Here is a 52351-nt window from a genome sequence, read left to right as displayed (position 1 = left end):
CGTAATAAATTTTTTGAAGAAACAAGTAGCCACCATTAAAAGAGCGTTGTTTTTCTTTGGCAATGAGCTTAGTGGGAGAGTATCGAACCATGACTTTGCTAGTTTCTTCTTTTTCCTTTTCATTGAGCTCTGCAATGTAGTTTTTAGCCCACGCATAAGGATCTTGTCCATTTAATTTTTCTCTGAGTTCAGCTTCGGTTCCAAGTTTCTCAACAATAACTGAAGAGTTGGATTGAGTTTTGCTGTTATAAACAGATTTTATTACATAAAGCGAAGCTGAATTTTTAGATTTGGTTACCTTGAGTCTCATTAAACAACACCTCCTATTATATACATTATAACACAGTGCGTTAAAGTGCGCTATACAAAAATGAAAAAAACACAAAAAAAATAAGCCTTTTCAAGCTTTTAAAATGGTTTTGAAATGTTCAACTGTCAAACTCCCGGGAGTTAATATTCCTTAAGAATTTAGTCGATTTGTGACACATAACTTATTTTCTTATTCTATAATTTATAATATAATGTAAACAATAATGCTAATAGTAACTAGGATGGTGACTAATTTGATCAACGAATTTAACAGGATAAAAACTATAGTATATAACTTAGAAAAAAACATTGATTCCAATGGAAAAATGCGCTTAATAGAAGAATTAATCGAACAAGCAGAAGCCTATAAAAAGCAATTAATTGAAACAACTAATACAAAGCAGCTTCAAAGTAATGGATTGGACATAAAAATCGAAAAAATAACAGAAGAAACTTTTTTATTCAAGTCAGTAATGGTGAAAAATGTATATGATGGCGATTACCTAGAAAGGTTTTCTATGATAAGAACATCAGACTTAAAAACATCTAATGTCTTTGAAGTTCATAATAAATTCTGGGAGGCTCATGAGGTATATGGAGGTAATATTTTTGCAACTATACCGTTGGCATTAATAAATGATACTCAATCCAGTAGTTTGCAACGTCTAAATTGGGATAAGGTTAAAGTTGATGTATATGAAGTAAAAGGAGAAATTGAAATTAGTAATAGAGGAAAAATTATTAGCACTATTGAAAAGATGTTTGATCACTATATATTAGTTAGAGAAGTATATGGTAATATTCTAATGATATTGCATTATAAATTATAATTATAAAACTAGATAGTAAGAACTATGAGTTTAGAGCGAGAAACTTCTAAACCGTCCCCTTAGGGACGGTTATAGTTATTTTCTTAATTCTTCTTCATTATATATACATGCGCTCCACTGATCAGTTCTTCTTTCAAATAAAGTGTGATCAAAGTTTTTACAGTCTTCTGTTGAATATGGGCATCGTGGTCCAAATCTACAGCCTTCCGGAAGATGAATCTGATCAGGAACTTCATCCTCTATAATAATACTTTGTCGCTTATAATCTGGGTCAGCCACTGGTACCGATGATAAAAGGACCTTAGTATATGGATGCTGTGGATTGTCTATTACATCCTTTACATTACCAATTTCTACTATTTTACCTAAATACATAATGGCAATACGATCACATAAATATTTAATGGTAGATAAATCATGGGATACATAAAGCATAGTTAGACCCATTTTTTTTCGTAAATTTTTAAGCAGATTTAGTATATCTGCTCTAATGGAAACATCCAGCATCGAAACTGGCTCATCGGCAACTAAAAATTTCGGCTCCAAAACAATTCCTCGTGCTATTGCCACACGCTGTCTCTGTCCTCCACTTAATTCATGTGGGTATCTAGTTATATAATGCTCTGCAGGCTTCAATTCAGCAATTTCCAGGGCTTTTATAACCCGATCATATATATCCTGTCTATTCTTAACCCCATGTATTTTTAAAGGCTCTGCTATTGTATCGAATATGTTAAACCTTGGGTTCAAAGTTTCATATGGATCCTGAAATATCATCTGAACCTCTTTTCTGAATTTTTTCTCTTCAATTTTAGAATTTGCTTTGAAAACATGACCATCAAATATTATATTGCCATCGCTTGGTTCTTGTAGTCGCACCAATATCTCGCCAGTGGTTGTTTTACCAGAGCCACTTTCACCTGCCAAGCCTAGTATTTCTCCCTTTTTAATAATGAGGCTAATATCATCTATAGCCTTTACATATTTTTTTTCTTTAGAAAATATATCCTTTATTCCATTATTAACCAGATAGTACTTTTTAAGATTTTCTATTTGAATAAGAGGCATTGTATCCATTAAGCACCCTCCTCTTTTTCTTGTATTATTCGGCTTCTAACGGCTTCCCATGTCTCTCGTAGCTCAGCTGCTTCTGTAAAGGCCTCATGCTTATCTATATAATGGCAGGCCACCAGATGATCTTCTCCTGCCTCTCTAAGAACAGGCATTTCACTTTGACATAGAGTTGTTCTAAATGGACATCTTTCTACAAACCTACAGCCTGATAAATTTTTCATTAAATTTGGTGGTGTTCCTGGAATTGAAATTAGTTCCTCTCCTATATCCAAAATACTTGGAAATGCATTCTTTAACCCTAGTGAGTAGGGATGAAGGGGCTTTTTAAAAAATATTTTTGTACTTGCCTTTTCCATTATTTTACCACCATACATAACAATTATTGTGTCACAAATTTCTGATACAACAGAAATATCATGGGTGATAAAAATCATTGAGCTATTCATTTGTTTTTGTATAGATAAAATCTCTCTTAATATCCTATCTTGAACAACAACATCTAAAGCGGTAGTTGGTTCATCTGCAATTATTAAGTCTGGGTTTAAGGAGAGTGCCATAGCAATTATGGCTCGCTGCTTCATTCCTCCACTCATTTGGTGCGGGTAGCTTTTTAGTCGCTTTCCCTCTAGACCTATAATACTAAAGACTTCCTCTGCCCTTTTAGCCGCCTCTTTTTTGGACATATTGGTATGTGCCAGAATACCTTCTATAATCTGGTCACCTACTGTATAAACTGGATTCAATGAATTCATAGCACTCTGGGATACCATTGCGATTTTTAAATGTCTTATTCTTCTAATTTCTTCCTTGCTCTTTTTTACTAGATCTTCTCCTTTAAAAATAATTTCACCCTTACTAATACTTCCATTCTTGGGTAATAGTTTCATAATAGATTTTGCTAAGGTTGTTTTACCGCAGCCACTTTCACCAACGAATCCAACACTTTCGCCTTGTCTTAATGTAAAGGAGACATCACTTATAGCCTTAAGGGTTCCTTCTTGAGTTTTATAATCAATATCTAAATTTTTCACCTCTAATAATAGCATTTTTATCTCCTCCGCAGTCTAGGATCAACAACTTCTTCCAGTGCACGGGTAATGAAAAATATCGATAGTAATAATAAGACTATTGCCAGACCTGGAGTAGCAGTCCACCACCATGCACTTCTTGAGTTTCCAGTTACAAAGTTAATATGCAGAATTTGCCCCCAACTGGGTTTTTGAGGGTCACCAAAGCCTAAAAAGGCTATACTTGCTTCGGCCATAATAGCGAAGTTCACCATAAATGCCATTTCCAGTAATATAAGGGGTATTACATTTGGTAGAATATATTTAACCATTATTCTGCTATGACTGGCACCTGCAACCTTAGCTGCCTTTATAAAGGGTCTCTTGGCAATAGACAGTACTTGAGACCTCACAAGTCTAGCAACAGTCCTCCATGACAATAAAGACACAGCCAATATAATATTCCAAATACTTGGTTTTAATACGGCAGATAATATAATAACAAAGGGTATAAAGGGTATGGCATAGAAAAAATCAACGATTCTCATTAATACTGCATCCACTACACCACCTGAATAACCTGCAATTATTCCAACCGTTGCTCCAACAAGTGTAACCAGTAAAGCAGCAAGAATTCCAACGGTTAATGCAGTCTTTGTTCCCAATACAACTTGACTAAAAATATCTCTTCCTACATCGGTAGTTCCAAACCAGTGATCCTTTGAAGGCGCTTCAAGTCTTCTTATTTTTCCCTCTTCATTGTAATGTCTTTCCCTTGGTTCATAGGGAGCTATAAAATCAGCAAATATACCAACTCCAATAAAAAATATTAATAGTATAACGCCTATTAAAGCCAGCTTATCTCTTTTCAAATTATTTATAAAGACAGGAAAAAAACCTTGACTATTTTTTTTAGAAGTAAAGAAGCTTTTTATTGAAGTCGATACAACAGTTTTAGACATATTACTTCCCCTTTCTGCTGTAATTTTATTTATATGATATTCTAGGATCTAAAATAACATATAGGACATCTGCTACTAGGTTCATAAACATAACCAATGAAGCAATGATTATAAATGCACCCTGGGCTAGAGGATAATCATGTCTTACAACTGCCCTCTGTATTTCCCTGCCTAAGCCTGGCCAGCTGAAAACATATTCTATTAATACTAGACCACCCATGGCAGAGCCTATAAAGAGAGCACCGGCAGTTATTACTGGCAATAATGCATTCCGTGCAGCATGACGATACAATATTTTACTCTCCTTTAAGCCTTTTGCATGGGCCATTTCAATATAATCCTCTGATAAAACCTCAAGCATACTGTTCCTCATTATCAGTAAAGGAGTTGCTACAAAATATAATCCTGCAACAATAGATGGAAGAATTAAATGCTTAAGAAAGTCTAATGTAAGAAAAATCTCACGGAAGGTTTCACCTGTATACCCTGATGTTCTCATCCCTTGACCTGGAAACCATTTTAGTCTTACAGCAAATATAAGAATCATCATCAAGCCTACCCAAAAGGAAGGAGCAGATCTAAAAATTAGCGATATGGTTATACCAAATGACTCCAGCTTTGTTCCCCTTTTCCATGCCATCCATGCTCCCCCCAAGATACCAATGATATATGCAAAAAGCATTGCTGTAAACATTAGTATTAGAGTAGCTGGAATTAGATCTTTAATAATTACAGTAACAGGCCGTCCATAAAAGAAAGAATTTCCAAAATCTAGCCTTACTAAATCCTTTAAAAAAATTGTATACTGCTTCCATAAGCTATCGTTCAAACCATATCTTTCCAATAATTGATCTCTTGCCTCTTTAGGAATAGATGGATCTACAATAAAGGCTGTAGGGTCCCCCGGCATTGTTCTAAACAGGAAAAAAATCATTGTAGAAACAAGAAGTATCATTATTACCATAGTAAATATTCTTTTCATAATAAAACCTAACACTCATCCATCTCCCTTCTGCCTTAATGATATTAAGCATAAAAGTCGAAGAAAGATCGACTTTTATGCTTATATGAAGTTGGTTAAGAAAGTTGTTTACTCTTTAGGCATACGTAATTTACCATTACTATCCCAGGTAAAACCAGCTTCTTCTAATATTTCTTTAGCTCGCTCTGGATCATATGTATCATAAATGGGAACAGCTGGATTATACCAATATTCATTTGCAGCGTTTATTACTAATCCTCCACCACCACGAGATCCATATCCATTTAAGTGTACATCCAGTGCTAAATCGTAATCCACTAGATAAGACAATGCTATTCTAAAATCTTTATTATTAAATGGCTCTCTGTCTAGGTTAAATCCTATATAGAAGAAGCCTATATCCTGAGCTTCTGTCATTTCTAGATGATTATATTTACCACCATCATTATTCTTTATTAGGTCTATATGGGCAGGTACAAGATCATAGGAAACCATGTCTATATTGTGAAGCTCTAACGCTGTTAATACACCCTCTGGAGATGCGAATATGTTAAAAATATATCCATCAATTTTGATTTCTTCAAAATACTCTTTATTTGTTTTAACTACCAGCTCTTCACCTCTTCTAAAGTTCTCAAATATAAATGGACCACTACCAATAGGCTTTTCGTTTGCATATTCATTTGGATCATCTATATTTTCCCAAATATGCTTTGGAAGTATAGGAATCTGAGTTAATGTATTGGTAATAAATGGAGCATATGGATATTTAAGGCCAAATCTTACCGTGTTCTCATCGGTGATTTCTATTGAGTCTATGGGAGCTAAGAATGATGCAAAATATTCCACCTTCCTATCAATAAATAATTCATAGGTATATTTTACATCCTCTGCCGTTACCTGCACACCATCATGGAATTTCATATCATCCCTTAAGTGTATATCTATAGTTGTATCATTAACTACGTCCCAGCCTGTTGCTGCCCAAGGAATCGGTTCTATTTCAGGGCTTAAGCGTACTAATTTATCATATATAAGTCTTAAGTTTCTCCACTCGTACACACTCTTAGCTGCTAAAGGATTTAGTGTATCCAAATTAATATTACTTGCAACCCTTAGTATTTTATCTTCTGTTAATGGATTTATCCACATTGGAGTCCACTCATTAAAGAGCCCTTCACCTGGTATGTTTACAACATTGTCGAATCTTTCTTTATCGTAAACCTGTACATTTGCTCTTGAATATAGGGTGATATTAGGTACATCTTCAGCAAGAATTTGCTGTGCTTGAAAAACATACTCCCTACGCTTATTAATGTCCATTTCCTGTCTTTGAGCATCGGCAAGTGCATCAAATGCTGAGTTTCTGTATCTATTTGTATTATTTCCCCCTGGATCTGCATTGTCAGAATGGTTAATGGAATGAATAAACATATCTGGGTCTAGTCTCTCTACTCTACCTGACCAACCAATGGTATAGGCATCGTAATCTCCTTCTTCTCCGTATAATCTATCCAACAGTACTGCAAAATCAGTTGGCTCGGCCTTGATATCAACACCTAGTTTTTGCAGCTCCTCCACCAGCTCTTGAGCCATTTCGTAGTTAACCATGTTGGCCTCTGGTAAAGAACTTAGTATTGTTATAGATGGTACCAAGTCTCCCATTTCAACATCATTGTCTGGGCCAACAACCTCCTTCCCCCCACAAGCAGTAATCAGTAATACAATTACTAAGAAAATACTTAATGTAACTCGTTTAATCATTTTATTTCCCCCTTTTTACTTTGTTTGAATTTTCTAAATGTTATAATAAATACTATGCTAAGTCAATAAAACCAATCATTTTATATATGTAATACTTTTTTTTCCATTCTACCTAATAATTGCAATAAACATAGTAGACATGTTTTGTTAAAAAATTGTAACAATTAGTTACTGAATAATTTTGAATCAAAAAAAGCTCATCCCTTTATTTGTGGGAAGAGCTTTTTTTTAGCATTTCATAGAATACTTTTACTTCTATTCAGTTACACTTAAATCCATAAAGCAAAATTTATTAACGTCAAACAATCCTACATCTGTTAGTTTTATTTCTGGTATTACCGGCAGAGCAAGGAAGGAAAGTGTCATAAAGGGATCTATATCCTTATTAACCCCCAGCTGATTATAGGCTATATTTAGCATTTCATTAAGCTGTAAATTAACCTCCTCCATAGTTCCATCGGAAATCAATCCCCCTATAGGTAGTGGCAAGGTTCTTAAAACTTCTCCATTTGAGCAAATTGTAATACCTCCACCTACTCTTTCAACCTCATTGATGGCAAGAAGCATATCATCGTCATTATCTCCAATCACAATTAAATTATGGGAATCGTGGGCAATTGTCGAAGCTATGGCTCCACCCTTAAGCTTAAAGTCTTCTACCAGCCCAAGTCCAATATTTCCTGTAGCCTTATGTCTTTCTATTACCGCCATTTTTAGTATATCTAAGCTCTTGTGATATTTGAAGGCACCATTTTCTGTTTCTACCTTCCGAACTGCCTTCTCTGTAACAAGGCTATGGGGCAGTAGCTTAATCACATTAACTATATCTGACTTAACTTCTACCTGTAGGTCTTCCTTGTTTATTTCCTTCATCCGAACAGTGTCTATAACACTGGAATAATCGGAGGAAGTTACCTTAAATATTGCCTTCTTATTTTCAGCTACTAGCTTTCCTTCTTTAAACACCTTGTTTACTTGAAAATCCCTTAAATCATCTAAAACAATTATATCTGCAGAATATCCGGGTGCAATTGCTCCAACATTCTTTAACCCATAGCATTCAGCGGCATTAATTGTTGCCATTTGTATTGCAGTTATTGGGTCCACTCCCTGCTTAACGGCAAGTCTAAGGTTATTGTCTATATGACCACCGGATAATATATCATCGGGATGCTTATCATCGGTGCAAAATAGGCATCTTCTAGAGTTTTCTCTTGTTACTCCATGAACTAAAGCTTCAAGATTCCTCGCTGCCGAGCCTTCTCTTATTAAAATGTATAGTCCTAATTCTAGCCTGTTTTTCATCTCCTCTAGGGTAGAGCATTCATGCTCTGTTCTTACTCCTGCTGCCACGTAAGCATTTAATTCTTTGTCTTCTATATTAGGTCCATGGCCGTCAATTTTCTTTTCACCAGCTGTGATTATTTTATCAAGAATGCTGTCATCCGACGAAATTACACCGGGGTAATCCATCAGTTCTCCTAACCCTAAAACTCTTTTATTATTTATCAGCTTTGCTAATTCTTTAGCATCCAATACTGCCCCTGAGTTTTCAAACGAAGTTGCAGGTACACAGGAGGGTAGCATAATGTAAATATTCAGTGGTAGCCCTTCACTGGCCTGTAAAATAAACTCTATTCCCTTTATTCCACAAACATTGGCTATTTCATGGGGATCAGCAATGATTGTTGTTGTACCCCGGGGGACTATTGCCCGGGCAAACTGTCCTGGAGTAACCATGGAGGATTCTATGTGTACATGGCCATCAATTAAGCCAGGTGCAATATATCTTCCCTGAATATCAATTTCTTCTAGCCCTTCATAGGAGCCTATTCCTACAATTTCTCCCTGGTCTATAGCTACATCCCCGTCAATTATTTCATGGGAAAAACATTTACTATCTTTGCATTTTTTAAAACCAATTGAGCCTTTTCTCTTCCAGCTGCAACATCGATTCTTCTTTTTATCCTTTCCTTCATAACCCTTCTACGCACCCCTCTCTTTTTCCCTTAGAGCCTTTAAAAGCTTTTCTGGAGTAACTGGTACTTCAGTCATCCGTACTCCTACTGCATTATATATTGCATTTAGTATTGCTGGTGCTACGGCAATCAATACAGGCTCTCCTATTCCCTTTGCACCATACGGTCCTGTTGATTCAGGGTCCTCTACAATAATTTTATCTATATCTGGCATATCTAAAGCTGTCGGTATTAAATAACTGGTGAATCTATCGTGCTTTATTTTTCCATTTTCAACATTTAGGTCCTCCATGATGGCATAGCCAAGCCCCATTGAAAAGCCTCCATCTATTTGACCTTCAATAAGCTTAGGATTAATTGCTCTTCCTACATCTTGACCACAGGCAGCACGTAGAACCTCCACAATACCTGTTGAAGTATCTACCTCCACCTCAACACCATAGACTGAAAAGGTATAGGGATAATACGGATTTCCTTGACCAGTCTCTACATCCATCTCGGTTGTGGAGGCAGTAAATATACCATCCTTACGAATAACCTTATCGCCTTTAATGTCAGCTATTTTTTTGAGATATTCTTGAATATTTGTAGTATTTACATTTAGCTCCTCAGAAGCTACATTCATGATTTCTCTTTTTAATTCTTCTGCTGCTAATTTTATAGCATTACCTGTATTATATGTCTGTCTACTGGCGGCGGCTGTTCCCGCATCGGGTGTAATACTGGTATCTTCACAAATAAATGTGATTTTACTAAAATCAATTCCTAAGGCTTCCGCTGCTATTTGACTAAGGATTGTTTTAGCTCCCTGTCCAACCTCAGTAGCACCTACATATATATATACATTTCCATCCTTTCCTAGCTCTGCTATAGCTCTAGAAATATCAGGAAAGCCATTTCCATATCCTGTTCCATAAAAGGTGCTGGCGTAACCAATTCCGCGCTTTTTCATGCTATACACCTCCTTGGGTTGTCTGTTTAAGGGATTTTTCAACCGCTTCAATACATTCCACCAGTGGTATACTCTCTTCAAGAATCTGACCCGTTGCAGTAGTTGAGCCCTTCCTAAAACAATTTATTAAACGAAATTCTATCGGGTTTATATTTAGCTTTTCTGCCAGCATATCCATTTGCTGCTCATGGGCAATTGGTACTTGAGTTGCCCCAAAGCCCCTCATGGCACCTGCAAATGGATTATTAGTATATACAGCATAGCTATCCACCTTAACGTTGGGTATTTCATATGGGCCTGTGGCATGTACTCCTGATTTTCTTAATATATTAATTGCCCAGGATGCATATGCTCCTGTATCACCTACTATTGTTGCCTCCATAGCCAAAAGCTTTCCTTCTTTATTGGCCCCAGTTTTATACTTCATAATTAAAGGGTGTCTTTTGGAATGAGCAACAAAGGATTCTTGTCTGGAATAAATGGTTTTAACTGGCCTACCAGTCAGCTTTGTAGCTAAGGCCAAATGAATCTGCATTGTTATGTCCTCCCGACCACCAAAGGCTCCTCCAACTGCAGGATTAATAACTCTAACCTTTTCTAAAGGTACCTCCAATGCTTCTGCTATTTCTAGCTGATCAAAATGTGGATACTGTGTGGCAGCACATACAACAAATGTTTCATTTTCTTGATAGGCTAAGCCTGCCTCAGGTTGTAAAAAAGCATGGTCCACCATTGAGGTTTTATATTCCTCCTCTATTATTACATCACACTGCTGAAAGGCCTTATCTACATCTCCCTTTCTCAGCTGATATTTATATACTATATTGCTTTTGTCATGAACCTTTGGAGCATTATCCTGCATAGCTTCAATAGGATCAAAAACTGCATCTAAATCTTCATAAAAAACCTCTATTTCCTCCAATGCCTTGGTGGCTATTTTATCAGATGTTGCAACAACAAATGCAAGGGGGTCTCCAATGGACCTAACCTTAGTGGAGGAAAATACTTCATGATCTTTAAATAATACACCATAATGATTATGGGGGACATCCTTATAGGTTAAAATTTTTATTACACCTTCCATTTTTTCTGCCTTACTAATATTCAGACGAATATTAGCATGGGGTTTAATAGATCGAAGGGTTTTTCCGTATAGCATATTATCCATATATAAATCCTGTGGATAGGTAGCTTTACCCCTTAACTTTGCTAATCCATCAACTCGAATTACACTTTGACCAACTACCTCTAGTTTCATTTTTCTTCCCCCTCCTCCTTAAGATATTGGGAAGCCTTATCAATTGCGTCAACTATTTTATTATATCCAGTACATCTACATAGGTTGCCAGAAATACCTTCTCTTATTTCCTTTCTAGATGGTGAAGGCTTTTTATCTAATAATGCCTTGGCTGAAAGGACCATTCCTGGAATACAGAAGCCACATTGAACAGCACCTTCATCTAAAAAGGCCTTCTGAATAGGATGTAGCTTATCTCCCTTATCTAATCCTTCAATTGTGATTATCTCGCTACCATCTGCTTGAAAGGCCAATACCATACAGGAATTTACTGTAACTCCATCCATAATAACTGTACAGGCTCCGCACTCACCTTCACCGCAGCCTTCCTTTGTACCGGTTAAGTGTAGCTGGTCTCTTAATAAGTCTAAAAGCCTCATATCTTTCTCTATTTCAACATTATATTCTTTTCCGTTGATCTTTAATGATATTTTTTTCATATTAGGTCTCCCTTCCGATGGCTACAGTTTTCAATTGCTTTGGTGAGGGCCACAGTAAATACCCCATCAACTGCTTCCCTCTTAAACTCAGCACTAGAACGACCCTGGAGTCGACTATTCACTTCATCCTTTAAAAGACCTCCACCTATTCGAATAGTATCATCAGTTAAAGCTCTACCTTTGAAATAATCCTCTACAGCTTTTTCTCGTAAGCCATATCTACCTAGGGATCCATTTGCAATTCTCATTTCATTACATTTAGAATCCTCAGATACTTCTAAATATACTGCAGTACATATTCTTGAGATAGCTAAGGCCTTTCTTAGTCCAAGTTTATTAAAGCCCAAGCCTTGCCCTTTATTTAACTTCTTGAATTTCACCTTTGTTAGGATTTCATTTGAGCTTAAAGCCACCTTACCTTTATCTCTCAAAAAGTCTTCCAATTTAACTTCTCTTATTTGATCTGTGCTCTGTATTATCAATAATGAATCCAACGCCAATAGTGGTGGAATAAAATCTGCTGCTGGAGATGCGTTGCAAATATTACCTCCTATTGTTGCAGCATTTCGTATTTGTGGTGATCCTACTGAAGCGGCAGCATCTATTAATCCTTGATATCTTCCTTGCAGTATTGCTGCTTCAGTGATATTAGTGAAGGTAGTACCTGCTCCAATTTCTATCCATTCATCTATTTCATTAATTTCCTTAATTTCGCCTATTGATGAAACATCAATTATAACAGGAGCCGGCTCTTTGCCCTCTCTAATACTAATAATTAAATCTGTTCCCCCTGCAATTATCTTTGAGGCTTCTTGATAATGGTCTAGAAGTTTAATTGCTTCTTCAATAGCTTTGGGCTTGAAAACTTCTTTAATTTCCATGGATTATCATTCCTCCTTATAAGAAAAGGAAGCTAGGCTTCCTTTTCTTATTTTTTAACGTTAGCACGCTTTATTTGTTGACTTATCAATCTATTGGCATCCTTCATTATTTCCTTCTCATTTAAAGTTAAAAGTTGCCTGTTCTGCATAACAATATTACCATCAATTATTGTAGTGTCAACATCCGATGCTTGTGCTGCATACACTAATCGGGATACTACATCTACCTCATCACTTGGATAGCAATGTAGCTTATCTAGGTTTACTATAACAACATCTGCCTTCTTTCCTTCTTCGATGCTTCCAATTTTGTCTGCTAATCCCATTGCCTTTGCCCCGCCTATAGTTGCCAATTCAAATACCTGTTGAGCTGGCATAACTGTGGGACTTAATAGCCTAGCCTTTTGTATAAGGGCTGCACTTTTCATCTCTTGGAATACATCCATATTATTATTACAAGGAGCTCCATCTGCAGCTATAGATACTACTGCCCCCATCTCCAGTAGCTCTGGTATTTTTGCTATCCCAGATGCTAGCTTTAAATTTGAGTTTGGACAATGGGAAATTCTTGTTCCTGTTTCTGCTAATAGCTTCATTTCTTCTTCATCCAACCAAATACAATGGGCAAGAATTAGCTTTTCTCCTGTAAGGCCTAGCTTATGAAGGTAGACAACATTTCTCATTCCTCTATCTTTTTGTACTAATTCTATTTCTCCTCTATTTTCAGAGGCATGGGTATGAACCATAACACCATACTCTCTACTTAAGTCTCTAACCTTAACAAGTAATTCTTCTGTACATGAAACAACGAATCGAGGAGCAAATGCATAGTTAATCCTATTATTGCTTTTTCCATGCCATTTCTTTAATAGTCTAATACTCTCTTTAATTGATTCTTCTGTATCCTCCATTAGTGTTGCTGGTACTCCAACACCATAATCCATCATGCATTTCCCTGCGTGGGCTCTAAGTCCACTCTCATCAATTGCCTCAAATATTGAGTCGGTATGATTAACAGTACCCATATCAATAATTGATGTTGTACCACCCTTTATTAATTCTGAAATTCCTAATTTAGCCGACACATAATTGGACTCTGATGTATGAGAGCCCTCCAACGGCCAAACTCTTTCCTTTAACCAGTCTAATAACTCTAAGTCATCTGCTTGACCCCTATATAAAGTTTGAGTTAGATGAATATGAGTTTGAATAAGTCCAGGTATAACAACTTTACCATCGGCGTTAATTACTTCTGCATCCTCTACCACTATAGTAGGAGCAATCTTTTCGATTTTATCTCCCTCTATAAGGATGTCACCTTTGATTATCTCTCTTTTTTCATTCATGGTAACAATTATCGCATTTTTGATTAGTTTTTTCATAGAATGCCCTCCCTCGGTAATCTACCCTGTGCTTATGAGCACCTATCAAGTATAGCTAACGCTATACTTCAGACTGTTGAAAAACTCCCATCTTCTTTGTTGCTGCAAAAACCCAGCACCCTTACGTATTACCTATACGCTGCGTTCGCCGGCTTTTATTGTGCCTCGAATATATAAGTTTTTTAACAATCTAAATATTGTTGACTTTTTCAACAATATCAAGTATTGCTAACACAATACTTGATAGCTACCCACAATGAACGAAACCATTGCCTCGCTGTACTCTCCTTATTATGATAAGGGGGCAACCCCCTTAAAAACCCTGTATTTAATAGGAAATTCTGACGAACTTTCCTATTAAATAAATATATGCTCCCATCCCAAAGGATGGGAGCAGTAAATGACAAAATATCAAGCTTTTACAAGAACTTTTCTACAACATGCTTTAATATGAAAATTACTGCTAAAGCATACATAATCATTGAAACATCTCTTCCTTTACCAGTACAAAGCTTTAAGAATACATAAGACATAATACCAAATACAATACCTTCTGCTATACTAAAAGTAAATGGCATCATTACTATTGTTAGGAAGGCAGGTATTGCTTCTGTAAAGTCATTAAGGTCAATCTTATTAATAGGTGACATCATGAAGAGACCTACTAAAATTAGAACAGGAGCTGTAGCTTCTGATGGTACTATTAAGAATAATGGTGCTAGGAATAATGATAATGCAAATAATGCACCTGAGGTTAAAGCTGTTAAACCTGTTCTACCACCTTCAGCAACACCAGAAGCACTTTCAACATATGTTGTAACTGTACTTGTTCCTAAACATGCACCTATGGTTGTACCAATAGCATCTGCAAATAGAGCTTGTTTAGCTTTAGGCAATTTACCATCTTTGTCAAGCATATCTGCTTTAGAGGCTACCCCTACTAAAGTTCCTAAAGTATCAAACAAGTCTACAAATAAGAATGTGAATACTACAATAATCATGTCAAGAGAAAAAATATTGCTGAAATCAAATTTAAAGAAAATCGGAGCTAATGATGGAGGTGCGCTTATTATTTGGCTTGGAATAGGAGTAATTCCTAAAGGAATACCTATAGCTGTGGTAGCAACTATTCCTATTAGAAGTGCACCCTTAACCTTTTTAGCTAATAAAATACCAGTTATAATTAAACCAGCTAATGCCAACAGTACTCCAGGACTACCCAAATCACCAAGAGCAACTAATGTAGCATCATAAGCCACAACAATTTTAGCGTTTTTAAAACCTATTAAAGCTATAAACAGACCTATACCAACACTTACAGCATGCTTAATGTTTATTGGTATACTGTTTACAAGGGCTTCTCTTACGTTAAAGAAGGTTAGTAGTAGGAAAATAATACCTTCAATCAAAATTGCGGTAAGAGCAAATTCCCAAGAATATCCCATACCCAAAACAACTGTAAAGGCGAAGAATGCGTTTAGTCCCATTCCTGGAGCTAAAGCAAAGGGATAGTTTGCTAGGAATGCCATTGCAATTGTAGCTATTGCTGCAGACAATGCTGTAGCTGTAAATAAAGCATTAAAATCCATACCTGTGGCACTTAGAATGTCAGGGTTAACTACTAGAATATATGCCATTGTCATAAATGTTGTAATACCAGCTAAAACTTCTGTTTTTACATTTGTGTTATGTTCTTTCAGTTTAAAGGTTTTTTCCAAAAAGCTATTTTCCGTTTGTACTTTCGAACTCACTGTAAAACCCCCTTTTTTGTTTGCGATGATTAACAACATTATGCCTACCTAGCTGTACTTTATTTCCATTCCCCCCTCCCTTATCTACCTCCATTACTCAACTACTGGAGGTAAAATTTCAAAATTATTTACATCAATTAATCCTTGATCTGTTATTTTCCATTTAGGGCTTGTTGATAAAGCCAAGAATGATAAATGCATGAATGGAGCATGGACTTTACAGCCTAATTGATCCTTAACAGTATTCTCTAAGGCAACAATTTTTCTACTTACCTCTGGCCCCGTCAATTCATCAGTTATTAATCCACCAACCGGTAGTCTTAAATCTTCTATTATTCTACCACTTTTCGCTACTGCGATTCCTCCACCAATCTCTATAACATGATTAATTGCTGCCACCATATCCTTTAGGTTTGTACCTACAGCCATAATATTATGGGTATCATGGGCAACGCTTTCAGCGAAAGCTCCCTGTTGTAATCCAAAGCCCTGTACAAAGGCCTTTCCGATACTTCCATTTCTACCATATCTTTCAACACAAACTATTTGAAGTGCATCCTGCTTAACATCAGGCTGTGCCACTCCCTGTTGGGCTTTAACCCTTAATTCTAAACTTTCAGATAAATTTTGATCTGGAATTAGCCCTATACAACGAACTGTCGCCTCGCTACCGTTGACAGATATTTTTAAATCTTCTTCCGTTATCGGCTTACATTTTACAGAGTTTTTCACATTATCTGGGTATGTGTATTTTGGTAAATCTATTAGAAGCTGACCTTGTGATGCAACAAGCTTTCCTTCTAAAAATACTGCTTCAACCTTCATTTCATTCAAATCGCTGATAACTGCAATATCAGCTAAATTTCCTGGTGCTAAAATACCCCTGTCCTTTAATCCAAAATAGGTTGCAGGATTGATTGTCACCATTTGTATTGCCTCTACTGGGTTTACTCCCTCATCAATGGTTCTTTTAACAATTTCATTCATATGACCAAGCTTCTCTAAGTCCTCTGCCACCATATCATCGGTTGCTAGTATACATCTTCTTGAATCAAGACCTTCCTCTGTTACTGCTCGGATACATTCTGCCATATTTCTCTGGGTAGATCCTTCCCTCATGAAAACATATACACCCTGTCTTAGCTTTTCAACACACTCTTCCTTGGTTGTTGTTTCATGGCAAGAGCATTCTCCAGCAGTGGAAATAATATGAGCAGCCAATTCATTACCAAAAAGCTCTGGAGCATTTCCATCTACAATTTTACCAATACTTCTAGCATAAATTGTTGAAGCTAGGAGATCAGTAATAACCTCTGGTGTATTTCGATATACGTGTTTTGCATTACTGAAGCCCTGCAATTCACCAATACCAATAACATTGGGATAGTTAAGTATTTCAGCCATATCCTTTGATGTTACATCATAGCCCGCTGTCTCTAATCCAGGACAGTCTGGTGTTAATGCAGGTACAACTAAATGAACATGGTTAGGAACTACACTTGCTTCTTCTGCCATGGCCTTCATTCCGATTGGTCCTAATGCATTACCTATTTCATGGGGATCAGCAACCAAAGTGGTTGTTCCCGATGGAATTGATAATCTTGAAAATTCAGTTATAGTTAACATACTACTTTCAAAGTGCATATGGGAATCAATGAAGCCTGGCGATAAATATTTACCCTTCACATCAACTACTATTGTGTCCGGTCCAATTAATTTTTCAGCATCTCCCACCATTAAAATATAGTTTCCTTTAATAGCTAAGTCTGCTTGATAAATTTCTCTTGTTAATACATTTATTACATTTCCTTGATACAATACTACATCTGCAAAGTGCTTATCTGACATCAATACGTCTATGAGCTCTCGATATTCCATAGCTCGTTTTACCTTCATTGCGTCTAACAATTCCTATTCCCCCCCTCCGTCAATTTTTCTTTATTAAATCGCGATATAAATCAATATTGTCTACTATGCCTACAATAGCTGCATCAATTGGGGATTGAAGCTTTTCAGCTGCATGTCTAGCCGCAGTACCTTTTGTATATATAATTATTTCACCAATTCCAGCACCTACAGTATCTACTGCAACCAATGGTTCGCCTACAGGCTCTTCATCAACATTTATGGGCTGAGTAAGCATCAGCTTACACCCTATAAGTCTTTCATCCTTTCGCGTAGCCACTACTGTTCCTATGACTCTGCCGATATTCATTGTACCATCTCCTTTAAATTGGAGTGTTATTTTTTATTAATTTGTATTCCTAGTGCCTTTGCTGTATCTTTAGCTAATGGGGTGACAATTGCACCTTTTGGCACTATCATTTCTCCCAATGATGTATTAGCTGTTAATATATCCTTTTCTGTGATTACCTGGCGACTATATTCTGCCGTAAATGTTTCTTTATTTGTAAGTGTATTAGTAGTACTGACTAAATTGATATTATAGTTTGTACAATTCTCAATTTCTAATAATAACTCTTGAATATTAAATGGTCTTTTTAAATGCTTAATTCCCATTTTTTCTAATTGCTTTATATTTTCTTTAACCTTCTCCAGCATGAAGGGCTGTTTTGTTGGAAAACCTTTATACTGCGTTAGATCTTCTAAATTCATCCACACAGGCTTACCCTGCCAAAGAGCCTGCCATAATAATCTAGGAATCAGCTGATCTTGAATTCCTAGCACTAGCTTAAAGGCTGTATTTTGTGTTGCCAGAGGAACTATTACTCCATCTATCTCCTCCATAAATCCTTCCTTCATCAATGAAAGGTTTTCAGTATACACTTCTTTTGGAGAAAGCTGACGACATATCTCTTTTATATCTAGAATTTCTTCACCACTATTTGAGACCACAATATCCATTGTAAAGCCTTGTTTCCTAATCACAGTCAATTCCCGCATAGCCTCATCTAGGCCAATGTTAGTCCCTGTTAAGGCAACCATAAGATGATTATTCCCTTTTGGTTGGAGGGAATTGATGTTTTTTGTTATTAAATGCTCAATTATTCTTTGAGTGTGGTTATATCGATTCATTATTTCCCTCCTCATTTATCGAGTAGGAAGTTTATTAATTAGATATACTATTCTCCCTTTAATAGTACTCTTTCTACTTCTGTATGAGGTCTTGGTATTACATGTACTGAATGAAGCTCTCCAACTGCTCTAGCTGCTTCAGCTCCTGCATCAGTAGCAGCTTTAACTGCCCCTACATCTCCTCTTACCATAACAGTTACTAATCCAAATCCTATTTTCTCATACCCTACTAAAGTAACATTTGCAGCCTTAACCATTGCATCTGCTGCCTCTACTGCTCCAACTAATCCTTTTGTTTCAACCATACCTAATGCTTGACTCATTTTAACTCCTCCTATTCTTTATTTTCTTTATTTTTGTCTGATTTTTTAACCTTTGATTGTGATTTATTCTCTGCCGGTGTATCAGCAGTTTTTTTGTTTTTTAAGTTTTTCTCGAAGGCTTTAATTAATAAATCGATCTCTTCATGAGGTCTAGGAATTACGTGACTTGATAAAATAATTCCTACCTTTCTTGCTGCAGTTTCTGCTGCTTCTACTGCTGCTTTAACTGCTGCAACATCACCAGCGATTTGAACAGTAACACTTATTGCCTTACCGGCACCAATAACCTTCTCATATCCCACTAGTTTAACATCAGCAGCCTTACTGGCTGCGTCAAGGGCTGTTACAGCAGTTGTTAAGCCTACTGCTTCAATCAATCCCAATGCTGCCCTCATTAACACACCTCCTATTTACAGTTCACTATCTTGAAGAACCCTTATTCCCTAAGGATTGAAGGGACTTCAAATCAATATAGGTCCCTGTATTTACATGTTTTTTTACATAAGCCTCTTTGTTTTCAGGAGGATTACTTTTTATATTCGCCTCTTTATCGTCTCTCTCTTCATCAATTTTTCCTGATTTAGCTGCAAGCTCTGATAATGAAGTGTACTTAACCTGCTGCACTGATTTCACTGAAGGTCCCTTATCCCTAAAGCCTTCAATTTTTCTTTCTTTATAAATCAGGTCAACCAATAATTTTTCTTCTTGTTCCTTCAAGTTAGTTACTTTTTTGGTATTGCTGGTGTTATTGTTACTACTCAAGGTTTTACCAGCAATATTATTCATTATGACCCTTGTTAACGGATTTGCCAAACCTATCACCACCATTTACTATACTTACTTATTATAGTACCGCATCTCAATTAAACTCATAAGATCTCTCTCGTTAAATTTCCAAATAGCATCGTTGTAGTTAATCGGAATACGTAACGGTATTCCTCATTCCTCCGCCTTCCTCTATGAAAATTTTCCTAAGGGAATAACCTAAGTTTTAATTGTGATGAGGTACTAGTAGTTTGTCTACCTCATCATGGGGTCTTGCAATAACATTGGAAGAGATAATCTCAGCTATTTCAGAAGCTGTCTCTATGCCATTTGCAACTGCTGCTTGTACCGCTGCTACTTCTCCCGCCACAACAACTGCTACAATACCTGAGCCTACATAGTTGAAATCAGCAATTGTAACATCAGCAGATTTTACCATAGTATCAGCAGCCTGTATTGCAGCTACTAGGCTTCTTGTTTCGATAAATCCTAAAGCTTGCTTCATACTGCATTACCACCCTTACTTTAATTTAAACCCTGGAAGGTATTTTTTTATATCTATATCTTCATATCCAGGGATAATGGCCCTTTCAAATCTTCTAGCTGCATCTCCTAATGGTCTAGTTGCATCTATTCCTACTTTATCAGTTACACCCCTTAAGGTATGAGATGGCTCTAATCCTGACCCTAAAGCTCCTGGTATAATAACTAAATCCTGTGAGGCCTGCATTCTAGTAGCAATTGCCCACTCAATATCGCTAGGATCATATATATCTACATCATTATCTACAATAACTACATGCTTAACATCTTTACTGCTGGCTAATGCTCCTAAAATTGCACTCTTTCCATCACCATCACTACGTTTATTTATTGAAACAAAGGCATGAAATCTGCATCCACCTGCAACTGTGACGTTTACATCCTTAACATCAACAAGAGATTTAACTGAAGTATATAGCTCTACCTCTCTTATTAAGCCATTTGATAAATGTTCTTCCCTACAGGGAAATGCTGTTTGGAATATGGGATTATTACGATGCATTACAGTTTTAACTTCAACAATTGGGTGGGGTCCTACTGCTCCATAATACCCCATTAGTTCACCGAAGGGACCTTCTATTTCCCTTTTATTAGGAGGCATAATTCCCTCCAAAACAATTTCTGAAAAAGCTGGTACCTCAACATCTATACTATGACACTTTACAAGCTCTATCGGCTCACCTCTAAGGGCACTATCCACCTCATATTTATCTACTCCATAGGTCTCACTGCTTATTTGAGAAGCCAACAATAAACTATAATCATATCCAAGAACAATGGCAACCTCTAATGGCTTGTTTTGCTTTTCCATTTCCGAGAATTGTTTTGTTGCAAGGGGTGATGCTACTAAAATACTAATTTCATTACCTTTATTAATCTGTAGCCTTCTTACTGAAACGTGACTCTTTCCTGTTTCAGGGTCCTTCAATACAACTAGACCAGCTGTTATATAGCTTGAAGAATCTTCTTCATGAAAGGTTGGTATGGGGAACATTCTTTGAAGATCAATATTTCGTGTTATAATGTTTTCCATGATTGGCCCTTTAGATAGAAGCTTAGTAGGCTTAGGATTTGCAATTGCATCTATTATCCTAAAAATTCTTTCTTCATGGGTGATTCCCAGCATTTCGTAATAAATGTCTCTTTCACCAAAAAGAGCGCCTACTACAGGTACTTTGCTGCCTTTTACTTTGTTAAATAGGATAGGAACTTCGTTTTTATAATATTTTAATACTGCTCCCAGTTCGAATTTAGGATCTACCTCTTTATTACATTCTTGCAGGTATCCTTTTCTTCTTAATTGATCCATGGCAGCCCGAAGCATTTGTGTTTCCATCAATTCCCTCCTTTCTTTAAGAATCAATTTTTAATTTTATTCAGTTTTTTTCTTCTGATTCATCATGCAACATTCAACATGCAACATTCAACATTCAACATTTTTGTAGGTAGCTAGTTAATTTGCCATAAAACTCTAAATTATGCTAATGAAGTTTTATACCAAATTCCTACCAAAGTGACTGACTCAAATCAAAGATTTGGTCATCTACTTTTCTCCCCATCGCTTAAATAGATTGTGCTCTACATCTAATTGATCCAGTGCTCTACCAACCATAATACTAACAATCTCTTCTATGCTTTCGGGCTGATGATAGAACCCAGGTGCTGCAGGTAATATTTTCACACCAATTCTCGCAAGCTTAAGCATATTTTCTAAATGAATTACACTTAATGGGGTTTCCCTTGGTACAATAACCAGTTTTCGCCCTTCTTTTACCACTACGTCAGCCGCTCTCGTCAGTAAATTATCTGACATCCCGTGGGCAACTGCAGCCAATGTCCTCATTGAGCATGGAATTATTATCATTCCATCTGTTTTAAAGGAACCACTTGCAATAGGAGCAGCAAGGTCATTATTGTCATGATATACAGTAGCAAGGCTTTTTAGTTCAGCTAAGTCCATTCCACATTCATGATTGACCACATATTCTCCCATTTTTGATACAACTAAATGTGTCTCTATATTAAGCTGTTGTAGCACCTTTAGTAGGCCTACACCATAGATGGCACAGCTTCCGCCAGTTACACCCACAATTATTCTCATTTGTATCACCGCTTTATCAAAGTTTTACTTCGTAAATTTCTATTGTGACTTTAATGAAATGCCTTTAACCTGTCAAATTAAGCTTGCTTTGACAGGTTAGGCATATAATTATTCTACTTCGTTCTTAGCGTCTCCGCCACCGATCCAAGGGTCTTCACCCTTTTCCCAAGCATTAATATAATCATCAATTGTCATTATTTTTGTGAAAATGCTAAGGTCCTTTAAACCATTTAAATGCATCTCTTCTGTTTTAGAAGCACAGCCATCACTTAGTGTTATAACCTTGTAAGCATTGGCTAGTGCATCTGTTGCAGAGCTTCTAACACAAACATTTGTCCATACTCCTGTTACAACAACAGTATCTATATTTTCTTCTCTTAAATACAAATCTAAGTCTGTATGAGCAAATGCACTATGTCTTCTCTTCGGTACAATATACTCATCACCTTCTGGATATAGCTCTGGAATAAAATCTGAGCCCCATGTTCCCTTTACTGCATGAACCGGTCTTACTCTAAAATCTGCGTCATTTTTTCTATGAGCTTCTTGAATATGAATTAAATGAATGTCATCGTCTTTGCGACTTCTTACCCACTTAAATAATTTTTGCAGATCTGGAATTATAGTTTCACCACCTGGGCATCTTAGTGGAGCTTTTACCCCCACAAAGTCATTTAACATATCTATAACTAATATCGCATGTCTTGGCATAATCTCTCTCCCTTTCAATAGACTGTCGAAAATCATTCATCTACCTGGTTGCAATAAGAGCCCAGCAATCGCACGTATTACTATATTAACTTAAATCGCAGGGCTTCTTTTTGCATGTCGGAGTTAAATAATCTTATCAGTCTTAATTTTATTGTCTCTCCATGAAGCATTTATTTTTTTTATTATTAATATTTTATAGTTCTTTCAAGCTTTTGAATTCTTTGTCTCTTTACAAATTGTCCAAATCCTGGTTTTCCAATAACGCCTTCTTTGTCGTCATATACTACAGTCCCACGTACAACAGTTTTAACTGGTTTACCCTTTAGCTTAATTCCATGTAACGGGTTGTACTTAGCCATTGATTCAGTCTTCTTTTGATCTATAGTCCATTCTCTTTCAAGATCTATTATGGTGAAATCCGCATCTGAGCCTATCATTAGGGCACCCTTCTTTGGGTACAAACCATACATCTTAGCAGGACTTGAACTTAAAACTTCTACCAATCTACCTAGAGTCAATCTTCCTTTATTATAACCTTCACTAACTAAAATTGGAACTAAAGTTTCTACTCCTGGGATTCCTGGGAAAGCAGTCCAAATGTCCATACCTGGTGCATCCTTTTCTGTTTCAATTTCATATGGAGCATGATCTGTAGCCATGAAATCTACGCTACCATTTTGTAACCCTTCCCAAAGCTCTTCATTGTCCTTTTTAGTTCTTAGAGGTGGTGCTATTTTAGCAAATTGTTTATGCTCTGTCATTGCATCTTGGTAGTTAAGCATTAAATAGTGGGGGCAAGTTTCAGAAGTAACATCAAGTCCCTTCTTCTTTGCTTCTCCTACTAGCTTTGCACCTATTCCTGAACTCATATGAACAATGTGGAGTCTTGCTCCTGATGACTTAGCGAAATTAATTCCCAATTCGATAGCTGACTGCTCTGCTTCTACTAATCTTGCTTCTGCCCAAGCTGGGCCATCAGTTCTTCCTTCTTTTTGAAACTTCTTTACAAAGTAATCACACATAGCAAAGTTCTCTGCATGAATTCCTACAGGAACGCCAGTTTCAGCAACCCATCTAAAGGCTTCAAGCATTTCAGGATCATTTACTCTTTCATATGTCGGTACTGATGGAGTCATATAAACTTTAAATGCACAAACTCCATAATCTGCTTGCTCTTTAATGATATGCTTTTTTCCAGCTCTAATATCTTCGCCAGTTACTCCACCCCACATAGCATAGTCTATAACTGCTTGATCCTTAATTGCATTAAGCTTAGATTCTAACTCCTCAACACCTCTAACAGATGGCTTAGAGCAGCATGGCATATCCATAATTGTTGTAAGTCCACCAGCTGCAGCAGAAGAGGAACCAGTTAAAAATGTTTCTCTATGGGTAAATCCAGGATCCATGAAATGTGTGTGTGAGTCAAAGCAGCCTGGTAACGTTAGGTTTCCTTCTGCATCAATCTCACTATTATATTCTATACCATCTAAATTAGTAACAAAGCCTGCAATTTTTTCATCCTTTACTAGTATATGGGTCATAACTGTTTCGTCACCCTGTGGTATCTTTGCATTTTTAACTACTACATCATACTTCATATAAAAGCCTCCTTATTTTTTAAAATAAACCTACAATCTCGCCATCTTCTGTAATGTCCATATGATTTGCTGCTGGAACCTTTGGTAAACCAGGCATAGTCATGATGTCTCCTGTTAAAGCAACTAAAAACTTTGCTCCTGCTGAAATTCGAATCTCTCTCACTACAACCTTAAAGCCCTTTGGTCTTGCTAGTAATGTTGGATCATCTGATAGTGAATACTGTGTTTTAGCCATACAGATTGGCATCTTATCAAGGCCAAGCTTTTCAATATTTTTTATTTGATTTTCACAGCTTTTTGTAAATTCAACTCCATCAGCACCATAAACCTCTGTTGCAATTTTTTCGATTTTTTCTACGATAGAAAGCTCAACATCATAAAGTGGTTTGAAGTTTGACGGCTTCTTTTCAATTGTGTCAACAACCTTTTTAGCCATTTCTGCGCCACCATCTCCACCGTTAGCCCATACATCTGATAAGACTACCTCAGCACCTAACGCCTGACACTTATCGAAAATTAACTTTAGCTCGGCTTCTGAATCAGTAGGGAATTTGTTAATTGCCACTACTACTGGGACACCAAACTTTTGTACATTTTCGATGTGCTTTTCTAGGTTTCCAAAGCCTATCTCTAATGCTTCTAGATTTTCTGTATTTAAGTTGGCTTTAGGAACTCCACCATGGTTTTTTAAAGCTCTTGCAGTAGCAACTATTACTGCACAGTCTGGCTTTAATTCTGCAAAACGGCATTTAATATCGAAGAACTTTTCAGCCCCTAGGTCAGCTCCAAAGCCAGCCTCTGTAACGACGTAGTCTGCAAGCTTTAGAGCTAGCTTCGTTGCCATAACACTGTTGCAGCCATGGGCAATGTTGGCAAATGGGCCACCATGAATAAAGGCAGCAGTGTTCTCTAAGGTTTGTACTAAGTTAGGTTTAATTGCATCTTTAAGCAATAATGTTAATGCCCCAGTTGCTTCTAAATCTTTTGCTGTAACAGGCTCATTATCCATATTATATGCAACAATCATATCTCCAATCCTTGCCTTTAAGTCTTCCATACTAGTTGCTAAGCATAGAATAGCCATTATCTCCGAAGCTACTGTGATGTCGAATCCATCCTGTCTTGGTACTCCATCTCCTCTATTTCCTAGCCCCACCACAGTATTTCTCAGGGCACGATCATTCATATCTAAGACTCTTCTCCATACTATTCTTCTAGTATCAATGTTTAAGCTATTACCTTGATGAATATGATTGTCCAGTAGAGCAGCCATTAAGTTATGGGCTGTTGTAATGGCATGAATATCACCAGTAAAATGTAGGTTAATATCCTCCATAGGTACCACCTGAGCGTAACCGCCACCTGCTGCTCCACCCTTTACTCCGAAGCAAGGTCCCAGTGAAGGCTCTCTTAAGGCTGTAATCGTTTTCTTACCGATTTTATTTAACCCCATACTTAACCCTATATTTGTTGTTGTTTTCCCTTCACCCGCAGGTGTTGGATTAATTGCAGTAACAAGTACTAATTTCCCATCCGGTTTATTTTCAAGTCTCTTAAATACATCTAATGACACCTTAGCCTTATACTTACCGTATAATTCAAGTTCATCCTCTTGTATTCCTAAATCATGGGCTATATCAGTAATTGGTTTCATTTTCGCTTCTTGTGCTATTTGTACATCCGTTTTCATATGCTGCACTACCCCCTAAGTGTTATTTCATCAAATGAGTTTCTAGTATTTGCTCTTTTCTAAAGTTTTCTAGTCCAAGATAATACTCTAAAGAATTTAAAAGATAATCAAGCTTTACTGGTCCAACAATTTCTGATCCAGTAACTGCTACACCATATCTGGCAGCCTCTTGTTTAACAAAATTAAAAGCCCTATATAAAGGTGTAGCTCCACAATCAAACATATTCATAGAAACTACAACACCTTCTCTTTCAGGAAACTTAATGCCTACAGCTCTAACTGTTGAAAATCCACCACTAGGACCTCTTACTCCCTTAGCTATATTTTTAGCAATACTTAAGTCTTCTGTTGCTAAAAATACGTTATAGGCAGTTAAGCCTTCTAAATCTGCACTTACAATTGTAGCTCCTGCAGTTGGATGCAGTGCAGCTGGTCCTACATCTGGTTTTCTTTCATCTGTATGGGCAACTTCCTTTAAGCCTTCATATTGTCCTTTACGAATAAATGAAAGGGCCTTTCTATCTTCATTGCGTGAATTTTGACCTGAAAAAAATACAGGAACTTCAAATCTTTTGTATACCTCTTCACCAATTTCTTCAGCTAATTTTACACACTCTTCAATTGTTATGTTTTTAAATGGGAATAAAGGTATGGTATCTTGAGCCCCAATTCGTGGATGAGTACCTTGTTGCTCCTCCATATTGATTAGCTCGTAGCTCTTTTGAGCCATATTAAGTAAAGCTTCCTTTAATGGTGTTGGTTCGCCAATAACTGTTACAACAGTTCTGTTGAAATCATGTTCGGGCTCATAGCTTACAAGGCTAACTCCCTCTACATTCCTTAATGGTTCAACTATTGCTTCTATAACCTCTTTTCTTCTTCCATCACTAAAATTTGGTACCGCTAACACATATTGCTTTTCTGTCATAATACCTAACCTCCTTATTTTATATATATATTTGAAGAGATTACTCTTACAAAATTAAAACTTCAGTAATGTATCGATGGATAATCCAACCTGGTATATAATACCATTCTCATCGATTGTTGCTAAAAATTTAAACAACTTATTATCCTCAACTCTTTTTTTAACAGGTGTTGTAACCTTCGTTACCTTTCTTTCTCTTAGAGCAATAAAGCTGGGGTCCACTTTATATAAATCAAGTCCTATTGAACTTTCTTCATTACAATGCTTCACAACACCCATTTTATCGGTAATATATATTGCATCCATTCCTGTTTCATCTAAGAGCCTAGCAACCTGTTGTTTATCTATAGCTTTATTCTTAGTATCATTTTGTATATAGTCAACAGCCTGTAGCATTTTACCCTCCATCACCATGCTTGTTACGTTCTGCTGCATTTGATCAGCATTTTCATAAAGTGTATTTGTGATTTCTTGAAGATTAACAAGTCTTTGGTTTTGAAGCAACACTTCTGCTGTAGATTGCTGCATTTGGGCCGATATTTCCTTAGAAAACATTGTAGCTTCTTGAATATTGGACCCTATATTTTTACCTTTAGCATTAACCTTTCCAATATTTTGATTCATATTTTCTATTTTATCTATACTTAATTGCAGTGCACTGTTTACCTTGTAAAAATCTTCTACTGTATGTTCAATGAGTTTATAGCTTTCATCCACCTGTAGCTTTTCCTGCTTCATCCAATCTCCAATTCCTTCGATCTCAATTTTTAGATTAAATAACACTTCCTCAATTTCCTTAGAAACCTCTCTCGTTCCTTGAGAAAGCTTCGAAACTTCCTGTGCTACTACCGCAAAGCTTTTTCCATGCTCTCCTGCTCTAGCTGCTTCTATTGATGCATTTAGAGCTAATAGATTAGTTTGTTCTGTTATGGAATTTATTAAATCCATCATACCTTCCATTTTATATGAATCATTTTTTAATTTTTCCACTTGCTTTGCCGTTGCTTCCACAACATCCTTTATTTCCTTCATCTTTTCTTTAATGGCACCAGTAGCGTCTATTCCTCTTTGGGCCTCCCTGATGGTGTCACCCGTAAACTTAGTAGTATTATCCATCTCCAAGCTTACATAATCTAGAGTTTTAATCATTTCATTGTTCTCTTTTGCAATATCGTTCAGCATTTCAAATTGCTCTTCACCTTTTCTACAAGTTATTTCTGTAGATACAGCTATGCTTGTCATGGTTTCTGTTGATTCAGCGGAAACTTCATTTAATTGGCGACTAACTTCAGCTATTTCTGTTGAAGTGTTAACCTCCTGCCTAAAATTCTTTTTTTGATTAGATACCATTTCTTCAATCTGTTTCAATATGACCCCACACCAGCCCGGCTCATTAGAATACACTTCAAACATCAAATCGTTTTCATTAATTCGGTTAATACATTCCAGTATTTTTTTCAATGGCCTATAGTAAGTCTTAAACAAAATAAATGTAGCAATTGCTGGCAATAGTATCATATTTACAACTATTAATATGATTCCCGATACGTAATTTGCAAACACTGTTTGAATAATTGCAAAGATGATAAATAGGATGAAAATTGTTACTGGTACCTTCTTCCCCTGTATTTCCAAATCCCTTCCTCCTTATCCCAAGAAGCTAATATATATCTTTTTTTGCCTCTTACTTTAAGGTAACATAAAAACCACTAAATTTCTTTGTAGTTTTTATATGAATATTCTTAATATGTAGAGCTTGGTATTGCATTTGTTTTGTATAATATATATAAAATTACAGAATATCTTCAGTGTGTTTTTCGACAAATGTCCTCAAGCACTTGTAATAACATCATTTATATAGTTAGTATCTTTTACTGAGTTTTGTAGAAAACTAAAATTTAATGCTATATGATGTAGGCATTTTATAAAAAAAATTGTATAATTAACTTATTATCGCCTTGAATCTTCTCTTTTATTTTTTGAATTCCTTATCCCAACGCAATTCAAATTGAGAAAGGAGAATGACAATGACTTTACGATTAATTGATTTATCACAAGAAATTTTTCAAGGAATGTCAGTATTCCCTATGCACCAGCCAACCTTTATTATGACAAATATGACCCATGAAGATAACATGAAGGCAACTGGTAGCAAAAAATTAGGATTCTCTGCAAGAAATCTACTTATAAGTGAGCACGGTGGTACCCACTGTGATGCAGTATGGGAGTATAAGCCCTCCGGAGCAACCATTGAAAAAATGCCCCTGGAGTATTTTTGGGGAAGTGCAATTTGCATTGATTTATCCCATATCCCCCCAACTCGTTACATAGAGCCAAAGGATTTATCTTCAGCTCTTGCAAAATCCGGACTATCTATCGAAAAGGGAGACATCCTCCTTATGTATACCGGTCATTATGATCGGCACTTTGGGACTGATAAATGGCAAACCACCTATAGTGGATTAAGCTACGAAGCCGCCAAGTGGCTGGCAGAGGCAGGTGTTATAAATATTGGTGTAGATGCTCCTGCAATTGATCACCCAGATGACCTTGACTTTTCTGGACATTTAGTTTGTGGGGAATACGATATAACAAATACAGAGAATCTTTGTAACTTACACCTTGTTGTGAATAAAAGGTTTCTTTACTTTGGCCTTCCTTTAAAAATTCGCGATGGATCTGGGTCACCGATTAGAGCAGTAGCATTACTGGAGGAGTAAATATTATTTTAAAGCCCTTACCTAGATTAGGTAAGGGCTATTTCTTTAGCAATTTTTTGATTTTCAATGCCATTTCAAGATTAAGTCTATCCTTATGGTTGTCTAAACTCATTCCTGTGATACTTTGAATCCTTTGTATTCTATATAAAGTAGTATTATAGTGGGTATATAGCTCTTCAGATAATTTTTTCAGATTACCATTATTAGTGAAGTATACCTCAAGAGTTTTGACTAATTCAGTAGATTTTTTTTGATCATATTCTACAAGACTAGAAATAGTTACATCATAGAACTTCTCAAGCTCTTCTCGAAGATAATCCTGACACAGTATTTTATAGATTCCAAGTTGTTCAAAATATACTACGTTATTATTACCTATAAGATCCCCACTTGATATTGCTTTAACAGCATCAATATAGCTCTTGTAAACATCTGATAAACCATTATATGAGCGTCCTATTCCAATTTTATAATCTCCATCCTTTAATCTGCGACATAAATACTTTTCTAAATGGTCACAGAAGGTTTTAATTATATGGTCATTATCCAACTCTTTAGAAAAGGAAAATAAAATGTATAGACTATCAGTTTTGCTTACTATAAAAGCCTTAAGGTTTAACTCTTCCACCAATCCTTCAGCATCATGATTTAAAAGTGCAATTTTTTGTAGCAAGTCGTCAGCCATTTTGTCTTTTTGATTCTCTATCTGAACTACTATCATTTTAAACTGTTGATCCATCAGCAATTTAAAAACCGGTGCCTTTTCTATCGCTTTACTTTTTCTATTTAAATCTAAGGATAATAGATCCTCCATAAACTCAGAACGATGCCTATTTTCAACATCCCTAACCGATAGCTGCTTCAAAACCTCCAAGGCTATGGTAGTTGATGCAGTTTCTAAAACAGATAAATCGAAACCACCCAGGGGCGTTTTTAAAGCCCATGAAAAAATATGCCCGTAGACATTGTTTTTTACTATAATAGGCATTACCATACGTCTTACATGCTTACCATTAATTAATTCTACTGTTTCATTAAATTTTTTTTCTCTTATTTTGTTTTCTATACCGTCATAAAAGCGACGATAATTATTCAAAAGTCCTATTCTCGTATCTTCAGCTAATTCTTCAAGTCCCATAAAAGCTTGATTTGTATATTCTATTTTTACAAGTATTGGATTTTGAAGGTTCTCATAGACCACCCTAACAATATCATGAATATCTCCACCACTTAGAACTACATTCATTAATTGTTCATGAACAGTTTCTATTCTTTGAAGGAGCGATGCTTGCTTATTAAAGATTTCCTTAAATATTGATGTCATAATATCTGACAAGGGGGTTTCATGGTAAATATCAATAATAGGAAAGTTCAGTTCATTAGCTAAATTAATTATTTCTTCCGGTAAAGCATCTAAATATGGATATATTTTAATACCAATGCCTGCCAACCCTTTGCGAGAGCATTCTGTAATTAAATCTTTTTGCACCTGTAGCTTTTCATTTTTAAATGAATAGGCAGTTGTCATCAGAAGCTCACCAGCATCAACCCAATCAACAAAATCAGGGTCTGCTGTAATGTTAACCTTTGAAATGGTATTATATATCCCTCTGTGTCCTGCTATCAATTTGCAGTTTTTCATACTTTTAAGCTTAATAGCCTCATCAATAGTAATTCCGTTTTGTCTAATCATCTAAACCCAGCTCCCTATAGGCTCTTGACCTTGTAAAATATATACAATTAACTAAGATTATTTGATAGTTACACATTAAATATTCAGTATTATTTTCTAAAATCCTTTAATTATTTAGTTTTTTTAACAATATAATTTAAAGACATCATATTTTCATTAATTCAAAAAGAATCTTGAATATATTAATCAAGATTCTCAGTTTATTTTGTATTTAACCTCTATAGCTTCGTATATACAATTTCTATAACTTCATCCTTTAGCTGAGTACCTTGTTTAAGTATGGTATCACAGGTATTCTTTATTTCTGCAGCATACGCTTCATCCTTTAAGCCTTGAAGGTTAATTCTAACATTAAACAGAGCTCCCTCCAAACCACTATAGGCCATAAGGGCTCCAACACCAATATCAGTAATAGCATTAACATTTCCATATAGTGCAAATGTTTTTTGACATTGTAATACCTTTAAGCATTCCTTTGCAGCTGCTAAAGGAATTTCCATAGCTTCAATGGTTGCTTTTTCAATAGCTTCTCTTCTTGCTTTTTTCTCTTCCTCAGTTTCTTTTGGAAGTTTAAAGGCTGCCATTACTCCATTAAAGGCCTTAGTATCTTCATCAATTAATATGTTTAGTTTTCCTTTTAAATCTCTAGCCAAATTGAAATTATCTTCAATTTCTTTTTGCTGCTGAGTTTCCAGTTCATTAAAGGCCTTTCTCCCGATGGTTAAATTGCCCACCATTGCAGTTAAGGCTGCACCCAAGCTACCCGCCAGTGCTGAAACACTTCCTCCTCCTGGTGTTGGCTCATTACTCTCTACAACCTCTATAAAAGCTTTTACAGATTGATCTACCAATAACATGCCTTCGCCTCCTACTCATATTTTTAATAAGTGCATTTAGAATAATTTAACACACACCATGTTTTTCAGTCTATGTAGAATATATACAAAAGAGACGAGTGGCTCGTCTCTTTCATTTAATCAATTCATTAAGTTTTTCTTCTATGTAATCTATAATAGGCTTATCTCCAATTGTCACTTTGTCATCTTCATACAAATCAGGTTTAACTCTAAAGAAATTAATAATTAATTTATCATCAGTAATTTTATATTCATCAGCATGACCCGGAATAAATATTACTTCAAGCTCCTCAATATGAGAATCAATACTTTTACTATTTAACTTTTCAACAAGCAGGTCTAGGTTTAAGGTTTTAAGTGGAGCTACCATCGTTTTAGTGTAGTCTAAATCCTCCATCATCCACATATTGTTATTCCAAAAGATTCTCTCTTTTTTGTTTTCACTATGAAATATTTCTCTGTTTGATATGGCACTTAAAGCTCTTCTTACAGATTCTCTATTAAATTCATCATCATAAATATAATTCATTTCTGGCTGGTTTGCTAGACTATTTAAGTAGGTTTCTCCCACCTTTTCTCTTTCACTGGTTGCTTGCCAGTAATAAAGCATACCTTCAATGACATCTAATTTGGTTTTTATTCTTTTTACCATAGTCCCACTCCTTTGTAAATCTTACTCTATTTAAGTAGTATATCTCTGTTTTACTTTTAAATCAACCATTCCTTCACTTTGTTTTGCCATAGAACTCTTCTTTAGAGATCTCCATAGTATATCCACTCCAGCCTGTGCCATTCACTGTTACACAGTTTTCTGTGGTTTTAACTATTTTAAAACCCATCATTTTATAACACTTTATGGCTCTGTTATTAAAATCAAACACGTTTAACCGAATTACATCTAAATTCATATTATTAAAGGCATAATTAAGTGCTTTCTTTACTACTATTGTACCTAACCCTTTCCCCCTCGCAGCTTCTTCTCCTATTAGAACCCTACCAAGGGTAGCAATTTTATTTATTTTATCTATTCTAAGTAATTGTATATGTCCAATAATTAAATTGGTTTCTTCATATATTGCTTTAAACATTAATATTTCACCAGTTTCCTTCATTTTACGGATGTCTTCCAATAATTGTTCTTCAGTTAATGGATAAACATAGGCAGGTCCTGCAAATTGCATTAAAAGTTTTTCATCAGGAACCCATGATATTAATTGCTTTATATTTTCCCTCGAAAATTCCTCCAGTTTTATATTCATTTTCTCCACCCTTTTGTATATTAATTATTTTTTATTTGGCTCTTTTTTTATTATAATTAACCTTTTTATATCATCAACTAATTCTTCATCCTTTAAATTTATATACATCCATTTACCATCATGATACTGATGGGTATTATCATATAGACTATTAATACCTTCAGAAAAATCATTTCTTGAAGCTTCGAATTTCTCCCGTTCCTTTTTTCCAAATACTATAAGCACTTCAATACTATCCGTTTGGGGATATAAAGAACAGAGGGTTTTTCCACTCCTTCGAAATTTAAGTTCATACTTGCCTGTTTTCTTGTATTTATTCCATACCGTCTCATAGTTATAATTTTTTTCTACAAAATCAACAATATCACGCCATACTTCTAACCTGTTTTCTCCCAAAAGGTCAGATAGTTCTACCTCAGTTGGCATATTTTCCATCATTTTTAATCAGCCCCTTCATTTTTTTAATATTATACAATATGTAACACGACATATGCCTGTCATATTTTATTATAACCATATTTTTCCTTTGTTATATTTATTAGACATTCCTTTGATTTTTCCTTTCAAATAATAATAATATTTTACAAAGGCATTTTAATGGTATTTTTATAAATATAAAAACACCCCTACATTTTGAATTACTTTTTATAGTAACTTAAGGGGTATTTTTATATAACAGAAATTAAATATAAACTAAATTTTATCCATCATATGCCTCTAAATAAATGTTTCTAATATCTTCTTTTGTAACTTCCTTTGGATTGCCACTGGTGCAGATGTCCTTAAAGGACATGCCGGAGATTTCCTCCAATGCATTCATGAAACTCACTCGATCTACACCTGCTTCTTTTATAGTTGCAGGAATCTTCATAACCTTTTTCATAACCTTTATAGCCTCAATCAAGCTTAATACCCCTATTTCAACTGTTGAAGCAGGTAGGCCTATATGCTTTGCCAATTGGGCATATTTAACTCCTGCATGGTTATATCCTTCATTATCTCTTTTTTTGCTATTAAAGGCAATAATATAGGGCATTAATATGGCATTACTCCGACCATGGGGAATTTTAAAATAGCTTCCTAAGCTATGGGCCATGCTATGATTAATGCCTAAACCAGCATTGGTAAAGGCAATGCCTGCCATACAGGAGGCATTATGAAGCTTCTCTCTAGCCTCCATATTATATCCATCTCTATAAGCTGTCAGTAAATATTGAAATACTTGGGCTGTAGATTTTTCTGCTAAAGCATCTGTAAAATCCGAGGCATTTTTAGCAACATAAGCCTCAACACAATGGGTTAAAATATCGATGCCAGTATCTGCTGTAATATGTGGTGGTATAGTTTTAGTGAATTCTGGATCGAGAATAGCTACATCTGGTACCATTAAGTAATCAATAATGGGTATTTTTATATTCTTTTCTTTATCTGTTATTACAGAATAAGCCGTAACTTCAGAGCCCGTTCCACTGGTGGTTGGTATTGCTACAAAGAAGGGCTTAGGTATCTCATGGGTATCCATTAGCTCTTCTTTAATTTTTATACAAAAATACATGATGGCCTTTGCAGCATCTATTGCAGAGCCTCCCCCCACAGCAATAAGCACCTGTGGTTTGTTTTTAATAATATGATTTAAGCCTTTATAGACCACTCCAAAGGAAGGGTCTGGCTCTACTTCTGAAAACACCTCATAGTTCATACCATTTTTTTCAAAAATCTCCGCTATATTGTCAACAATCTTTAATTTAATCATTGTGGCATCAGTGACAATGCAAGCTCTTTTATCTTTAAATCTTTGTAAATACTGTATTGCATCTATGCCATGAATAATTTCTGTCACTTCTTTAAAGCTTTTCAAGACATCACCTTCCTTTTCCAGTATATTATTTAGAGTTATCACTGATGAAGGAATGGTTTTTAGTGTTGCTTTGCTGTGTTTTCTTTCAAGGCAGTTTTATTAGCAATAATCATGGCTATCATAACAGCTGTAATACCACCTACTATTTTTCCTACCACCATTGGGAAAATCATATCTTGATTTACACCGGCAGTAAATCCAAGGTGATCTCCCAAAACAAAGGAAGCGCTAACTGCAAAGGCAACATTGATTATCTTTCCACGATGATCCATATCCTTCATTAAACCAAACATAGGAATATTATTGGCTAATGTGGCGACCATTCCTGCAGCTGCTACATCTCCGATTCCTAATAGTTTTCCCATCTTCATCAGAGGTTTATTAAATACCTTGGTTACAACATAAACCATTGGGAATGCTCCAGCCAACATAATAGCAATTTCTCCTACGATTTCAATACCCTCTGTTACTGGAGCCATACCTGGGATAATCACAATTCCAGTTAAGGTTTCTACAATAATAGCGGCTAATCCTATTGTTATAACCACCACAACACCCTTGCCGAAAATAGTAAATCCTTTAATCATTTTATCGGGTATTTTCCATAATCCAAGAGAAAGTAACAAAGATACCAAAATAATTGGTACTAAATTACGTAAAATCATTGTAATGTCAAAACCAGCTACTATTCCGCCAACAAAGGAGCCAATTGGAATAGTAATCATACCTGCCAAAACCCCTGTAGCTAAATATTTATGATCTTCTTTTTTTATAATACCTAAGGCCACCGGGATGGTAAACACAATGGTTGGTCCCATCATGGCTCCTAATATTAATCCAGCAAATAGCCCTGCCTCATGACTTTGAGCCAGCTGCATGGCTAGAGGATATCCACCCATATCGTTGGCCAATAATGTAGTTGCAAACATGGAAGGATCTGCTCCTAAAAATGTATAGGCCGGCACAACGATGGGTTCTAGGATTGTAGCCAGAACTGGAGCCAAGGATACAACCCCCACCATTGCAACAGCTAAAGAACCCATAGCAATAATACCTTCATCGAACTTTTCTCCTAACCCACATTTGTTCCCTATGATTTTGTCTAGAGCTCCTAGTACCATAAAGGCTACCATAATGTAAACAATAATTTCGTTAATGTTCATTAAATACACCTCTTCCTTTGAATTTAATAAATTCTTTGTATTTAAGCCACTCTCTTCTATAATAACTTTTCAAACAACTCTTCTCGTGGTGATGGAATGACAGTTTTTTCTACCAGCATACCTTTTTCTTTTCCAATGGTTGCTGCAGCTTCCACTGCTTCTTGAACAGAACTGACATCTCCACATAATGTAATAAAGGATTTACCTCCTATAGATAGACCTAAACGGACTTCAATGAGGGTAATGGCAGCAGCCTTTGCTGCAGCATCGGCAGCTACAATAGCTGTAACAATATTATAAAATTCCAGAACTCCTATGGCACTCACTTCTTGTACAGCATTTGTGGCATGGATTGCATCAATTAATTGAGGATGAATACTTGGTAGAACCAGGTGATCAATAACATAGGACCTACCAGCTTCTATTCCCGTATTTATGGCTGCTTTAACAGCTGCCACATCTCCACATATCAATATAATGTACTTACCAGGACATACAGAATGGGCCTTTAATAACTGGACATCTGCTGCCTTAATCATAGTATCTGCTGTTTCAATTCCCTTAGCAATGCTGTTTAGTTCTATCATTCCTATGGTTCTTATCATTGGGTCACCACCTTTTCTTCAGCCGCTATCCATATACAATCACTTACTTCTTTAATCACACCTTGTATGCTGGCATGGATATTGGCTCCTAAATCTTCTTCCCTGACCTTTGCAATCAATTGTCCTTTTTCAACTACATCACCAGCTTTAACAATAGATGCTGCTGTTTTTCCTATGTGCTGTTTTAATGGTATTTTCACACTTTTAGCCTCAACACAGATATAGTCCTCTTTGATTGTAGCTGAATATTGAGAGAGATCTAATCTTGCAATAAGTCTTTCAGCTGGTACTTTTCTATATTCCCGCATTTCATGAACTTTATTTTGGCTAGGTATGCTTAAGTATTTAACGCCTTCTTTTCGAAGAAGATTTTTAATTTCACCATTAATGGTTCTTGGTGAAAGTCCCATAGGACAAGCATAAAGCTCACAGACACCACACTCACAACATAAAAGGGCTTCCGTTAATACTTCATACTGCTGTCTATCTGTTGATAAGGTTCTCATAATTCGATGGGGTCGTAGGGGATGGCCAATTAAGTTTCTTGGACATACATCTGTACAAAGGGAACACTGGATACAAGCAGAACGACTTCTATTAATCATTTGTGTTAAGCTTAGTTGTTTGTTTTTGAAAATGGAATGGTTCTGGGGAAGAAGAATTACAGCCCCGGTTGTTTTTGTCACTACTTCCTTATTTAATTGGTCTTTTTCTATGATTCTACCCATCATGGGTCCCCCCAGAATAATGTTATAATCCTCTATTGTTGCTCCACCTGCCATTTCAACGCACTCTCCAATTGAGGTGCCAATGGGCGCATAAAGAATCGTTGAATTTTTAACTTCTCCCAGTATGGTAACAAATTTATCGGTAACAGATTTTTCGTTAAGGGCTTCGTAAACATTTACCACTGTTCCTACATTACATACCACAACACCAACATCCTTTGGGATTCCTCCCGGTGGAATTTGTCTGTTGGTCAGCTCATATACTAATATTTGCTCATCTCCTGCGGGATAAAAATTTTCTGTTAAATGAAGCACTACTCTAGAGTTTAGGGCTTCAATTGCTTGCTCCAGTGCTTTGACTTCTCTAGTATTTTTTTTCTTTATACCAACAACAATTTTTTTTGCTTGAAGTTGTTGGGCTAAAATTTCCACGGTTTTTATAATTTCGTGACTCTTATGGCGTATTAAAAATTTATCAGTTTCCAGCAATGGTTCGCACTCTACTCCATTAACCAATAAATACTCTGCTGCACCATTAAATTTAATGTGGGTTGGAAAACCGGCTCCACCAGCACCAACAACGCCAGCTTGAAATATTTTTTCTAAAATATTCATCTTACCTCCCCTTGCCAACGGTTATTTTATACCTCTGCTTCTACTTCATCTATAATACCTACTACTGTAGCATCCACTGCTGAGTCCTCCCTTTGAAGTGCTTTCCTTGCGGCACTTCCCGTTACCACCAACACTTTATCTCCTATACCGGCACCTACACTGTCTATTGCTACAAAGGGTTCATTCTTTTGACTTCTGCCATATTCTATGGCTTCAACCACTAAAAGCTTTAGTCCATTTAATGTTGTATCCTTTCTAGTGGCCCACACATTACCGATTACTTTACCAATAATCAATTTAATTCTTCCTTCCTCACTAGTACCTCATCGTAATTAAAACTTGGGTTATTCCTGAGGAAAATTTTCATAGAGCAAGGGGGAGGAATGAGGAATACCGTTAACGTATTCCGATTGACGACAACGATGCTATATGGAAATTTAACCAGAGAGAGCCTATGAATTTAATTGGGATGGGGTACTAGCTCTGACTATTTGTATTTTCTTCATTCTTATATAATCCTTTGCCATTGGAGTAACAATTGCCTTTGCATCTATACTAAGCTGACTATTTTCTTTACAGCACATTTCCCTTAAAGCCATTTCGGTAATAAGCTTATTGCTAATGAAAGCCTTCTCCTCTGTTTCCTCTTGTTTTATAGATTCCTTAGGCTGTTTTAGCTGCCCAGTGGTGAGGGCTAGAATTTCATTTAAAGACCCTATTTTTACTCCGTATCCTTTAAGTTTCTCTTCATAATCCATATATATCTGATGGAAATGGGGATGACTGGTACTCTGAAAGCTTCGGTATTCTATACCTTCACTTAAAACAAAAATATCCTTTCCATACAACATACCTCGAATAGCTCTTTTTGAAATTTCATCCCCTTCAATCCCCATGGCCATATAGGTTAAACTGTTCAATGATAGATTAGGTAGAAGAATAAAATCAACATACTTTACTTCATCTTGATGACATTCATCTAAAAATAGACATTCAGTACCCAGTGTCTCTAATTGGGTTATATTTTGCCTGCTGGTTTCATCTTTATAGGATAGTATCAGTGCTTTTCTTGTGGATTGAAGCTTTTTAATTGTTTCTTTTCCTTGAAGCAGCTTCATCACTTCTTCTGTTATTTTTTCAACCAATGCTTCCTTCTCCATTGAATCACTCCCTATTCTCTACAATTCATAGCAATGCCTAAGGGGGTCACCAAAAAAGGATTATAGGGTTTAAGTGTTGTTATACCTACCTCTTTTTCAACTACATCTTCAAAGCCTTCTAAACAACAGGTTCCCCCCACTAAATAGATTGCATCTACATCATAGTTAGCTATATGTGCCGCAATAATAGCTGACATTTTTTGAATAACAGGTCTGACAATAGTTAATACTTCCTTTTTTCTTTCAGGGTCTTTTTTAATTTTTTCTGCATCTTCAAATTTTACACGATAGTTGCCAGCCAGCACTAAGCTAAGATGGGTACCTCCAGTTGCTTCATCTGCAGTATAGATTACCTCTCTATTCTTTATAATAGATAAGCCGGTGGTACCTCCACCAATATCGACAATTACTCCATTATTTACTTTAAGGACAGCATTTGCGGCAGTAGGCTCATCCAAAATGGATACTACCTCTAATCCAGCCCCCTCCACCACATAACGATGGGTTTGACTATCCTTTACTCCAGTCCCTGGAGGCACAGCAATAGCAGCCCTTTTTAAGGATTGTAGTAGTCTCGCTTCAAGCTTTTCTTTAAGCTTTCGTACAATCCGTGTAGCACCTATATAATCCACCACTAAGCCATCCTTTACCACTTGTGCAAACTCCATTTCACAGGCAATTGGATTACTGCTTTGATCTAATACCACAACTACAATATATGCTGTTCCTAAATCAACCCCCACCAACAGGTCGCCCTTTGAATCAAAAGGAAAGGTTTCATTAATAGATTTTTCAACCTGACTAACAATATGATCTACCTTTGTAAAATCCATCTTTTAATCCTCCAGTTATTTTATAATTACCCCTATAGTTCCTGGCCGATAAGCAGCAGCATTACCTTCATCATGATCAATATGCATACTAAGTCTGTATTTTCCGCTGACTCTTATTAAGACTTCTTCTAAAACAACAGGGCGTTTGCTCTTAATTCTTACCTTCACCTGCTGTCCATCCTTCACCTGTAAATCCTCAGCATCCTTGGGTGTCATATGAATATGCCTCTTCGCTATAATAACTCCTTGGTTTAAATTGACTGCTTTACCACCTGCAGCAATGATAATTCTTCCTGTGCCTTCTAAATTACCAGATTCCCTTATAGGAGGGTTAACCCCTAAGGTTCTGGCATCTGTATAGGATATTTCCACCTGTGTATCACTTCTAGCAGGTCCTAAAATTGCTACATTACTGATAAATCCTTTAGAACCCATTAGTGTTACTCTTTTATCATATACAAACTGTCCCGGCTGAGATAATTCTTTTAAAGTCTTTAATTGATCCTGACTGCCAAATAGAAATTCCATGTGTTCTTTGCTTAAATGGACATGCCTGGCGGAAACCTCTAGGGGAATTTCCATTGAACATTCTTGGCATCCTACAATGTTATCTATGACCTTTTCCACTATTTCTTTAATTAGTTCTTCCTTCATTTGTAATTGATACACCCCCTAGTTATAGTATCCACCCTGCCATCGACACATCATAATATATAAACAACTGCTTAATCGGTTGAGGGCTTGGATGATATCTTGTCTTTCTATCGATGCATTTCCTCCAACAAAGGCAGTTATTCCAACAATCTCTATTTCTCTGGCAGCACTTCTCAAGGAATTTAATTTTATTAATATGACCCCCATGGAGTACTCAGGCAAAAAATGTCTTACACCAAAAAACTTTTCTGGATTATGGGACATCCTTCTCAATTCTCCTTCATCTAAGCCCAATATTTTGCAATTATCAAAGGGTTCCTCCAATACTTCTGCCCTTAAAAGGTTTCTAACAAAGGATAGAACTTCCATTAAATCCTCTAAAATCTTCTTCTCATTACAATTATCTAAAAATACCTGCAGCTCTAAAATTTGAGCCTGAAAGCTATCCAGCTTCCCTCTTAGTTGAATTCTGGGATTATCCTTGATGACAAGTAAATTTCCATAAAGCTGTGTCATATGCTCTGGCTTGCTTTCAAAAAGTCCTCCACTATGATAGCACTTATATTTAAGCTCCACAGGATTTTTCTCCTCTTTATTCCCTTCCATCGAGCCACTTGCTGCTATATTCTCACTTGGTTCATCTTCTTTTTCAAGTATCAATTCTATCTTCTTTTCCTTTAAGTATTCCATTGCAGAAGGCGTTACTAAAATCCTTGAATTGATTGTATAGGTTTTCGGAAACTTATTTTTAAACTCCCAACGAAGCTCCCCTTCTGTCAAAACCTTCATAGGATCCCTCCCTTTTATCAATTAAGCCTCCCGGATCAAGTTTGATCCAGGAGGTATTTGTATTTATTCTTTTATTTTTGGAAGGATAATTTCTACTTCATTATGGGGTCTTGGAATAACATGTACAGATAATAATTCTCCAACTCTATCTGCAGCTGCTGCTCCTGCGTCTGTTGCAGCTTTGACTGCCCCAACATCTCCTCTTACCATAACTGTCACCAGGCCACCACCAACAATCTCTTTGCCCAATAATGTTACATTTGCAGCCTTCACCATTGCATCTGCTGCCTCAATTGCACCTACTAATCCTTTTGTTTCGATCATTCCTAACGCGTTTAAAGTTGCCATTTTAAAATTCCTCCTTTAATTATTTAATTTATTTTTTAAGCCTTCCATAACCAATTGTGTAATTGCATCAATATCTATACTGCTTAGGTCTTCTTTTTCTACAGTTTTTTTATCCTCATCTATTCCATATGCCATGCTTCGAACATTGATCAAATGCATAGGTCCTACGTTATCCGATGTAGCACTTCCACCGATGGCCCCACAGCCTAAGGTAAAGGATGGTGCAAGATTTGTACTAAGACCAATGGCTCCTTGAGTTGATGGTGTATTTACTAAAAATCTAGAAACTGGTTTTTTCAAAGCAAACTCTTTAATAATAGCCTCATTTTTAGAATGAATTGCCAAGGTATGGCCTAATCCACCATTCTCCAATAGTGAGTAACAAAGCTCACAAGCTTCTTGCCAGTCTTCAACTGTATAAAATGCCAGGAGGGCAGTAAGCTTTTCCTTTGAAAAAGGTATATTTTTGCCAACATTTCTTTCTTCACTAAGAAGTATTTTCGTCTCCTTGGGAATTTCAATTCCTGCCATTTCAGCAATATCTAAAGCAGATTTTCCTACAATTTTAGGATTCATCCCACCTGTTACAGTCTCCATAATTGCTGTTACCTTTTCCAGATGATCTCCTGTTAAGAAATAGCCACCCTGACTCTTTATTTCTTCCTTCACTTTTTCTGCAATACACCTTTCTGTTACAATGGCCTGCTCTGATGCACAAACTGTTCCATTATCAAAGGTTTTGCTTAAAACTATTTTTTCTATTGCTTCTTTTATATTGGCACTTCTTTCTACAAAAGCAGGAACATTGCCTGGTCCAACTCCCAGAGCTGGGTTTCCTGAGCTATAGGCTGCCTTCACCATAGCTGAGCCTCCAGTAGCTAAGATTAAATCTATACCTTTGTGTTGCATAAGCTCACTGGTTCCCTCCATGGTGGGCTTAGTCATACAATGGATTAGCCCCTCAGGTGCCCCTGCCTCAACAGCTGCCTTGTCTAAGATTTCCACTGTTCTTATAATGCTCTTTAAAGCACTTGGATGAGGACTAAAAACAATGGCATTCCCAGACTTTAATGCAATTAATGTTTTATATATTACTGTTGATGTAGGATTGGTTGAAGGAATTAAAGCAGCAATTGTACCAACTGGTGTTCCTATTTCCACAATCTTTTTTTCCCCATCCTCACGGATGATTCCAATTGTTTTCATGTCTTTTATATGATTATATACACCCTCACTGGCAATTTGATTTTTTGCTTTTTTATCCTGCCACTTACCAAAGCCTGTTTCTTCGGAGGCAAGTTGTCCAAGGATTTCTGCCTGTCGATAGGAGGCTTCCTTCATAGCATAGACAATTTTATTAATAGCTTCTTGACTAAATTCTGCAAATTTCTTCTGGGCTTCATTAGCCTTCGATATCATATGTCTTACCTCTTGAATGGAAAGTAAATCTTTATCCTGTAGCTCCACTATTCCACCTCCATTTTTAGATAATTTAATATAGCCTGCACTAATTCTGATTTATTAGCGAACTTGATTTTTTTTGCTTCCATTGAAAATCCTTTCAATCCCCTAGCCATCTTTCTTAGGTCTACTACCTTCATTCTATTGAGATCTTTTTTTGAAGTAATTTTCATACCTTTTTCATTATGATAAATCACTGAGTCCTTAGTTTTACTAACTACCAATTCTTCTATTTCTTCTATTTCTTGTTCTTCTTGGTTTTTTTGTACTTCTTCAACTTCTTCTACTTCTTCTGCCTTATTAGCTGCTTCCACTAATTTGCTGGAGTTGGATTCTTCTATCTGTTGATTGGTATTTCCCCCCCCTTCAATTAAAGACTTTAGCTGATTAATAGGTCTTGGAATCACATGCTGAGAAATAACATGACCTATTGCTTGTGCAGCAGCACTTCCAGCTTCAATTGACGCTTGAACAGCTGCCACATCTCCCTCCACCATCATGGTTACCAAACCTCCCCCAATACACTGAAGGTCTTTAAGTGTAACATTTGCCGCCTTTAAAGCAGCATCCACAGCTACAATAGCTGGAATATAGCCATAGGTTTCCAGTAGTCCCAATGCATTATAACTCATAATAGCTCAACTCACTTTAGTATTTTGTAGGGTTATCGGCTACGAATTTCACTGCTTCAGCAAAAGCATCACATGCAGCCTTACATGCTGATTGGCTTCCAGTCAATAATCCACCACCAAAGTTGGTTTCACTAGGAGGACCATAAAAGCATACCATTTGAACATCAGCAGCCTTCATAGCAGCATCTAAGGCATACATTGCCTCTAAAGGCGGGGCTATTACATAGGCTAAAGCTTCTCCCTCTTGCACGCCTGCAACATCTGATAAATAGGAGCCTGTTCTAGAGACACAATGGGCATAATATGCAATGGAATCATCATCATTTGCACTATAAAAGCAAGCATCATTTTCTATAAAATCAACGATTGCATCTAACCCACTTCTTACTTCTGCTGGATTTGGTCCAGAGATAATGCCAATAACCTCTCCAGCCAGCTTGGTATTGGCGTTGGCAGCGCCTCCATAGAAGGACTTTCCATAAGCCACTCTAACATCTGCTTTTTTCGTTGCTTCATCCAGAGCTGTATAGGTCACATCATCACTATCAGCAGTAACAATTCCAATACTTCTATGTCCCTCCTCCAGCTTCAGTTCCTTCGCCATATCAAGGCTCACATTAGGAATGATTTTTGCACTTAGGACAGAAGCACGCAATGCATCATTTTTCATGTTCTTCACTCCATTTCTATTATTTATAGCTTAAGCTCTAAACCACTTGCTTTTTGTTCTATCATTTCTTTAACAATTTCAGCTATGTGAGCACCTGCCTCTGTAGCGGAGGTTCCACCCCTATGAATGTTGGATATTACTGTTCTTCTAGATTCAGGCATACCTACTTTTCCGCCATAAGCCATATAGCAGCTCATGCTTTCACCTGTAGCTAAACCTGGCCTTTCACCAATTAATACAACTGTTACTTCAGCATCAAGCACTTCAGAAATAACGTCCATAGCTGGTACCCTTCCATGACTAACAAAAAATGGTGTTCCTACCTTTAAACCATAGTTTTTTAGTCCTTGCATAATGGAGGGTAAAATATCCTTAATATTTGCCTCTATGGCGGTTGAACTCAAGCCATCAGAAACATAGATTTGTACTTGAGGACTTTTTATGCACTTTTCCTTTATCGTCTCGATACTTTCTTGACTAAATTTTCTGCCTAAATCAGGTCTTGTCATATATTCATCCTTATCACGGCATAATGTACTCACTGAAAATAAGCCCATTTCCTCCAGCAATTCCTCCGAAACATAAGTGAAGACAGCATCCATAGCAACAGCATGATCAGCCCTGAATCTCAATAATGTATTTGTAGGATAACGAGGTCCTGTCCTCCAAATTCCAACTCTGGCAGGAGTATTTTGTTTAAGCTCTAGATAGGCTTCCTTATTATCTGGGTCCGGTACTGCAAAATAATCCTGTATTTGAATTGCTGTTAAATCTTTAAGCTTTTCATCATTTACACATTCCATTGACTGTTTATTTACATTTGTTTTTGGCAGATTATTCTCTACATCCCTTTGCTTTTTATCTATGACCATTTTTTCAACAATTTGCTGAACCATATCCTTAATTACCTCTTCTGAAATCAATCCAATGCCCTCCTTTTTCTTTTTTCTTTATTTACTTAAAAAAATTGATGCATCTCCAGCTTTTTTCGATAATTTCCCATTCTCATATATTCCCATTTTTTCTAACCAATTTTGAAATTCAGGAATTGGTGTTAATTTTAATAATTCTCTTAGGGTAGCGGCGTCATGGAAGCTTGAGCTTTGGTAATTAAGCATAATATCATCTCCTGCTGGAACTCCAATCAAGAAATTGCACCCACAGCTGCCTAATAGAATACTTAAGTTTTCTATATCATTTTGATCAGCCTTCATATGGTTGGTATAGCACACGTCTACCCCCATTGGAATGCCAGATAATTTGCCCATGAAGTGATCCTCAAGCCCTGCTCTAATTACCTGTTTGCTATTGTACAGATATTCAGGTCCAATGAATCCAACAACGGTATTTACTAGGAAGGGATTATATTTTTTTGCTAATCCATAGCATCTGGCTTCTAGGGTTACCTGATCAACACCCATGTGGGCATCTGAAGAAAGCTCAGAGCCTTGACCTGTTTCAAAATACATAACGTTTGGCCCTGTAGAGGTTCCTTCTTTTAATACAAGGTCTTTTGCTTCAGATAAAATACTGTCATTTACACCAAAGGCTTCATTTCCTTTTTCTGTTCCTGCTATACTTTGGAAAATCAGATCTGAAGGTGCACCCTGTCTAATAGCCTCCATCTGGGTTGTTACATGGGCCAAAACACAGGTTTGGGTTGGAATTTTCCATTGATGCTTTACTTCTTCAAATAATTTCAATACATTTTTCACACTGTTTACTGTATCGTTTACAGGATTTAAGCCCAATACTGCATCCCCAACCCCATAGCTTAACCCTTCATAAAGAGATACCTTGATGCCTTCTATATTATCAGTTGTATGGTTAGGCTGAAGTCTATAGGCCAAGGTACCTGCTTCTCCAATGGTGGTGTTGCAGTGGGCAGTAACAACAATTTTTTTTGCACCATATACTAAATCTAGATTTGACATAAGCTTAGTAACCGCTGCCACCATCTCGCTGGTTAAGCCTCTACTGATTCTTCTAATATCACTACCTGATGTTTCGTTGTTTAAAATCCATTCCCTTAACTCTGAAACTGTCCAGTTTTGGATTTCATTGTAGATTTTTTCATTGACACCATCTTGAATAATTCTTGTTACCTCATCTGTTTCATAGGGTACAGCTGGATTGTTTCTAATGTCCTTTAGTGTAAGATTGCTTAATACTTCCTTTGCTGCTACCATTTCTGTAATAGAGGTTGCTGCCAGTCCCGCCAGTTTATCTCCTGACCTCTCTTCATTGGCTTTAGCCATCACTTCATTTAAGCTCTTAAACTGATAAACAATGCCAAATAACTTTGTTTTTAATATCATGTCATATCTCCCTTCTATTTAATAATTAAGTACCAAGGTTTTTATAATAACGGGTACTACCTTTCCATTGGCTAAAGGCTTTCCAATGTCAATGTAATCCCCATTATCCACTTTAATAGAGTCGATACAAATTACATCTTTTTTGTCAATTAAGTGGGCAAGGATGCCTTGTCCTAGTACCTTTGCCATGTCATTTTCTACTACAATAATTAAGGGCTCCTTTTCTTCCAATTTACTTTCAAATCCTTTTATAATTGCCTTCGCCAATTGCTGTATTTGATGAAAGTTGGGATTTTTAAACCCCTTCATAGCTAAAGCCACCAGCTGTTGACCATTTTCCAGGCGAAACCAATCTAGCTTTTCTGCAATTTTACAGCTTAGCTGATCATTGACAAGCTCTTCCTCCTCTTGATTTAGCCTTAAAATGGGAATATTCTTCATAGGTAAAATGGATGATTCAATAGTAATGGTGCTGCCGCTTATTTCTGTTGTATGGGTTCCTGCTCCCACAACAGTTGCGCCAATGGTCTCACTGGCTTGTATCACTCTTGAGCCTTCTAACCATGATGAGGATCCAATGGATTTTCCAAGAATAATACCAATATCACAATATTTGAATGGAGGTGTACTGTCCTTACTATTGATGCAATCTGCTACTCCTCCTGAAAAGGAAATATAGTCAATCTTCTGCTTCAATTTTAAAGGTGTTCCTGTTAACATCTCTTGCAGGAGAGGTGTTTGGGGAATAATCCCTAAGCTCTCTGCCAATATATCTGCCATCCTTTTACACATAAGCTCTACTTCATCTAACGATAAACTTTTGCCTATTTGGATTTTAACACCTATATCCTTAGCTAAAAGCTTAATTTTCTTTGAGGCATAGGCCACCTTCAGTTGATCATCTTCAAATTTTATTAACCGCCCTCCTATATCAAGGCAAGCAGTATCAACAACTTCACCATTCTTGAAGATGGCTATGTTGGTTGTGCCTCCACCTATGTCTAAGTTAACTACAGTACAGCTTTTTTCTTTTGATAATTTTCCTGCTCCTGCTCCTTTGCCTGCAATAATACTTTCTAAATCTGGACCTGCAGCAGCTACAACAAAGTCTCCTGCTAAACCGCTGAGGGTGCTAAGGATTTCGTTGGCATTTTCCTTTCTGGCTGTTTCTCCAGTAATAATTACTGCACCTGTATCAATTTTTTCAAAGGGGATATCTGCTTTTATATATTCTAATTCAATAATTTTCCGAATAGCTTCTCCATTGATTTTTGTTTCCGATAATAAAGGTGTAAAATGTATATCACTTCTGTAAACAACCTCTTTATCTATAATCTGTATTTTAGGAATGGACATTATGGAAGCTGTATTCTCGATGGTGAGTCTACTAAACACCAGCTGAGTTGTTGAAGTACCAATGTCAATTCCCACACTCAAAACGTTTTCTCTCAAAGTTTCCACTCCTTCCTATATAAAGACAATGGGGCCAAAAATCTATATGTTACTATAGATTTTTGGCCCCATTGCCCTTCAAAAGCACCCCATTGTGCTTTGTTTATTCATTTTTAAAATTAAAAATTATTTCTGTTCCATCATGGCTGGAGTTTATTTGCAAATTGCCATAAAGTCTTTCTTCAACAATACTTTTTACAATACTTAATCCCAGACTCTTTCTCTTAACTGTTTTTGTATCAAAGCCTGCACCATTGTCTATAACAGTTACACGAGTGTAAATTTCCCCCTTATTTATACTGATTTGAATATTACCTTCTTCCCTTCCCTCGAATCCATGCTCTAAGGAATTCTGCAAAAGTTCATTTACCACCAATGCAATAGACGTAGCTTTATCCGAGTTTACAATGATATGATCTCCTTCTATATGAATAGTAATATTTTTCTCTGGAGATATTACATAGTCCATAATACTTTCCTTTATTCTCTCTAAAATGGTTCGTAAATCTATATGATCCAAGCCTTTTTGGGCCAGTAATTCGTGGGTTATGGCTATACTTAGAATTCTACTAATGCTTTCATTAAAGGCTTGCTTTGCTTTACCATCGTGAATCCGCCGTGACTGTAATCTCAGCAAACTGGCAATTGTCTGCAGATTATTCTTAACACGATGATGTATTTCACTGATGGCAACAGATTTGGAAATTAGCTCCATTTCCTTCTCCTTTACCTCTGTGACATCTTTAATAATCATAATAAATCCAATAACTTCATTTTTATCTTCCATAGCTACATATTTAACTCTCAGAGACAGCTTCCCTATCTTTACTTCCACTACATTAACAATATCCTTATGGATGACACCAGAGAAGCTTATACCTCCCATGGTCAAGTTGTTAAAGGATAACCCAATGATTTCATCTTGGTAGCCTAGCTTCTTGTAAAGCTGATAAGCTTCAGGGTTGCAATAAGTGGCAATGCCTTTGCTATTAAACATAATAATGGCTTCATTAACGTGATGAATAATCGTATTTTCAGCACTCTTCAAAGTGCTTAAGGTTTCTGTTAATTTTTCAGTTGCTTCCAGTAAATATTCCATTTCCTTATCTCTTTTAATATCCTTTGTAATATCTTGTTCAATAATCAAAACACCGATCACTTGACCTTTCTTATTCTTTATAGGCTCTACGCTTTGTCTGACTGTTTTATTCTCCTGTGTTAGTGCCTTTAAGTCCCTGGAGGAAACTCCAGTCTCTAGTGTCCGTAAAGCAGCAGGTTCATTTTCTCCCAAAGCGAATTTTCCAACAACTGAATACTGATACATAGACTCTTCTTGACTTTGTTTAGCTTCTGCAACAACAATAGCGATATTAGGGATATTGGTTAGACAATCAATGAATACATCAGCTTTAATAGCTCTTGAAATTAGTGGCAACATTTGCTTTAGGTCTTCTAGAATAAGAATATCTGTGTCGGATAATTTTGTATAGGTTTCACATAGCTCCCTTACCATTCCTTCACCCCTCAGCATCTATCTATTGATTCATTGTAATTATCTTGGCTATTTCCCCCATAGAAAGCCTTTTCGACATACTTAATGTTCTTATCCTATTGTAGGCTTCTTCCTCTGAGAGTCCTTCATTTTTCATCAGAATTCCCTTTGCTCTTTCTATCTGTTTTCTGTCCTCCAGCTGAGTCTGGGCTTTTTTAACTTCTTTTTTCATTCTATTAAATTCTTTACTTTTTGATATGGCCACCTCTAGAGCAGGCAATAAATTCTTCTCACTTATTGGTTTAACAATATACCCCATGGCACCGGCATTTTTAGCTTCTTCAATGAATTCTTTTCCGCTATAGGCTGTAACCAGTACAATACATCCTGCCAACTCATCTTGATTAATCACTTCAGCAGCCTTTAAGCCATTTAACAAAGGCATTTTAACATCCATTAATACTAAATCTGGTTTGTACTTTTTGCATAGCTCAATTGCGTCAAGTCCATCCGAAGCCTCTCCTACAACATTGTAGCCTTCTTCATGCATCATTTCTACTATATCCATTCTAGTAATAGGTTCGTCATCGGCTATTACCACTCGCCCTTTCATGGCATTTCCTCCTTTAATACTTCATAATCTCCGTTGATTACTTTACACCTTATTCAAATTATACAATTAATTAAAGGTTTACAGGATATTTTTTTGAGAATTCAATACTCTTTTTCTTCAATATAAGCTGTTATTTCTTTTATTCCTTCTGTAGTAACAGAGCTTACTCTAAAAATCCTCTGGGCTCCTGCAGCATATAAGATTTTTTCTACAGCCGAAGTATCCCTTTCTAAATCTATTTTAGTAATAATTCCTATAACAGGTTTATTAAAAAAGTTCCCAAAGCCTGGTGGAAAAATACAATCAGGTTCATTTGCAGCCTGCAGAAGACCTATAACATCACAATCTACAGAAGCACTTATAATAGCATGATAGTATCTCCTATTTTCTATGTATTCCCCCGGTGTATCTATAATATGGTTAGAAAATTCCATCGTTTGAGTCTTCTTGTAGGCTAATTCCTGTTGGTTTAGTTTTTGACTAAGGGAGGTTTTTCCATTATTGCTTCTTCCTACTAAAATAACCTTCTTCATCTAGGCTCCTCCTAAGATCGAGTTAATTTTGCAGGGGTAAAATCAAGTGTATTTGTTAAGGCATCTATCACTCCCTGGAGAGCAGATTCCACGCTGGAAACATCCCCTGTAATAACCAAAGACCCACTAAAACGATCTAGGAAACCGATTTCCACACTGGCAGATTTAGTAGCCACATCAGCTGCAATAATAGCAGCTTCACTAGGTGTTATGGTTAAAATACCTATGGCATTATAATTATCTTCAATCAATCCAAGCTTTTTATAAATGCTGTGTTCAGGATGGGCAATTAAATGAGCTAATGTGACTTGTTTTCCTGGTACATACTCTTGAATTACTCTCTGTTTTTCTTCTGCTGCCATCAAATCACCCCTTCATAAATATTGATGCAAAAACATAAAAAAGCTCGCTAAGAAAAATATTTTTCTTTCTGCAAGCTTCGTCGCTTTTTAATCATTACACCCCATTGTGTAACTATTTTCAATTATTAATATCATAATACCATACTAGAATTTACAAGACAAGTTTTTTTTCTTGTCTTTTTTAATATGAGAAAATTGCATAATTCCCTTTAATTAATTCTTTAACAC

The 52351-nt window shown here is 36.4% G+C and carries 53 protein-coding genes and 1 pseudogene; 2 read left to right on the top strand and 52 right to left on the bottom strand.

Annotated elements, in window-relative coordinates; translation table 11 throughout:
- Nucleotides 1–310, bottom strand: a pseudogene (locus BLP68_RS18540) (IS1634 family transposase); the annotation flags it as partial.
- Between the two features lie 253 nt (nt 311–563).
- Here BLP68_RS18540 and BLP68_RS18535 point away from each other — a divergent pair.
- Nucleotides 564–1139, top strand: coding sequence for a hypothetical protein (locus tag BLP68_RS18535; RefSeq protein WP_242877035.1), 576 nt, complete (start codon nt 564–566; stop codon nt 1137–1139).
- Between the two features lie 75 nt (nt 1140–1214).
- On the opposite strand, the gene BLP68_RS18530 is transcribed toward BLP68_RS18535, so the two are convergent.
- The 26 genes from BLP68_RS18530 to BLP68_RS18405 all read right to left on the bottom strand — a co-directional run bounded on the left by BLP68_RS18530 (nt 1215) and on the right by BLP68_RS18405 (nt 28943).
- Entirely contained in the window at nt 1215–2216 is a 1002-nt protein-coding gene (locus tag BLP68_RS18530; protein WP_091546869.1) for an ABC transporter ATP-binding protein, read from the bottom strand.
- Complete coding sequence (locus BLP68_RS18525) at nt 2216–3259, bottom strand: ABC transporter ATP-binding protein (RefSeq protein ID WP_091546868.1); 1044 nt, start codon at nt 3257–3259, stop codon at nt 2216–2218. Before BLP68_RS18525 ends, BLP68_RS18530 begins: the two co-directional genes overlap by 1 nt.
- Before the next feature lie 2 nt (nt 3260–3261).
- On the bottom strand, nt 3262–4182 hold the full coding sequence (locus BLP68_RS18520) for an ABC transporter permease (protein WP_091546865.1): 921 nt from the start codon (nt 4180–4182) through the stop codon (nt 3262–3264).
- A gap of 25 nt (nt 4183–4207) precedes the next feature.
- A complete protein-coding gene (locus tag BLP68_RS18515; protein ID WP_176759105.1) occupies nt 4208–5179 on the bottom strand; it encodes an ABC transporter permease in 972 nt (323 codons plus the stop codon).
- 93 nt (nt 5180–5272) lie between these two features.
- Entirely contained in the window at nt 5273–6928 is a 1656-nt protein-coding gene (locus tag BLP68_RS18510) for an ABC transporter substrate-binding protein (protein WP_091546863.1), read from the bottom strand.
- A gap of 255 nt (nt 6929–7183) precedes the next feature.
- Nucleotides 7184–8761 (bottom strand): adenine deaminase, encoded by a 1578-nt coding sequence (ade, locus tag BLP68_RS18505; protein ID WP_330389234.1) that lies wholly within the window; start codon nt 8759–8761, stop codon nt 7184–7186.
- Nucleotides 8762–8914: 153 nt separating this feature from the next.
- Nucleotides 8915–9859, bottom strand: coding sequence for a xanthine dehydrogenase family protein molybdopterin-binding subunit (locus tag BLP68_RS22360; protein WP_330389232.1), 945 nt, complete (start codon nt 9857–9859; stop codon nt 8915–8917).
- A gap of 1 nt (nt 9860) precedes the next feature.
- Entirely contained in the window at nt 9861–11117 is a 1257-nt protein-coding gene (locus tag BLP68_RS22355; protein ID WP_091546861.1) for a xanthine dehydrogenase family protein molybdopterin-binding subunit, read from the bottom strand.
- On the bottom strand, nt 11114–11596 hold the full coding sequence (locus BLP68_RS18490) for a (2Fe-2S)-binding protein (RefSeq protein WP_091546858.1): 483 nt from the start codon (nt 11594–11596) through the stop codon (nt 11114–11116). Before BLP68_RS18490 ends, BLP68_RS22355 begins: the two co-directional genes overlap by 4 nt.
- A complete protein-coding gene (locus BLP68_RS18485; protein ID WP_091546856.1) occupies nt 11593–12477 on the bottom strand; it encodes an FAD binding domain-containing protein in 885 nt (294 codons plus the stop codon). Before BLP68_RS18485 ends, BLP68_RS18490 begins: the two co-directional genes overlap by 4 nt.
- Before the next feature lie 47 nt (nt 12478–12524).
- Nucleotides 12525–13859, bottom strand: a complete 1335-nt coding sequence (locus BLP68_RS18480; protein WP_091546853.1) for a 5'-deoxyadenosine deaminase — start codon at nt 13857–13859, stop codon at nt 12525–12527.
- A gap of 419 nt (nt 13860–14278) precedes the next feature.
- Nucleotides 14279–15610 carry an NCS2 family permease gene (locus BLP68_RS18475; protein WP_330389231.1) on the bottom strand — a complete coding sequence of 444 codons (1332 nt, stop codon included), beginning with the start codon at nt 15608–15610 and terminating at the stop codon, nt 14279–14281.
- 93 nt (nt 15611–15703) lie between these two features.
- Nucleotides 15704–17518 carry an adenine deaminase gene (gene ade, locus BLP68_RS18470; RefSeq protein ID WP_242877034.1) on the bottom strand — a complete coding sequence of 605 codons (1815 nt, stop codon included), beginning with the start codon at nt 17516–17518 and terminating at the stop codon, nt 15704–15706.
- 19 nt (nt 17519–17537) lie between these two features.
- A complete protein-coding gene (locus BLP68_RS18465; RefSeq protein WP_091546850.1) occupies nt 17538–17825 on the bottom strand; it encodes a EutN/CcmL family microcompartment protein in 288 nt (95 codons plus the stop codon).
- Between the two features lie 26 nt (nt 17826–17851).
- Nucleotides 17852–18646 (bottom strand): flavoprotein, encoded by a 795-nt coding sequence (locus BLP68_RS18460; protein WP_091546848.1) that lies wholly within the window; start codon nt 18644–18646, stop codon nt 17852–17854.
- A gap of 47 nt (nt 18647–18693) precedes the next feature.
- A complete protein-coding gene (gene pduA, locus BLP68_RS18455; RefSeq protein WP_091546844.1) occupies nt 18694–18969 on the bottom strand; it encodes a propanediol utilization microcompartment protein PduA in 276 nt (91 codons plus the stop codon).
- 11 nt (nt 18970–18980) lie between these two features.
- Nucleotides 18981–19364 (bottom strand): BMC domain-containing protein, encoded by a 384-nt coding sequence (locus BLP68_RS18450; RefSeq protein WP_091546841.1) that lies wholly within the window; start codon nt 19362–19364, stop codon nt 18981–18983.
- Between the two features lie 25 nt (nt 19365–19389).
- Complete coding sequence (locus BLP68_RS18445) at nt 19390–19782, bottom strand: hypothetical protein (protein WP_091546838.1); 393 nt, start codon at nt 19780–19782, stop codon at nt 19390–19392.
- Nucleotides 19783–19960: 178 nt separating this feature from the next.
- Nucleotides 19961–20239 carry a BMC domain-containing protein gene (locus BLP68_RS18440; RefSeq protein ID WP_091546836.1) on the bottom strand — a complete coding sequence of 93 codons (279 nt, stop codon included), beginning with the start codon at nt 20237–20239 and terminating at the stop codon, nt 19961–19963.
- Between the two features lie 15 nt (nt 20240–20254).
- A complete protein-coding gene (locus tag BLP68_RS18435; RefSeq protein ID WP_091546834.1) occupies nt 20255–21613 on the bottom strand; it encodes a UbiD family decarboxylase in 1359 nt (452 codons plus the stop codon).
- A gap of 207 nt (nt 21614–21820) precedes the next feature.
- Nucleotides 21821–22378: a UbiX family flavin prenyltransferase gene (locus BLP68_RS18430; protein ID WP_091546831.1), complete on the bottom strand. Its 558-nt coding sequence runs from the start codon at nt 22376–22378 to the stop codon at nt 21821–21823.
- A gap of 108 nt (nt 22379–22486) precedes the next feature.
- Nucleotides 22487–23089, bottom strand: a complete 603-nt coding sequence (locus tag BLP68_RS18425; RefSeq protein WP_091546829.1) for a cysteine hydrolase family protein — start codon at nt 23087–23089, stop codon at nt 22487–22489.
- A gap of 185 nt (nt 23090–23274) precedes the next feature.
- The gene (locus BLP68_RS18420; RefSeq protein WP_091546826.1) at nt 23275–24690 is read right to left on the bottom strand and encodes a dihydroorotase; all 1416 of its coding nucleotides are present in this window, start codon (nt 24688–24690) and stop codon (nt 23275–23277) included.
- Nucleotides 24691–24709: 19 nt separating this feature from the next.
- Nucleotides 24710–26380 (bottom strand): formate--tetrahydrofolate ligase, encoded by a 1671-nt coding sequence (locus tag BLP68_RS18415; RefSeq protein WP_091546825.1) that lies wholly within the window; start codon nt 26378–26380, stop codon nt 24710–24712.
- Nucleotides 26381–26402: 22 nt separating this feature from the next.
- Nucleotides 26403–27308, bottom strand: coding sequence for a glutamate formimidoyltransferase (gene ftcD, locus BLP68_RS18410; protein ID WP_091546822.1), 906 nt, complete (start codon nt 27306–27308; stop codon nt 26403–26405).
- Nucleotides 27309–27362: 54 nt separating this feature from the next.
- Complete coding sequence (locus tag BLP68_RS18405; protein WP_091546819.1) at nt 27363–28943, bottom strand: methyl-accepting chemotaxis protein; 1581 nt, start codon at nt 28941–28943, stop codon at nt 27363–27365.
- Nucleotides 28944–29335: 392 nt separating this feature from the next.
- Here BLP68_RS18405 and BLP68_RS18400 point away from each other — a divergent pair, with 392 nt between their 5' ends.
- The gene (locus tag BLP68_RS18400; protein ID WP_091546817.1) at nt 29336–30028 is read left to right on the top strand and encodes a cyclase family protein; all 693 of its coding nucleotides are present in this window, start codon (nt 29336–29338) and stop codon (nt 30026–30028) included.
- Nucleotides 30029–30065: 37 nt separating this feature from the next.
- On the opposite strand, the gene BLP68_RS18395 is transcribed toward BLP68_RS18400, so the two are convergent.
- The 25 genes from BLP68_RS18395 to eutS form a co-directional block, all read right to left on the bottom strand.
- Nucleotides 30066–31721, bottom strand: a complete 1656-nt coding sequence (locus BLP68_RS18395) for a PucR family transcriptional regulator (RefSeq protein ID WP_091546815.1) — start codon at nt 31719–31721, stop codon at nt 30066–30068.
- Nucleotides 31722–31939: 218 nt separating this feature from the next.
- A complete protein-coding gene (locus BLP68_RS18390) occupies nt 31940–32578 on the bottom strand; it encodes a cyclodeaminase/cyclohydrolase family protein (RefSeq protein WP_091546811.1) in 639 nt (212 codons plus the stop codon).
- A 112-nt stretch (nt 32579–32690) separates the two neighbouring features.
- Complete coding sequence (locus tag BLP68_RS18385; RefSeq protein WP_091546808.1) at nt 32691–33230, bottom strand: TDE2712 family protein; 540 nt, start codon at nt 33228–33230, stop codon at nt 32691–32693.
- A 73-nt stretch (nt 33231–33303) separates the two neighbouring features.
- Nucleotides 33304–33837: a GNAT family N-acetyltransferase gene (locus BLP68_RS18380; protein ID WP_091546806.1), complete on the bottom strand. Its 534-nt coding sequence runs from the start codon at nt 33835–33837 to the stop codon at nt 33304–33306.
- A gap of 24 nt (nt 33838–33861) precedes the next feature.
- Nucleotides 33862–34275, bottom strand: a complete 414-nt coding sequence (locus BLP68_RS18375; RefSeq protein WP_091546804.1) for a DUF3788 domain-containing protein — start codon at nt 34273–34275, stop codon at nt 33862–33864.
- 262 nt (nt 34276–34537) lie between these two features.
- Nucleotides 34538–35695 carry a 1-propanol dehydrogenase PduQ gene (locus tag BLP68_RS18370; RefSeq protein ID WP_091546801.1) on the bottom strand — a complete coding sequence of 386 codons (1158 nt, stop codon included), beginning with the start codon at nt 35693–35695 and terminating at the stop codon, nt 34538–34540.
- 59 nt (nt 35696–35754) lie between these two features.
- The gene (gene eutH, locus BLP68_RS18365) at nt 35755–36858 is read right to left on the bottom strand and encodes an ethanolamine utilization protein EutH (RefSeq protein ID WP_091546799.1); all 1104 of its coding nucleotides are present in this window, start codon (nt 36856–36858) and stop codon (nt 35755–35757) included.
- 56 nt (nt 36859–36914) lie between these two features.
- Nucleotides 36915–37463 (bottom strand): BMC domain-containing protein, encoded by a 549-nt coding sequence (locus BLP68_RS18360; protein ID WP_091546798.1) that lies wholly within the window; start codon nt 37461–37463, stop codon nt 36915–36917.
- Nucleotides 37460–38806, bottom strand: a complete 1347-nt coding sequence (locus BLP68_RS18355; protein WP_091546796.1) for a 4Fe-4S dicluster domain-containing protein — start codon at nt 38804–38806, stop codon at nt 37460–37462. Before BLP68_RS18355 ends, BLP68_RS18360 begins: the two co-directional genes overlap by 4 nt.
- A gap of 26 nt (nt 38807–38832) precedes the next feature.
- Nucleotides 38833–39102 carry a EutN/CcmL family microcompartment protein gene (locus BLP68_RS18350; protein WP_091546794.1) on the bottom strand — a complete coding sequence of 90 codons (270 nt, stop codon included), beginning with the start codon at nt 39100–39102 and terminating at the stop codon, nt 38833–38835.
- A 156-nt stretch (nt 39103–39258) separates the two neighbouring features.
- Complete coding sequence (locus BLP68_RS18345) at nt 39259–39966, bottom strand: hypothetical protein (RefSeq protein WP_091546791.1); 708 nt, start codon at nt 39964–39966, stop codon at nt 39259–39261.
- A gap of 11 nt (nt 39967–39977) precedes the next feature.
- Entirely contained in the window at nt 39978–40799 is an 822-nt protein-coding gene (eutJ, locus tag BLP68_RS18340; protein WP_091546790.1) for an ethanolamine utilization protein EutJ, read from the bottom strand.
- Nucleotides 40800–40814: 15 nt separating this feature from the next.
- Nucleotides 40815–41453, bottom strand: coding sequence for a phosphate propanoyltransferase (gene pduL / locus BLP68_RS18335; RefSeq protein ID WP_091546787.1), 639 nt, complete (start codon nt 41451–41453; stop codon nt 40815–40817).
- A gap of 18 nt (nt 41454–41471) precedes the next feature.
- Nucleotides 41472–42242: a cobalamin adenosyltransferase gene (locus BLP68_RS18330; RefSeq protein ID WP_091546785.1), complete on the bottom strand. Its 771-nt coding sequence runs from the start codon at nt 42240–42242 to the stop codon at nt 41472–41474.
- A gap of 63 nt (nt 42243–42305) precedes the next feature.
- Nucleotides 42306–42590, bottom strand: coding sequence for a BMC domain-containing protein (locus BLP68_RS18325; RefSeq protein WP_091546782.1), 285 nt, complete (start codon nt 42588–42590; stop codon nt 42306–42308).
- A gap of 15 nt (nt 42591–42605) precedes the next feature.
- Complete coding sequence (locus BLP68_RS18320) at nt 42606–44057, bottom strand: acetaldehyde dehydrogenase (acetylating) (RefSeq protein ID WP_091546781.1); 1452 nt, start codon at nt 44055–44057, stop codon at nt 42606–42608.
- The gene (locus BLP68_RS22495) at nt 44057–44683 is read right to left on the bottom strand and encodes a BMC domain-containing protein (RefSeq protein ID WP_091546778.1); all 627 of its coding nucleotides are present in this window, start codon (nt 44681–44683) and stop codon (nt 44057–44059) included. The genes BLP68_RS18320 and BLP68_RS22495 overlap by 1 nt, the downstream gene beginning before the upstream one ends.
- A 16-nt stretch (nt 44684–44699) precedes the next feature.
- Nucleotides 44700–45353: an ethanolamine utilization microcompartment protein EutL gene (gene eutL / locus BLP68_RS18310; RefSeq protein WP_091546775.1), complete on the bottom strand. Its 654-nt coding sequence runs from the start codon at nt 45351–45353 to the stop codon at nt 44700–44702.
- A 23-nt stretch (nt 45354–45376) separates the two neighbouring features.
- Complete coding sequence (eutC, locus tag BLP68_RS18305; RefSeq protein ID WP_330389230.1) at nt 45377–46276, bottom strand: ethanolamine ammonia-lyase subunit EutC; 900 nt, start codon at nt 46274–46276, stop codon at nt 45377–45379.
- Between the two features lie 27 nt (nt 46277–46303).
- The gene (locus BLP68_RS18300; protein WP_091546773.1) at nt 46304–47671 is read right to left on the bottom strand and encodes an ethanolamine ammonia-lyase subunit EutB; all 1368 of its coding nucleotides are present in this window, start codon (nt 47669–47671) and stop codon (nt 46304–46306) included.
- Between the two features lie 18 nt (nt 47672–47689).
- Nucleotides 47690–49132 carry an ethanolamine ammonia-lyase reactivating factor EutA gene (eutA, locus tag BLP68_RS18295; protein ID WP_334292595.1) on the bottom strand — a complete coding sequence of 481 codons (1443 nt, stop codon included), beginning with the start codon at nt 49130–49132 and terminating at the stop codon, nt 47690–47692.
- 94 nt (nt 49133–49226) lie between these two features.
- A complete protein-coding gene (locus BLP68_RS18290; RefSeq protein WP_091546767.1) occupies nt 49227–50636 on the bottom strand; it encodes a sensor histidine kinase in 1410 nt (469 codons plus the stop codon).
- A gap of 22 nt (nt 50637–50658) precedes the next feature.
- Complete coding sequence (locus BLP68_RS18285) at nt 50659–51228, bottom strand: ANTAR domain-containing response regulator (RefSeq protein ID WP_091546764.1); 570 nt, start codon at nt 51226–51228, stop codon at nt 50659–50661.
- A 101-nt stretch (nt 51229–51329) separates the two neighbouring features.
- Nucleotides 51330–51761 (bottom strand): EutP/PduV family microcompartment system protein, encoded by a 432-nt coding sequence (locus BLP68_RS18280; protein ID WP_091546761.1) that lies wholly within the window; start codon nt 51759–51761, stop codon nt 51330–51332.
- Nucleotides 51762–51772: 11 nt separating this feature from the next.
- The gene (gene eutS, locus BLP68_RS18275) at nt 51773–52123 is read right to left on the bottom strand and encodes an ethanolamine utilization microcompartment protein EutS (protein ID WP_091546758.1); all 351 of its coding nucleotides are present in this window, start codon (nt 52121–52123) and stop codon (nt 51773–51775) included.
- Nucleotides 52124–52351 lie beyond the last annotated feature (228 nt).

The sequence above is a fragment of the Alkaliphilus peptidifermentans DSM 18978 genome, from assembly GCF_900101495.1.
In the GTDB taxonomy this organism is placed as follows: Bacteria; Bacillota; Clostridia; order Peptostreptococcales; family Natronincolaceae; genus Alkaliphilus_C; species Alkaliphilus_C peptidifermentans.
The sequence above is the reverse complement of the archived record's forward strand: the minus strand, read 5'-3'. Positions and strand labels throughout refer to the sequence as shown.

Bases quoted from the DNA above. Each gene is read 5' to 3' on its own strand.
- eutL (WP_091546775.1), bottom strand. From the start codon at position 45,353: ATGAAAAATGATGCATTGCGTGCTTCTGTCCTAAGTGCAAAAATCATT.
- BLP68_RS18390 (WP_091546811.1), bottom strand. From the start codon at position 32,578: ATGTTATTGGTAGATCAATCTGTAAAAGCTTTTATAGAGGTTGTAGAG.
- BLP68_RS18300 (WP_091546773.1), bottom strand. From the start codon at position 47,671: ATGATATTAAAAACAAAGTTATTTGGCATTGTTTATCAGTTTAAGAGC.
- pduL (WP_091546787.1), bottom strand. From the start codon at position 41,453: ATGAAGGAAGAACTAATTAAAGAAATAGTGGAAAAGGTCATAGATAAC.
- BLP68_RS18440 (WP_091546836.1), bottom strand. From the start codon at position 20,239: ATGAAGCAAGCTTTAGGATTTATCGAAACAAGAAGCCTAGTAGCTGCA.
- eutH (WP_091546799.1), bottom strand. From the start codon at position 36,858: ATGAACATTAACGAAATTATTGTTTACATTATGGTAGCCTTTATGGTA.
- BLP68_RS18525 (WP_091546868.1), bottom strand. From the start codon at position 3,259: ATGCTATTATTAGAGGTGAAAAATTTAGATATTGATTATAAAACTCAA.
- BLP68_RS18530 (WP_091546869.1), bottom strand. From the start codon at position 2,216: ATGGATACAATGCCTCTTATTCAAATAGAAAATCTTAAAAAGTACTAT.
- ftcD (WP_091546822.1), bottom strand. From the start codon at position 27,308: ATGACAGAAAAGCAATATGTGTTAGCGGTACCAAATTTTAGTGATGGA.
- BLP68_RS18460 (WP_091546848.1), bottom strand. From the start codon at position 18,646: ATGAATCGATATAACCACACTCAAAGAATAATTGAGCATTTAATAACA.
- BLP68_RS18425 (WP_091546829.1), bottom strand. From the start codon at position 23,089: ATGCCAAGACATGCGATATTAGTTATAGATATGTTAAATGACTTTGTG.
- eutJ (WP_091546790.1), bottom strand. From the start codon at position 40,799: ATGGATTTTACAAAGGTAGATCATATTGTTAGTCAGGTTGAAAAATCT.
- BLP68_RS18385 (WP_091546808.1), bottom strand. From the start codon at position 33,230: ATGGTAAAAAGAATAAAAACCAAATTAGATGTCATTGAAGGTATGCTT.
- BLP68_RS18435 (WP_091546834.1), bottom strand. From the start codon at position 21,613: ATGGAAACACAAATGCTTCGGGCTGCCATGGATCAATTAAGAAGAAAA.
- BLP68_RS18485 (WP_091546856.1), bottom strand. From the start codon at position 12,477: ATGGAAATTAAAGAAGTTTTCAAGCCCAAAGCTATTGAAGAAGCAATT.
- BLP68_RS18450 (WP_091546841.1), bottom strand. From the start codon at position 19,364: ATGAGGGCAGCATTGGGATTGATTGAAGCAGTAGGCTTAACAACTGCT.
- BLP68_RS22360 (WP_330389232.1), bottom strand. From the start codon at position 9,859: ATGAAAAAGCGCGGAATTGGTTACGCCAGCACCTTTTATGGAACAGGA.
- BLP68_RS18415 (WP_091546825.1), bottom strand. From the start codon at position 26,380: ATGAAAACGGATGTACAAATAGCACAAGAAGCGAAAATGAAACCAATT.
- BLP68_RS22495 (WP_091546778.1), bottom strand. From the start codon at position 44,683: ATGAGTTATAATGCATTGGGACTACTGGAAACCTATGGCTATATTCCA.
- BLP68_RS18285 (WP_091546764.1), bottom strand. From the start codon at position 51,228: ATGAAAGGGCGAGTGGTAATAGCCGATGACGAACCTATTACTAGAATG.
- BLP68_RS18325 (WP_091546782.1), bottom strand. From the start codon at position 42,590: ATGGCAACTTTAAACGCGTTAGGAATGATCGAAACAAAAGGATTAGTA.
- BLP68_RS18430 (WP_091546831.1), bottom strand. From the start codon at position 22,378: ATGAGAATAATTGTGGGTGTAACTGGCGGAAGCTGTGCCATCTATGGT.
- BLP68_RS18280 (WP_091546761.1), bottom strand. From the start codon at position 51,761: ATGAAGAAGGTTATTTTAGTAGGAAGAAGCAATAATGGAAAAACCTCC.
- BLP68_RS18375 (WP_091546804.1), bottom strand. From the start codon at position 34,275: ATGATGGAAAATATGCCAACTGAGGTAGAACTATCTGACCTTTTGGGA.
- eutS (WP_091546758.1), bottom strand. From the start codon at position 52,123: ATGGCAGCAGAAGAAAAACAGAGAGTAATTCAAGAGTATGTACCAGGA.
- BLP68_RS18420 (WP_091546826.1), bottom strand. From the start codon at position 24,690: ATGAAGTATGATGTAGTAGTTAAAAATGCAAAGATACCACAGGGTGAC.
- BLP68_RS18465 (WP_091546850.1), bottom strand. From the start codon at position 17,825: ATGAATATCGGCAGAGTCATAGGAACAGTAGTGGCTACGCGAAAGGAT.
- BLP68_RS22355 (WP_091546861.1), bottom strand. From the start codon at position 11,117: ATGAAACTAGAGGTAGTTGGTCAAAGTGTAATTCGAGTTGATGGATTA.
- BLP68_RS18345 (WP_091546791.1), bottom strand. From the start codon at position 39,966: ATGGAGAAGGAAGCATTGGTTGAAAAAATAACAGAAGAAGTGATGAAG.
- BLP68_RS18480 (WP_091546853.1), bottom strand. From the start codon at position 13,859: ATGAAAAAACTAATCAAAAATGCGATAATTGTTACCATGAATGAAAAA.
- BLP68_RS18360 (WP_091546798.1), bottom strand. From the start codon at position 37,463: ATGATAAGAACCATAGGAATGATAGAACTAAACAGCATTGCTAAGGGA.
- BLP68_RS18490 (WP_091546858.1), bottom strand. From the start codon at position 11,596: ATGAAAAAAATATCATTAAAGATCAACGGAAAAGAATATAATGTTGAA.
- BLP68_RS18290 (WP_091546767.1), bottom strand. From the start codon at position 50,636: ATGGTAAGGGAGCTATGTGAAACCTATACAAAATTATCCGACACAGAT.
- pduA (WP_091546844.1), bottom strand. From the start codon at position 18,969: ATGAGTCAAGCATTAGGTATGGTTGAAACAAAAGGATTAGTTGGAGCA.
- BLP68_RS18510 (WP_091546863.1), bottom strand. From the start codon at position 6,928: ATGATTAAACGAGTTACATTAAGTATTTTCTTAGTAATTGTATTACTG.
- BLP68_RS18330 (WP_091546785.1), bottom strand. From the start codon at position 42,242: ATGAAGGTTTTGACAGAAGGGGAGCTTCGTTGGGAGTTTAAAAATAAG.
- BLP68_RS18400 (WP_091546817.1), top strand. From the start codon at position 29,336: ATGACTTTACGATTAATTGATTTATCACAAGAAATTTTTCAAGGAATG.
- BLP68_RS18520 (WP_091546865.1), bottom strand. From the start codon at position 4,182: ATGTCTAAAACTGTTGTATCGACTTCAATAAAAAGCTTCTTTACTTCT.
- BLP68_RS18380 (WP_091546806.1), bottom strand. From the start codon at position 33,837: ATGAATATAAAACTGGAGGAATTTTCGAGGGAAAATATAAAGCAATTA.
- BLP68_RS18395 (WP_091546815.1), bottom strand. From the start codon at position 31,721: ATGATTAGACAAAACGGAATTACTATTGATGAGGCTATTAAGCTTAAA.
- BLP68_RS18355 (WP_091546796.1), bottom strand. From the start codon at position 38,806: ATGAATATTTTAGAAAAAATATTTCAAGCTGGCGTTGTTGGTGCTGGT.